This window comes from Erythrobacter sp. JB2-19 (assembly GCF_057365005.1).
Map to the genome: position 1 here is coordinate 1,415,372 of NZ_CP200290.1, position 57,671 is coordinate 1,473,042.

31 protein-coding genes, 1 tRNA gene and 2 pseudogenes (2 of these 34 running past the window's edge) are annotated in these 57,671 nt (G+C 55.2%); 24 read left to right on the forward strand and 10 right to left on the reverse strand.

The window, feature by feature from the left end:
- The 10 genes and pseudogenes from AC0V6O_RS06775 to AC0V6O_RS06820 form a co-directional block, all read left to right on the forward strand.
- On the forward strand, window positions 1–1,134 hold the 3' portion of the coding sequence (locus tag AC0V6O_RS06775) for an MmgE/PrpD family protein (RefSeq protein ID WP_486142632.1). Its footprint begins 165 nt before the window's first position; the window shows 1,134 of its 1,299 coding nt (coding positions 166–1,299); its start codon lies beyond the left edge, outside the window; the stop codon is at window positions 1,132–1,134.
- Window positions 1,131–2,498, forward strand: coding sequence for a phenylacetate--CoA ligase family protein (locus AC0V6O_RS06780; RefSeq protein ID WP_486142634.1), 1,368 nt, complete (start codon window positions 1,131–1,133; stop codon window positions 2,496–2,498). The genes AC0V6O_RS06775 and AC0V6O_RS06780 overlap by 4 nt, the downstream gene beginning before the upstream one ends.
- On the forward strand, window positions 2,482–3,648 hold the full coding sequence (locus tag AC0V6O_RS06785) for an amidase (RefSeq protein WP_486142636.1): 1,167 nt from the start codon (window positions 2,482–2,484) through the stop codon (window positions 3,646–3,648). The genes AC0V6O_RS06780 and AC0V6O_RS06785 overlap by 17 nt, the downstream gene beginning before the upstream one ends.
- Window positions 3,649–3,658: 10 nt before the next feature.
- Window positions 3,659–3,967 (forward strand): REDY-like protein HapK, encoded by a 309-nt coding sequence (locus AC0V6O_RS06790; RefSeq protein WP_472638578.1) that lies wholly within the window; start codon window positions 3,659–3,661, stop codon window positions 3,965–3,967.
- 3 nt (window positions 3,968–3,970) lie between these two features.
- Window positions 3,971–4,306: pseudogene (locus AC0V6O_RS06795) on the forward strand (SDR family NAD(P)-dependent oxidoreductase); the annotation flags it as partial.
- Between the two features lie 76 nt (window positions 4,307–4,382).
- Window positions 4,383–4,784 carry an SDR family NAD(P)-dependent oxidoreductase gene (locus AC0V6O_RS06800; protein ID WP_486142638.1) on the forward strand — a complete coding sequence of 134 codons (402 nt, stop codon included), beginning with the start codon at window positions 4,383–4,385 and terminating at the stop codon, window positions 4,782–4,784.
- Window positions 4,784–5,656 carry a polysaccharide deacetylase family protein gene (locus tag AC0V6O_RS06805; protein ID WP_486142640.1) on the forward strand — a complete coding sequence of 291 codons (873 nt, stop codon included), beginning with the start codon at window positions 4,784–4,786 and terminating at the stop codon, window positions 5,654–5,656. Before AC0V6O_RS06800 ends, AC0V6O_RS06805 begins: the two co-directional genes overlap by 1 nt.
- Entirely contained in the window at window positions 5,653–6,408 is a 756-nt protein-coding gene (locus AC0V6O_RS06810) for an enoyl-CoA hydratase/isomerase family protein (protein ID WP_486142642.1), read from the forward strand. Before AC0V6O_RS06805 ends, AC0V6O_RS06810 begins: the two co-directional genes overlap by 4 nt.
- Window positions 6,405–7,307, forward strand: coding sequence for a VOC family protein (locus AC0V6O_RS06815; protein WP_486142644.1), 903 nt, complete (start codon window positions 6,405–6,407; stop codon window positions 7,305–7,307). Before AC0V6O_RS06810 ends, AC0V6O_RS06815 begins: the two co-directional genes overlap by 4 nt.
- Window positions 7,308–7,471: 164 nt before the next feature.
- A complete protein-coding gene (locus tag AC0V6O_RS06820) occupies window positions 7,472–7,777 on the forward strand; it encodes a YciI family protein (protein WP_486142646.1) in 306 nt (101 codons plus the stop codon).
- A 19-nt stretch (window positions 7,778–7,796) separates the two neighbouring features.
- Here the strand turns inward: AC0V6O_RS06820 and AC0V6O_RS06825 are convergent, their stop codons facing one another.
- From AC0V6O_RS06825 to AC0V6O_RS06835, 3 genes are read right to left on the reverse strand one after another with little or no spacing between them, the layout of a single operon-like run.
- On the reverse strand, window positions 7,797–8,396 hold the full coding sequence (locus tag AC0V6O_RS06825; protein WP_486142648.1) for a carboxymuconolactone decarboxylase family protein: 600 nt from the start codon (window positions 8,394–8,396) through the stop codon (window positions 7,797–7,799).
- The gene (locus AC0V6O_RS06830) at window positions 8,393–9,370 is read right to left on the reverse strand and encodes a quinone oxidoreductase family protein (RefSeq protein ID WP_486142650.1); all 978 of its coding nucleotides are present in this window, start codon (window positions 9,368–9,370) and stop codon (window positions 8,393–8,395) included. Before AC0V6O_RS06830 ends, AC0V6O_RS06825 begins: the two co-directional genes overlap by 4 nt.
- A gap of 6 nt (window positions 9,371–9,376) precedes the next feature.
- Window positions 9,377–10,018, reverse strand: coding sequence for a hypothetical protein (locus tag AC0V6O_RS06835; RefSeq protein ID WP_486142652.1), 642 nt, complete (start codon window positions 10,016–10,018; stop codon window positions 9,377–9,379).
- A gap of 527 nt (window positions 10,019–10,545) precedes the next feature.
- Between AC0V6O_RS06835 and AC0V6O_RS06840 the strand changes: the two genes are divergently transcribed.
- The 13 genes and pseudogenes from AC0V6O_RS06840 (at window position 10,546) to AC0V6O_RS06900 (ending at window position 48,291) form a co-directional block, all read left to right on the forward strand.
- A complete protein-coding gene (locus AC0V6O_RS06840) occupies window positions 10,546–10,803 on the forward strand; it encodes a hypothetical protein (RefSeq protein ID WP_486142654.1) in 258 nt (85 codons plus the stop codon).
- Between the two features lie 177 nt (window positions 10,804–10,980).
- Window positions 10,981–11,130, forward strand: a complete 150-nt coding sequence (locus AC0V6O_RS06845; protein WP_486142656.1) for a hypothetical protein — start codon at window positions 10,981–10,983, stop codon at window positions 11,128–11,130.
- Window positions 11,131–11,773: 643 nt separating this feature from the next.
- Complete coding sequence (locus AC0V6O_RS06850) at window positions 11,774–13,984, forward strand: type I secretion system permease/ATPase (protein WP_486142658.1); 2,211 nt, start codon at window positions 11,774–11,776, stop codon at window positions 13,982–13,984.
- Window positions 13,981–15,480, forward strand: a complete 1,500-nt coding sequence (locus tag AC0V6O_RS06855; RefSeq protein WP_486142660.1) for an HlyD family type I secretion periplasmic adaptor subunit — start codon at window positions 13,981–13,983, stop codon at window positions 15,478–15,480. The genes AC0V6O_RS06850 and AC0V6O_RS06855 overlap by 4 nt, the downstream gene beginning before the upstream one ends.
- A gap of 277 nt (window positions 15,481–15,757) precedes the next feature.
- A complete protein-coding gene (locus AC0V6O_RS06860) occupies window positions 15,758–16,396 on the forward strand; it encodes a toxin-activating lysine-acyltransferase (protein ID WP_486142662.1) in 639 nt (212 codons plus the stop codon).
- A 33-nt stretch (window positions 16,397–16,429) separates the two neighbouring features.
- Window positions 16,430–17,833, forward strand: a complete 1,404-nt coding sequence (locus AC0V6O_RS06865; RefSeq protein WP_486142664.1) for a hypothetical protein — start codon at window positions 16,430–16,432, stop codon at window positions 17,831–17,833.
- 45 nt (window positions 17,834–17,878) lie between these two features.
- A complete protein-coding gene (locus AC0V6O_RS06870; protein WP_486145535.1) occupies window positions 17,879–19,642 on the forward strand; it encodes a Tle-like phospholipase domain-containing protein in 1,764 nt (587 codons plus the stop codon).
- Window positions 19,612–19,734, forward strand: a pseudogene (locus tag AC0V6O_RS06875) (calcium-binding protein); the annotation flags it as partial. The gene AC0V6O_RS06870 and the pseudogene AC0V6O_RS06875, both read left to right, overlap by 31 nt.
- A 402-nt stretch (window positions 19,735–20,136) precedes the next feature.
- Window positions 20,137–41,880: a tandem-95 repeat protein gene (locus AC0V6O_RS06880; protein ID WP_486142666.1), complete on the forward strand. Its 21,744-nt coding sequence runs from the start codon at window positions 20,137–20,139 to the stop codon at window positions 41,878–41,880.
- 728 nt (window positions 41,881–42,608) lie between these two features.
- The gene (locus AC0V6O_RS06885) at window positions 42,609–43,730 is read left to right on the forward strand and encodes a DUF2891 domain-containing protein (RefSeq protein WP_486142668.1); all 1,122 of its coding nucleotides are present in this window, start codon (window positions 42,609–42,611) and stop codon (window positions 43,728–43,730) included.
- A 137-nt stretch (window positions 43,731–43,867) separates the two neighbouring features.
- Window positions 43,868–46,036, forward strand: a complete 2,169-nt coding sequence (locus AC0V6O_RS06890; protein ID WP_486142670.1) for a S46 family peptidase — start codon at window positions 43,868–43,870, stop codon at window positions 46,034–46,036.
- Window positions 46,037–46,131: 95 nt separating this feature from the next.
- Window positions 46,132–46,581 (forward strand): prolyl oligopeptidase family serine peptidase, encoded by a 450-nt coding sequence (locus AC0V6O_RS06895; protein ID WP_486142672.1) that lies wholly within the window; start codon window positions 46,132–46,134, stop codon window positions 46,579–46,581.
- 336 nt (window positions 46,582–46,917) lie between these two features.
- Window positions 46,918–48,291: an alkaline phosphatase PhoX gene (locus AC0V6O_RS06900; protein ID WP_486142674.1), complete on the forward strand. Its 1,374-nt coding sequence runs from the start codon at window positions 46,918–46,920 to the stop codon at window positions 48,289–48,291.
- Window positions 48,292–48,426: 135 nt separating this feature from the next.
- On the opposite strand, the gene AC0V6O_RS06905 is transcribed toward AC0V6O_RS06900, so the two are convergent.
- The 5 genes from AC0V6O_RS06905 to AC0V6O_RS06925 all read right to left on the reverse strand — a co-directional run bounded on the left by AC0V6O_RS06905 (window position 48,427) and on the right by AC0V6O_RS06925 (window position 54,597).
- Window positions 48,427–48,801 carry a hypothetical protein gene (locus AC0V6O_RS06905; protein ID WP_486142676.1) on the reverse strand — a complete coding sequence of 125 codons (375 nt, stop codon included), beginning with the start codon at window positions 48,799–48,801 and terminating at the stop codon, window positions 48,427–48,429.
- A 22-nt stretch (window positions 48,802–48,823) separates the two neighbouring features.
- A complete protein-coding gene (locus AC0V6O_RS06910) occupies window positions 48,824–49,786 on the reverse strand; it encodes a hypothetical protein (protein ID WP_486142678.1) in 963 nt (320 codons plus the stop codon).
- The gene (locus tag AC0V6O_RS06915) at window positions 49,783–51,024 is read right to left on the reverse strand and encodes a serine hydrolase domain-containing protein (RefSeq protein ID WP_486142680.1); all 1,242 of its coding nucleotides are present in this window, start codon (window positions 51,022–51,024) and stop codon (window positions 49,783–49,785) included. Before AC0V6O_RS06915 ends, AC0V6O_RS06910 begins: the two co-directional genes overlap by 4 nt.
- Window positions 51,025–51,196: 172 nt before the next feature.
- On the reverse strand, window positions 51,197–53,857 hold the full coding sequence (locus AC0V6O_RS06920; RefSeq protein WP_486142682.1) for an ATP-binding protein: 2,661 nt from the start codon (window positions 53,855–53,857) through the stop codon (window positions 51,197–51,199).
- A 664-nt stretch (window positions 53,858–54,521) separates the two neighbouring features.
- A tRNA-Lys gene (locus tag AC0V6O_RS06925) sits at window positions 54,522–54,597 on the reverse strand.
- A 679-nt stretch (window positions 54,598–55,276) separates the two neighbouring features.
- Between AC0V6O_RS06925 and AC0V6O_RS06930 the strand changes: the two genes are divergently transcribed.
- Window positions 55,277–56,002 carry a helix-turn-helix transcriptional regulator gene (locus AC0V6O_RS06930; RefSeq protein ID WP_472638589.1) on the forward strand — a complete coding sequence of 242 codons (726 nt, stop codon included), beginning with the start codon at window positions 55,277–55,279 and terminating at the stop codon, window positions 56,000–56,002.
- A 7-nt stretch (window positions 56,003–56,009) separates the two neighbouring features.
- On the opposite strand, the gene rodA is transcribed toward AC0V6O_RS06930, so the two are convergent.
- Both rodA and mrdA read right to left on the reverse strand, forming a co-directional pair.
- Entirely contained in the window at window positions 56,010–57,137 is a 1,128-nt protein-coding gene (gene rodA / locus AC0V6O_RS06935) for a rod shape-determining protein RodA (protein ID WP_486142684.1), read from the reverse strand.
- Window positions 57,134–57,671 carry the 3' end of a penicillin-binding protein 2 gene (gene mrdA, locus AC0V6O_RS06940; RefSeq protein ID WP_486142686.1) on the reverse strand. 1,571 nt of this gene lie beyond the right edge of the window, so 538 of the gene's 2,109 nt are visible here — the last part of the coding sequence; its start codon lies beyond the right edge, outside the window — the gene reads right to left on this strand; it ends in the stop codon at window positions 57,134–57,136. Before mrdA ends, rodA begins: the two co-directional genes overlap by 4 nt.

The following is a 57,671-nucleotide window of genomic DNA, read 5'->3' on the forward strand; positions in this document are numbered from 1 at the left end:
GCACAGAAGTTTGGTAGCGTTGCCGAGGCGCGCTTGCTGGGTACATCGGAGCGCTTGCCAGCGCCCTCCGCAGCTTTCGTCAATGGCTACAGAATTCACTGTCTTGAGTGGGATGCGGTGCACGAACCGGCGGTTGTCCATGCGATGAGCGTAGTGACTGCGGCACTAGGCGCAGCGATTGATAGGCGAGGCGGCTGCGATCCGGAAGAGGCACTGATCGCACTTTCCATCGGCGTCGATATTGCCTCTGGCCTGGGCTTGAGCGTCGACAGTGCAATGCGCTTTTTCCGACCGGCAGTTTGCGGCGTGATGGGCGCAGCGGTGGCGGTCGCCCGGATCGACGGCGCGCCAATCGACGAAGCATTGGGCCTTGCCTATTCGAGCGCTGCCGGGACGATGCAGGCGCATGTCGAGGGCAGCGAAACCTTGCCGTTTCAAATTGCCAACGCTGCGCGCGCTGCTGTGACGGCGAGCGATCTTGCCGGGACTGGCTTCTCTGGCCCTAAAGACCCGTTGGAAGGGCCGTTTGGCTATTACGCCCTGTTCGAAGATGGTGATGTTGTCCGCTACACGGCAAATCTCGGCAAGGTTTGGCGCATTGCCGAGGTCAGCACCAAACCGTTCCCATCGGGCCGAGCGAGCCACGCAACTCTGGGTAAGCTCAATGAGCTTGCAATCGATCCTACGCAGATTGCGAAGATTAATCTGGCCTGCCCGCCGCTGATCAGGCGCTTGGTTGATCGTGCTTATTCCGCTGACATGACGCCGGCTTGGGCTCGCCTCTGCATGCCTTATCTGGCGGCGCTAATGCTGATCGATGGCCGGGTTGATCCGCGCCGCTTCACTTCGGCCGACATCGCCAATCCAGAACTCGCTGCGATTGCTGCAAAGGTGAGCCTTTCCGACGATGGCACTCGTGATGGCAATGCTCTGTTTCCGCAGTCGCTGACCATCACGCGCAGCGATGGTAGCTCAGAAACGCATTCGGTCGAGCACACGCTCGGTAGCCCGGATAACCCACTTTCGTCCGCTCAGACGCAGGCGAAAATCGATTTCGCGCGTGAGCTGGCTCCGGCCGATGCCGATGCCCGTATTTTCGACAATCCACTTGCCTATTTCACGGATCCTAAATGACATACCCGACTTACTTTGAAGCGCTCGATCATAAGCAGATGCTGGCTGACTATCCCGTCGGTGAAGAGTTCGTTGCGCGCTACAGAAGCATGAGCCGTGATGAGCTGTTCGCGTTGCAGGATGCGCAGTTTAAAAAGCTGATGGTCAAAGGCTGGCAGGTGCCGTTTTACCAGCGATTGTGGGGTGCGCAGGGGATTGAGCCGGGCGACATCAAGGGGCTGACGGATATCACCAAGCTGCCGGTTTACGACAAGACCGACCTGATGGCCTCGATTGCCGAACATGCGCCTTATGGCGATTTTCACGGCATGGGTGATCCGGCGGCGCGTCCACCCGTCGTCTTTCACACGACCAGCGGCACGACCGGTAAACCGCAGGTTTTGATGTTCGGGCCAAAGGGGCGCGAGGTTGGAAATTTGCTGGTTGGCCGGATGTACCGCTGGATGGGTCTGCACAGCGATGATGTCGTGCATTCAGTCTATGGCCACGGCATGATCAATGGCGGGCATTACATCCGTGAAAGCGTGACCAAGTTCACCAATTCGATCTTCCTGTCGGCGGGAACCGGCATTGAAACACGCAGCGTCAATCAGGTCCAGCTAATGGCCGATTTCGGCGTCACCTGCGTGGTTGGCTTTGTCGACTATATTCGCAAGCTTGCAGGCACTGCGGAGGAACTGGGTCTGTTCGACAAGATCGATATCAAGATGATTATTGGGCATCTTGGCACCGAAGATCGCCAAGCCACCGAAGATGCGTGGCATGGAGCGAAGGCATATGACTGGTACGGCGTGGGTGATACCGGCTCCATCGCAGGCGAGGGGCCGGACCGGAATGGCATGTATGTGTGGGAAGATGCACAATACCTTGAGCTGCTGGGCGTGGATGACGGCGCGCCGGTTAGTCTCGGTGAGACGGGCGACATGGTCGTCACCTGCCTGTATAAGGACGACATCGCACCCTGCATCCGCTTCAACACCCACGACATCACGCATGAACTGGATGGGCGGGGCGAGATCGCTTTCAAACGCATCGCGGGCTTCCGCGGACGCAGCGACAATATGGTCAAACTGCGCGGTATTAACGTTTTCCCGCACGCCATCGGGGCAATCATTGAAAACCGTCCGGATCTGACTGGTGAATATGTTTGCCATCTGACCCGCGATGCAAGCCAGCGCGATTCCATGCGCGTTACCTTGGAGAGCAAAGGCGGCACGGATCAGGCAGCGCTTGCCGAGACATTGAAGCAAGGCCTCGGTGTTGAGGTGGAAATCACCCTGTGCGAACCGGGTGGGACGGCGGCTGTGACCGAAATCGATAAGCGACAAAAGCCTTTGCGCCTGATCGATGAGCGCGGGGTATAAGACGGCCACGATGCTCGATCCCTACAACGCCTTTCTTTTTCGTGATGAAAACGTCGTTGGCGGCAATGGTCCGCTGGCCGGCGTGACTGTCGGCGTGAAGGCGAATATTGCGGTCAAAGGCATGCCGCTTCATGCGGGTATTGGCGCATGGGAAGACCGGCTTGCGGAGGCAGATGCTGAAGTGGTTTCTCGTTTGCGTGCTGCCGGAGCGGCCATCACGGGCATCCTCAATATGGAAGAGGGCGCGCTGGGCGCAAAGACAGACAATCCGCATTTTGGGCCGACGCAGAACCCGCACCGTGATGGCTTTTCACCGGGCGGCTCATCGGGTGGCAGCGGTGCAGCCGTGGCTGCTGGATTATGCGATATTGCGCTGGGTTCGGACACCATGGGTTCTGTCCGTATCCCGGCGTCGCATTGCGGCGTCTATGGGTTTAAGCCAGCGACCGACCGAGTGAGCCAAGACGGCTTGATCGCTGCCGATGCAACGCTTGACGCGATTGGTCCCTTGGCGCGCGACCTCGATGTGTTGGAGCAGACCTCTCGAGTCATCACCGATTTTGGCGACATCGCGATTGAGGGCACGGGTGCAACCCTGATTGACCATGATGTTGATGTGCATCCTGATGTGCAGACTGCGTTCAAAGCGGCTGTCGCAGCGCTAGACAGCACGCCAAAAGACGTCTCGCTGCCACATAAGCAGAGCCGTATTCGTTTCGCTGGCTTTATTGGCGTTTCAAAGAAAATGGTGAAAGATTTGATGGGCGTTTCCGTCTCAGACAATCTCGCCAAACTCCTTACCTATGGCCCGCGCCGATTAACCGAGGACTGGGCGGAGGATCAGGTCATTCTCGCCGAAGCACGCGAGGCGGTGCGGATGATCATTGCCGAATACGGCTTCCTGATCCTACCAACAGTTCCCAACCCGCCATTTGCCCACAGCGAGGCCGAACCCGCCGCGCAAGCAGACTTCACTTGCCTTGCGAACATTGCCGGTTTGCCCGCTATCAGCATCCCTGCCGGCTGGACCCAAGATGGCCTGCCAATCGGCGTTCAGATCGTCGGACCTGCTGGCGCGGAAGCGGGCCTGTTTGCAATCGCTCGGCAAGTTGATCACAAACTCAGCGCATACCGCGCGCCAAACTCCTAGGAGAGAACCCATGCGTATTATCGTTCCATTCAATCTGAAGCCAGGCACCGATGTTGCCGAATATGAGGAATGGGCAAAGACCAAAGATGTGCCGACGGCGAGCGCATTGGGTTCTGTCAAAAGCTTCACTGTGCACAAGGCGACCGGTTTGTTCGGCGATCCAGAAGCGACCCCGCCGTACCAATATTTCGAAGTGCTCGACATCACAGATATGGACGCATTCATCGCGGACGTTTCGGACGAGAAATTTCAGGAAGCCGCCGCACCGTTTCAAGTCTACGCTGATGCGCCGCAATTTATCCTGACCGAGGATCTGTGATCCATGGGCAAGTATTCTGGCAAGACGATAGTCGTCACCGGCTCCGGTAAGCAAAAGGGACTTGGCCAAGGTATCCTTCAGGCCTTCGCCGATGAAGGTGCGAACTGCGTCGTCTCTGACCTGATAATCGATGACGAAGCCGAAGCAGTTGCAGAGGAATTGCGCGGGCGTTCATCTGTTTCGGAGGGCAAGGTTGCCACTATCGCCTGTGACGTTTCCAAAGCTGATCAGTGCCAGGCGCTGGTCGCCAAGACGATCGAGTATTTCGGCAAAGTCGATGTGTTCGTGAACAACGCTGGGATCGGTTTCTTGATGAAGCCGCTGCTTGAGGTTGATACGGCGAAAGAATGGGACCAAGTGCTCTCGGTCAACCTTTCCGGCGCGTTCTATTGCACCCAGTGCCGCTGCTCGCGCGATGGTGGAGGCAGGCAAAGGTGGCCGCATCATCAACATTGCATCGCAGGCCGCGAAGACCGGCTTTCCGCATCTGCCAGCCTATGTGTCGTCAAAGCATGGCATGGTTGGCCTGACCCGCGCGAGTGCGGTCGAACTGGGCGGCCACGGCATTACGGTAAATGCAGTGTGTCCGAACCATGTCACAACCGGTCTCGGAGCGCAGCAGAACGAGTATTTCTCCAAGCTGCTCGGTTTCGATAATGTTGAGGCCTATCTGGAGAACATGAGTGCGAAAAACCCGATGGGCAGACCTGGCTTACCATCAGACACCGCCGCTGCGTGCATTTGGCTAGCGAGCGATGACGCATTCTATGTAACCGGCGAAGCGCTCAATGTCTCTGGCGGTGAGGAGATGCACTGATGCCACTCATCGAAGAACGTATGGATATGCCGGGCGGCGCGAAGATGGCGCTTAGCGTTGTCGTCAATGTCGAAGAGGGCAGCGAGATGACCATTGCCCGCGGCGATCGCGGGATGGAGCCGGTCGATGAACTGGGCGTTTTCGTGAAATCGAAGATGCGCAATTACTCAAACGAATCCAATTACCTTTATGGCATTAAAGCGGGCGCGCCGCGCGTCGTGAAATTGCTCAAACGCTATGACATTATGGCGAGTTGGACGGTCGCTGCGCTTAGCCTGGAAAACCACCCAGAGATTGCGGAGGCGATCGTGGAATTGGGGCACGAACCGGTCAGCCATGGTTGGCGCTGGGTGCACCAGTTTAAGATGGATGAGGACCAAGAGCGCGAGTTCATTCGCAAGGCTGTGACAAGCATTGAGATGACCTGCGGCGTGCGTCCCTATGGCTGGCTCTCGCGCTATCTGCTGACTGACAACACTCGCCGGCTGCTGTCCGAGGAGGGCTTCAGCTATCATATGGACGATTACTCCGGCGACGTGCCGTTCTGGGATCGCGAAACCATTCCGGGTAAGCCGATGTGCATCCTGCCTTATCAGCTCGACAGCAATGATATGAAGATGTGGACGGACCCGGCGCTGACCCCGCATCAATGGCTGGACTATGCCAAGGCGAACTTTGATCAGGTCTACCGCGAAGGAGAGGAAGGCAATCCAAAGATGATGAGCCTGGGGCTGCATTTGCGTATTATCGGGCGACCGGGTCGGATCTGGGCATTGGAGGAGTTCTTTAAACATGTCCGCGCGCATGACGGCGTTTGGGTGACCACTCGCAAAGCGATTGCCGATCACTTCATTGCGGAGAATCCCGCTTGAGCCTGCGTCTCGAATTGGACGGCAATGCCGCGCACCTGCTGATTGATCGCGCCGACAAACGCAACGCCTTCAATATGGCGATGTGGCAGGCGATGCCTGGTCTGCTCGATAAGGCAGAAAGCAATCCGGATGCGCGCGTGCTGGTGCTGCGTTCGGCGGATGGCGGCGCGTTTTGCGCTGGCGCGGATATCAAGGAATTGCTCGCGAACAAGGATGACGCCGCGTGGCGCGCAGCCAATCAGGCAGCGATCAACACCGTTCAGTACAAGCTGGCCCGGCTCAATATGCCGACGCTTGCGTGGGTAGAGGGTGATTGTGTCGGCGGTGGCTGCGGCCTCGCGCTGGCATGCGATATGCGGCTAGCGAGCGGTGCCGCGCGCTTCGGGATTACACCAGCCAAGCTTGGTCTTGTCTATCCGCTGCATGACGTAAAGCTGTTGGTTGATCTGGTTGGGTCAGGGCAAGCGCGCCGGATGCTGTACACTGGCGCATTGATTGATGCGGCAGAGGCGCTGAGGGTCGGCCTGATTGAGCAGATTACTGATGATCCCGTTGCGCAAATTGAGGCGCTGCTATCGGCGAGCCCGCATTCAATCCGCGAAAGTAAGCGCATGATTCGCTTCGTGCTGGATGGGCAGGCAGAGGAAAGCGAAAAAACCGCAGAGATGTTCGCGCGTGCTTTCACCTTACCCGATTTTGCGGAAGGGACGCAGGCTTTCGTTGAAAAGCGAAAACCGGAGTTCGGAAAATGAGCATCGCGCATGGTACCATTTTAGGTGGCCTTTCGACCGTACCAGACCTTGATCGTGCCTTGGTGGGGTACCGCGACTGCCTCGGCTTGGAATTGGTCGAGCAGGGCAAATTACCTATTGATCTGGCCGCTAGCTGGGGCTGTACAGGTAATGCGGGTACGCCCTATGCGGTGCTGCGTCCGACCAGTGGAGCGCCATGCTGGTTCCGACTTGTTGAGCAAGAAACTCATCCCGATTTCAAGCCGACGCGCAGCTATGGCTGGGCCGCGTTCGAATGCACAGTCGAAGATGTGTGGCATTGGCCTGAGGTCGTCGAAGACGCCGGTTTCACGATTGTCGGTCCGCCCAAAAAACTAGAGAATATTGAACCCGCCTTTATCCCGATGCAGGTTCTCGGCACAGGTCAGGAAATGGTCTATCTCAACCAGGTTTTGAGCGATATGCCGGACATTGATCTGCCGCGCGCAGAATCATCGGTGGACCGGATATTCATTGTCGTTCTGGCCACGCCAGACCGTGAGGCAAGTTTGAGCTGGTACAGCCAAAAGCTCGGCCTGGCGCGCGGCGCGGATTACACTTTGCCCTATTCGATGATCAACAATGCATTTGGCTTACCGGCCGATACGCAGACCACGATTACGATGGTCCTGGAAGACCGCATGCCGATTGTCGAGGTTGATGACTATCCATCAGAAACAATCGCAAGACCGAGGATGGAAGGCCATTTACCTCCGGGAAATGCGCTGGTTAGCCTGGCCGTGCGTGGTCTGGATAGCTGCGATGTGGACTGGATCAACCCGCCCGTGCAGCGCGAAGGCGCTCCTTACGAAGGTCGGCGAAGTGCGACGACCATGGGTCGTGGCGGCGAGCTGGTCGAAGTGATCGAGGTCGGCGAATGAACGCGGCCTTATCCGCTACATCCGCTTTAAGACGATTGGGTGCAGGCTTGCCCGGTCACGCTGTTGTATGATCGAGTGATCAGCAATACGATGCGTTGAAACAATGATACGGTCGGGCAAGTGATCGACCTTGTCGTCTTTGTGCCACCACAAGAGGAACTTTAGTGCCGCTATTTGCTTTTTACTGCCGCGATGGAGAGCATGGGGCGCGGCTGCGCGACCAGAACTTGACGGCGCACCTCGACCATGTCGAGGCGCATATTGATGATTACGCCGTCGCCGGCCCCCTGAAACGGGACGAAGAGACGGTTGGGTCTTTGTTGATTATAAAGGCCGCCGACAAAGATGGAGCGCGGCGCAAGTTCGAAGCCGATCCTTACTTTAAAGCAGGCGTATGGCAATCGATCCGAATAGAGGAATTCTTTGGTTTTGCCGGTGATTGGGTCGGCGGAGCGGCTTGGAAGAAATAAGCGAAAACATGCTGTGCGTTTAGTCCCGTTTGTGGCGACCAGGGCCCCAAACTTCTTCAGTATAGGCCTGGCTCGCGAAGCTGAGTGGTTTTTCCTCAAGCTCTGTCGCTAGTGTGTCGTTCCAGCGGTTTAGAAAACCGAACAAGCTGATCACACCCATAATTTCCAAAATTTGCTGTCTCGAGAAGTGTTTCTCTAGCGTATCGAAGTGCTCATCTGTCGCGGCATTTGGCTGTGTACCGGCCGCCAGCGCCAGATCGAGTGCAGCCCGTTCTGCCTCATTGAAAAGTGGGCTGATTTGATATTCCCAGACGGAGGCGATCTTCTCGGCATCGCCGCCTGCCATCTTTGCCGCGCCGTGAGCCGTGTGGGCCTGGCAATAGCGGCATCCTGCGGCGCCACTGGTGATTGTGGCGACCAATCGCTTGAGAACTGGATCAAGTTCACCAGGCTTGTAAATCACGGCAACCAATTGCTCGACTGCGGTCAATAATTCTGGCCAGTGCGCCATGGTGAGCACATCATTAGGTGTGAATCCCATGATTTCCTGAGCATAGGCCAAGCTCTCGCGCGTTCTCTCCGGAAGGTCTTCAATCGCGGCGGGATGGATGCGCGTCATGGCAACAGAATCGTTGAACCAGTGGTTTTGCCTGATTGCAGATCCCGATGCGCCTGAGCAGCATCGGTGAGCGCATAGGTTTGTCCGATTTTCACTGACAGGGCCCCTTTATCAAACATATCCCACACTCGCGTTGAGCCCGCTTCACGGTCAACCGGATCTTCGTAATAATGGAACAGCATAGGGCGAGTGTTAAACAATGAACCCTTCATCGCCAGCACGCCGACATCAACTTCGCCGACAGGAGCATCGGCATTTCCGTAATTGATGATTAGGCCCATTTTTCCGGTCGCGTCGAGCGAAGTTTCCCACGTTGATCGCCCGATCCCGTCAAAGGTCACGCGCACTCCCTCTCCACCGGTGATTTCGCGTGTGCGGGCGGCGGTGTCTTCTTCTTTGTAATAGATTATGTGATGCGCGCCTGCTGCACGGGCGGCATTGGCCTTGGCTTCTGTTGACACTGTCCCAATGACTTCGGCACCAATATGCTTGAGCCATTGCACCAGCAGGAGGCCGGTGGCGCCAGCCGCAGCATGGACGAGCACTGGCCACCCCGACTGTACCTTGCCGCAGCGTTCAACCAGAAATTCAGCAGTGCACGCTTTTAAGATCGCGGCAGCGGCGGTCTGATCGTCAATGCTCTCGGGTAGGCGGAACAGGTGCTCTGCCCCAATGTTGCGATGCGTAGCATACGCTCCAATAAGGGGGCCGAAGGTTGCCACCCGATCGCCCTCGACGAAGTTCTGGACGTCACCACCAACAGCTACAATCCGCCCTGCGGCCTCCAACCCCAACCCGCTTGGCAGCTCGACTGGATAGATGCCGCGCCGGTGATAGGTGTCGATGTAGTTAAGGCCTATCGCGCCATGCTCAATCGTCACCTCCCCGGGGCCGGGAGCTGGAAGTTCCTCTGTGATCCATTCGATCACTTCCGGGCCGCCGGTTTCGCGAAAAGTAGCGCGAGTTGATTGCATGGCTTTCTATACCCCTTCGATGTTGGTTGGAGTTTCGCTGCAGCTTGCTTGCACCCAGCGCAGATTGATCCCGATAATCTCTGATGTGGGTGCCCCCCAGCTATAGCTGTCGGCTCTCACTTGATCATCGGTGTGGACGTAAAGAACACGCACTGGCTTGTTCGGACTGCCTTTTGCCCAGGTCACATTGCGCAGGCGAATGGTCACGTCAGGAGCAACGCCGTTGCCAGAGACGAAGACGCGCCCGCCCTGATCGAAGCTTTTCAGATTGCGCTCAAACGTCCAATCGTCAGTTCCGTCAGGTTTGCTTGTATACTTTCGTACGGCAACCCAGCATGAAAATGGCATAGCGCGGCGAAGTTCGCTGCCATTTAGCTGCCAACCCCCTCCTTCGCGCCGCGAAAGATTGGGAATTGGAGAGGTCGCCCATTCGCTCTGCGCTGCACCATAGGGATCGATCCTGCGCCATTTGCCATTGCTGGCAATTTCCAACCCGGTCCACTCTGGCTTAGCGCGGCCTTCTTCTTCAGCGAAATACTCGTCTTCAGCGTTGCTCCAGATGCCAGGTGCAATAGGGTTTTGTCCAAGCGTCGATGTGGCAGGAAAAAGCGCGAGGACGGGCAGGGTAAGAACGATCAGTTTGCGCATATCGGAGGCAGCCTACGCCTATATTTTACCAATGGGAAGAGTTGTCCGGACAAATTGTGCCTGTTGGCAAGTCTTGGAAAGATGACAAGTAATGAGGCTTTGGTGGACGCACTAGGGTTCGAACCTAGGCCCCGCTGATTAAGGTGGCGATTTCCGATGTATCTCCATAATGGAAGAGGCCGCTAAGCAGCTCGGCTTTGCCAGGGCGCAGCAGGTTCCCGATGTAACGCGTCGACCACTATGGTGGCCGCTTCGCGTTGGAGCATCCGCTCGCTGTGACCGGCGCGCGCCATAAATCAGGCGATCAAGCAGTTTGGAAGGCCAGGTACTGGCCAGTGCGTGCTGGTCTTGATCTACGCGAATGGTGGGGGTGACAGTTTCTCTAATCGAACCCCGCTGACCTCTAAGAGGTGGGTCTGAGTCGATTTCGTCAGAAATTTGAAAGAAAGAATTCCGCGATCGGTGGATTATCGCCCGTGCTTGGTAGGCCTATTATCAGACTAAGAACCGGAAGGAGGAATTCTACCATGACCCAGAGAAGACATGTTCTTCTGGCGGCCCCGCGCTATGATTGCCTGTCACAGGACAGCGCGTGGTTTGCTCGATACATCATCGGCTGGCTCGCGCTTGGTCTTTTTGCCATGGTCGCTTTCTTGCTGGTGACTGGTCACCTGGCCGTTTGGGCGCAAGCGCTTTGCTTTCTGATGCTTTTCGCACAGTCGCTCCGACCGATCGTTGCAGCGCGTACTGTTTCTCAATCACGTTACGCGGAAAAGGCTAACTGACGATGCGCAGCCCAATTGTCGATCTGCGTCTTTGCGTGGTCTGCAACTTAGCGCAGACTTTCGTGCGGACAATCCAGTCTCAAGACGCGCTCGGTCTATTAACGAAAGGGCAGGATAACCAAGTGCTCGGCTACGTGCTGGAGAAACGAGATGCTTAGACACAAGGACGCGATTCTAATGATGATCCTTGGTTTTGCGATGACCGTTGCAGCAATGGCGCCGGCAATCATAAGTGCCCATTATGATAGAAACGAGCGTCTCGAATATTACTATGCGTCCGTAGATGCAGCCGATGAAACAAGATCTTATGTTTCTGAAGAAGGGTAATGATATCTGATGCTTGCGTAGGAAGTCGCCCGCTATGCGTCAAAACCTCTAACTAACGGACTGTAGCCGATTGTCCGTTCGGAATGGTCCTATTTTTGTCTGGCCACAACCTCATTTAGACAAATTGGCGATGAACCCTGGGATGGCACCAAACCGTCAATGATCGTTATCGAATTCGTATCGAGCGGATTGAAGCGGCGGCACCTCTGGCTTCATCCATGCCGGCGGGATCAGCAGTTTGATCGTTTCCGATTACAAGGGCAACGACCTGCTCAACACATTGGCAATCTGGTCTAAACTCCCGACGCGGGCTTGCTTGTCACCGCACATACCCTGCCTCTGCGCCGTTACGGTCTCGGCCTCTAGCCTGCAGATTTCAATGGCTGAGGTGTTTGATTATGGGCTGAGTAAATATGGCGAGAGCTTGATCGGGTTTGAATAGATGCCAGTTAGGAATGTTTACTCAATGGCATCTAATTTTTTGCTCGGTGCGCTTTAACATCCCGGAAATCGCGGTGCATCATAGACTTGTTGGTCAATCAATCCAAATGCTTGCGATAGTCTGTTGCAGTTCGTCTCACTCTTTACTTTGCATCTACACTTTAGGCGCATAAAGACGGCTCAGGGGTAGTCGCAATAATCCATGTCAGATTCGAACAGCAATCCATCGACAGACACCGTCGATCCAGTACTGGCGAGCTTTGTTTTGCTCGCGCAGTTTTTGGGCGTGCCTGCTGAACCGGCGCAGATCCACCATGACCGCGGTCAGGGCGATAATCCTTACAATTTTGGCGACCTTATTCGGATCGCGAAGAAACTTGATCTGATTGCGCGACGGAAAAGCTGTGATGTGGCCGAGTTGGCGAAGCAACCATTGCCGGCTCTTGTTTCTCTGAATGATGGTAAAGCTGCCATTCTGCTCAAGATTGACGAGAACGCCGATACGGGTGATCGCTATATGATCTTGTTGCCCGATGGCGAGCGTCCGGAGATCTGGGACGCTGACAAGATCGCCAGCGAATTCGACCTTTCTAGCGGCAAAGCTGACTTGCTCTTGATGACAAGCCGCGAGCGGATTGCGGGCGAGAAACGTGCGTTTGATATTAGCTGGTTCATTCCGGCCTTGGTTAAATATCGCAAGGCGCTGCGTGATGTATTGATCGGCAGTTTCTTCTTACAATTGGTGGGGCTCGCATCGCCGATCTTCTTCCAGCTCGTAATCGACAAAGTGCTGGTCAACCAGGCGATGACAACGCTGGAAGTGCTCGCGATTGGTCTTGCGACCGTGCTGGTGTTCGAGACAATGCTGTCTGCGCTTAGGAACTGGCTGTTCGCGCATACTTCAAACCGGGTCGATGCGGAGCTGTCCGCTTCATTGTTCAGGCATTTGGTTGCGCTGCCGCTGAGCTATTTTGAAGCCCGCAGAGTTGGGGACAGCGTGGCGCGCGTTCGCGAGTTGGAGAACATCCGCAACTTCCTCACCAGTAATGCAGTGACCGTGGTGATCGATCTGTTCTTCACGCTGGTATTCTTTGCGGTGATGTATTTCTACTCACCAATGCTGACGCTGATCGTTGCGCTGACAATCCCGCTTTATGTGCTGATCTCGGTCTTTATCACGCCGCCTCTGCGCGCGCGCCTTGATGAGAAGTTTAAGCGCGGCGCAGAGAACCAGGCGTTTCTGGTTGAGACTGTCACTGGCATTGGAACGCTCAAGAGCATGGCGGTTGAGCCGCGCATGCGCGACCGCTGGGAGAAGCAGTTCGCGGGCTACATCCAGACCGGATGGGACGTAACGGTCCTCTCCAATTGGGGCAGCCATCTGATCCAACTTGTCAGCAAGCTGACCACTGTCGCGATCCTGTTCTTTGGCGCGCAGGCGGTGATCGCGGGAGAGCTAACCGTTGGCTCATTAGTAGCGTTCAACATGCTGGCAGGGCGTGTCGCGCAGCCGATCCTGCGGCTGTCACAGCTGTGGCAGGATTTTCAGCAAGTGCGCATTTCCGTCGACCGTTTGGGCGATATTCTCAACGCGCCTGCTGAGCCAGAGCACAACCCCAACCGCGCGAGCCTGCCGCCGATCACCGGCCAAGTTGAATTCGACAAAGTACGCTTCCGCTATCGTCCTGATGCACCAGAGGCTTTGCGCGGAGTGAGCCTGGAAGTGGGTGCTGGCGAGATGCTTGGCATTGTTGGTCCGTCCGGTTCGGGCAAGTCGACCCTGACCAAGCTAGTGCAGCGGCTTTATGTGCCAGAACAGGGCCGCGTGCTGGTCGATGGCACCGATCTCGCATTGGTTGATCCTGCCTGGCTCAGGCGCCAGGTGGGCGTGGTTCTGCAAGAGAACATCCTGTTCAATCGCACGGTTCGTGAAAACATCGCGCTCGCCAACCCCACCATTGCGATGGAGAAGGTGATTGCGGCGGCTGAGCTGGCCGGGGCGCATGAGTTCATCCTTACTCTCCCGCATGGCTATGACACGATTATCGAAGAGCGAGGTAGCAATCTGTCGGGCGGTCAGCGGCAGAGGCTTGCTATTGCCCGCGCGCTCATCACCGATCCGCGTATCCTGATCCTTGATGAGGCGACCAGTGCGCTCGATGCTGAAAGCGAAGAGATCATTCAGAACAACCTTGCCCGGATTGCGCAAGGACGCACTGTAATGATCATCGCTCACCGCCTCTCGGCTGTGCGTCCATGTGACCGGATCATAACTGTCGAGGCAGGCGAGATCACCGAGGCGGGCAGCCACGAAGAACTGATCGCTGCGGGCGGTCGCTATGCGCAATTGCACGCGAAGCAAACCGGCCTGAATACGGGGACGGGCGGCGCAGCGGTGGGAACTCCGGCATGAGCTGGTTATCTGATCGCTTCCCGACTTTGGCCAAGCATGCTGGCGTCCTGCGTGAAAGCTGGGGCGCGCAAACAGAAGCCGACAAGGCCTTCAAACCCAAGGAGGAACACGAGTTTCTTCCCGCCGCGCTTGAGATTATGGAGAAACCAGCAAGCCCCGGCCTACGCTTGCTGATGCTGCTGACCTGCACGCTGTTCGTGATTGCGCTTATCTGGGCGATCTTTGGCCGGATCGATGTGGTTGCAATGGCCGCTGGCAAAACGGTGCCCGGCGGCAATGTAAAGATCGTCCAGCCAATTGAGATCGGAGCGGTGCGCGCGATCCATGTGCGCAATGGTCAGTTTGTGAAGGCTGGCGATCTCTTGATTGAACTCGATCCGACAATGGCCAACGCGGACGAAGCGCAAAGCGAGCAATCGCTTATGTCAGCCCAAATTATTCAGGCGCGCAATGACGCTTTGCTCGCGCACCTCGCGGGTCGACCTGCGCGTTTTGCCGCGCCAGAGGGAACCTCGCCAGATACGATCCGCACAGAGCAGGCCTTCGTCCGCAACGCCGTTGCGCAGTTTGAGGCTCAGCGCAGCGCTCTGTCTCAGCAGCGCGCGGAAAGCGAGGCCGAGCTGGCCGGAGCCAATGCCGAGATCGCGAAGCTCGAAGAAGCCCTGCCATACATCACGCAGCAGCTTGAAGCGCGCGCAGAGCTTGCAGAGAAGGGCTTCTTCTCAAAGCTGCGGCTGCTCGAATATGAGCAACTCCGCGCGGAGCACTTGCGCAATATCGAAGTGCAACAGGCCAGCAAAATGCGCGCTGAGGCTTCCATCGGCAGGCTGGAGGCGGAGATGCGCAATCTGCGCGCCAGCTTCGGCAAGACAGCCGTCACGGACCTGGCGGAGGCCAACGACCGCGCGACCATGGCGGGCGAAGAGCTGCGCAAGGCAGAGCGCCGCCGCCGCTATCAGGAACTGCGCGCGCCCGTTGATGGGGTGATCCAACAGCTCGCGGTCAGCACAGTGGGCGGCGTTGTCCAACCCGCTCAGCCGCTGATGGTGGTGGTCCCTTGCACCTCAGGCGATGCGAGCAACGCGAACAATTGCAACAGCGGGATTACGGTCGAGGCCTTTGTCCAGAACAAAGACATTGGCTTCATCCACGAGGGGCAGCGCGTTGCAGTAAAACTCGAAGCGTTCAACTTCACTGACTTCGGCCTGCTCGAGGGCACGGTTACCAACATCAGCCGCGATGCGATCGACCAGAGCCAGCAGCCTGCGGGCAGCACGCGCGACGCCAATGGCCGCCCGGTTCAGCCCGGCCTGGTCTATGCCGCGCGCATTGAGCTCGCCTGTGAGCTCGACAATCCAAAGCGTCATGCGCTGTGTGACCGGGTGCAGCCCGGCATGTCTGTCCAAGCGGAAATAAAGACCGGCAAACGCCGCATCATCCAGTATTTGCTCTCACCAATTAGCAAGGCTTTAGATGAAGCAGGCCGGGAACGTTGAGGCTTCACTGCTGCGTTTGGTAAACAGCACAATAAAATCCCAAGAAAAGTGCCACCATTCATCGTATTTGTGATTCTGGCTGTTGACCCGAATCCCCTTTTTTGTTCCTATAAGTATGGGGAAATGGGGGGAACTTAAGCGGCGCAAGTTGCGCTAGCTTATGTGCGTAGTCCTTTGACGGGTCTGCGCACTAAAAGCATAGCTCTCTGTTTCATTTGATTTGTAATGCTGCCAGCGGCGGATGCGTGCGCTCGGCGGCTTTTGTCAGGGGTTCGCTATGTCAACTAAAGGAAAATCTGCCGCGGCCGGTAAGGCCAATGGATCCGCTAAGGCTGCTGATGCGGCGCAGGCTGAGGCCGCTGAAAACGCGGCGGCAGCAAAGTCCGATGCCAAGCAGGAAATTTCGCCAGAGATGCGGGAGAAGCTCGAGGGTTTGCGAGAGCGCATTCAGATGAGCGTGGGTCAGGCGGTTCTCGCAATGATGAACCTGCCGCGTTATAAGGGGCAATCGCTTGGCGATTTGAACCACCTTGTGATTGAGCCGCTGCTGCGTGACCGTCTGGCGATTGCTTCGGCCAGGAAGAAGGCCACTGAAAACGGTGGTGAGGAAGGCGAGGTCGATGCGACTACGACCGCAGGCATTGCCATCTGGGCGAGTGTTTCCGACGAAGTGGATGCAAAGATCCGCGAGCAGATTAAGGGCGGCGCCTTCCCCACCCGGCTTGGCGGAGAAGATTGGGCAAGCGGCGAGAAAATCTGGCTGCTCGATCTGATTGCACCAAATCGCCAGCTAGCGACCGCCGTGCTGACCAATTTCAAGCAGATCGCGGGCGACAAGCCGATTGCCATTCACCCGATTGTGGCGCGCAGCGTCGATCCAGAAGTGCTGGAGAAAATGCGGGTTAAGGGCGGTTGAGATGAGGCGCAGCGTGGACCTGGAGATCGTTTGGTGAGTGAATTCGTTGCCAGAAAGCTGTGTATTGCAGTTGGCTCAATTCTTCTTTTGTCCGGCTGTTGGGGGCCGATGAGCGAGGAGGAGAAGGCTGAACTCCAAAGGCAAAGAGCGGCAGAGGCAATTGCTGATGCCTCGAGTCCAGATTCCATGTGGTACCGCTATACTTTCGAGGGGGATTATCAGGGCGAGGCGATCAAGCTCGACCAGATGGTCTATTGTCCAATCCGATCCTTCTCAAGCGGTGGCCTTGGGCAATCGACGGGCTTCAGCATCCGCTCTCAGCATCCAATGACAGTGGCTCAGCAGATGAGCGACGGCAGCCAAGTTCTGGTCCGCATTCCTGATGTGTGTCAGCGTTATAGAGCATACAAGGACGGAGAGGGGTTCCAGCAGGGGTGGGAATCGCCGCAAACCATTGATGCTTTGCCCTACGTTATCTGGTCTGATGCGTATCCCGATGCCACGCGGATCGAGGCCTATGTTTCGCCCGCTTACTATGAGCAGCCAGAGGTGCGGCTTGAGATAAAGGGCAGTCAAGTTCACCTCTTGCCGCTAGGGTCGTATCCGGATAATTTTGAGGATGTACTGAGGCAGCCTCACGCAACTCCCTACGCTCCCAACCCATGGGTTGAGCCTGAGAACCGTGGCAAAGGCTGGCGGTATAACCGAGGGGGCGGCTACTACGGTCCCGGAAACCAGTTCATCTCGTTTTATCAAGTGCCAATTGTCGATCTGAATGCATATGCGCGTCAATTCATGATTGATCGCCCCGATTTAGAGCGTGATTTTGTCTATGACGAAGAAGGCGATTTCTCCGATCCCAATGTTGCCGCGTTTGATGAAGCCTCGTCTTTAGTGGTCGGAATGGCCGAGGACTACATCTCTCACGACTGCGTGAACGAAGCGCTGAATGACATTTTTGGGGGGCGGCCGCTCTCTACGAGTCTGCCGTTCAATCGACCTCCGCCGGATGGTTTCAACACTGCCATTGCAAAAGAAGACTGGGAGGCCCGCCAGCGACAGCAAGCCAATTGCCGTGATCGTTTAGCACAACTGCAGTCATTCAACATCATTGATGGCCGATTTGATGCGTCGCGCTCCATTCCCGGCGTGTTGATCTACAATCGTTGGGGGCGAGTTTACCACGATTGGAGGTCAGATGAGAAGCAACCAAAAGAAGTCCGATATGGTCCGATCAAGCTGCAGGAAATGGGTCTTGTCACGCCAGACGGGTACAAGATGACGGTCGAGAGTTACAGGTTCGATTATAAAATCAATGGTAGTCCAGGGGCATCATCAAATACTGCGATATTTGAAATCAAAGAGTCAGGCCAATGGTACATGGCCCAGACTCGCGCAATTACTTTTAAAGGCAAAGGCCCTGCCAATCATTTTTAATTCAGGTCTATGAAAATGCAAATAAGTATTAGCGAATACGTCTTGATGGCTGCGCAGGCCTATTATTACTATCGGGCAAATAGCGCGCAACCGCAAACTCTCAAGATGGCTGGCTTCGAGGGCTGGACCCAGGTTGCGGCCTTTGACGAGGTTAATCTCGAGACTGGGTTTGCGGCCACGCTGTTCGAGAAAAACGGACAATATGTTGTGGCATTTCGCGGCACCGATGATTGGCGTGAGGGCGAGGGGGATGCGGAGTACAACCCAAGTTTAGCACCTAGTATAGCTGGTGGCACTGGCGTTGGCGCTCAAACACGAAACACCATCGATTATGTGGAACGGGTACTTGCTCAGACGGGCGCGACGGTAGACACGATTTCATTCACAGGCCACAGTCTTGGTGGGGCGTTGTCTGGTATCGCTGGCGCCTATTTTGACGCCCCTGCTATCGTTTTTGACACGGCGCAGTACATTTACGAAGTTAGAGATGTCGCAAATGCGCTTAGTATCGCAGCGACGTTCCTTGCCTACCCAAACTTGGGGAATCGAGACGAAGATGCAGCGCTCTTCAGTCGCTATCTTTCCGATATTGAGGAGGGTGTGGACCCAGCGCTGGGAGGAGCAGAGTATTTCGAACTCCTACGCAGCAATATTACTGAAAATGTTCGATCTTTCCGTGTTCAGGGTGAAATTCTCGACCTGCTTCAAATCTCTGACAATTTCGACGATTATGAAATTGGGCCAGGCAATTATTTTCGCCTCGATCTCGGCGATTCTGTTGGCCAAGATTCACCATTCACGTCTGCCGTTGACACTCTTTGGCTTAGCCAGTTTACTGACCCGAATACCGGGATAGGCCCTGATAATCGCGAACAACGTCGTCTTCACCATATCTCTCCTACGGTTTTTGCAGTGCTAGGTTGGGAAAACCATCCCAGCCTCAGATCAGGTGTTGTTGAGGCCATGCGCACCTTGCAACAACAACCCGACCTTTTGTCTCTCGTTATTGACGAAGAGCTTACGGCACTGGAGTCGTTCGAAGGTGATAATGAAGAGCGGCCAGATTTTAAAAACGCCAGCCACGGCAATTTTTGGCGTGTCTTGAACCTTCATAAAGAGTTCGGCGAAGACTTCGCGAAGTCGTTCAGCAAAACCGACGATAGCGACGAGGGCGTCGAGAGCGAAGCTGAGGAAGTCGAAGATGGCATCGCGGTCAGCGGCGCGATTTTTGGGAGTACAAGTGGGGGTGGAGCCAATAACGTAAGAGAGTCTCTGCTTGAATCGGATCCAGTTCGCCGGGCGGTTATGGATTTGGGGATGATTACTGCGCGGAAGATTGCGGCTCGATTGAACGGCAACACGCCCAGCAATCTGACAGATGTTGGTTACGACAAAGGCAAAATTCTAACGGATTCAATATTCGGTACCGATGAGCACTCAGTCGCCATCTCATTCGAAGCACTGACCACGCCGGAGGATAGATCGCACGATCTCACGGCGGAACAAGCCGATCGTCTCGATTTGGCGCTGTCGGTGTTGAGGCTTGGTCTCAATAGTGCATTGAACGGGTTCGCGAACACGGTCGAGATTAACGAGTTGTATGACTCCGCAATTGTGGAAGGCACGGACGCCACTTTGGTGTTCGGTAGCATTGCAGGTGGTGATTCCAATTTTGAACTTGAAAGCGGATTTGGGATTTTCCTGGGGGCAATCGACGTGATGTTTTCACCGGAGGTGATCTTAAAGACTATCTTTTTGGCGGCGCAGGCAACGATGTTCTCAAAGGTGAAGGTGGCGCGGACTATATAGAAGGCGGTCGAGGCAATGATCGGCTAGAGGGAGGCGCTGGGGATGACGAAATCTTCGGCGGCTCTGGCAACGATATATTCGTAGCGGAGATTGGCGACGGTACGGATGTTTTCGACGGTGGGCGCAGTGGCCCGAGCTTACCATTTGGCGGCGGAACCGATACGGTAGCTTACCGCTATTTCTCTGGCGATGCTGAAATTCGAATTGGGGCTCCCAATTCATCTGGGAGCAAGGCTGCTGACTTTGGTATTCAAATCAGCGCAGCAGCGCGAGGCCGAAACGGCGAAACTGGCGGTTTTGACGGCGACACCCTTGAATCAATCGAGCTGGCATCGGTTGAAGCTGGCGATGGCAACGATACTCTGTACATCGATGCAAACTCTGAGGTCGAAAGGGTCAACTATATTGATCTTGGGGACCAACAGGCCGGTGGTTTCGATACAATAGACCTGCGGCAGTTCGATCAAGATGTTTCGGTCGATCTATCGCAGAATTTGGTCGCTTGGCTGGAAGACGGGTTAGGTTCTGGCCTGACTGATTTGCTTGGGATCGACAATATTCTAGACAAAACTCTGCTGCTTGAGGTTCTCAATGCAGAAAGGGTCTATGCAGGTGCAGGCGAGGATGTCCTGTTAGCAGGGGTTGATTTTTCCAACCTGCCGACCGGCGTAACCGGCCCGTTCCAAGAGCGCCTAGAAGGGGACCTTTTTGAAGAACCTGGTCTCTTGAACAGGATTATTGATGCGTACAAGAATGCACTAAAAGATCTGTTTGGCTCCGATGAGCAGGAAGAACTAGAGTTCCTCACCTCTAGCAATTTTGATATTGGATTTGATGCGACCGTTGAGCTGTTTGGCGGGGCGGGCGACGATGCTATTTTTGTTTCCGCTGGCGAGGGGTCCAAGGTCGTTGGCGGTGCCGGTCAAGACTTACTTTACAACAGCTCTTATAAAGGTGAGCTTTGGGGAGATGGACTTGATGGACGTGGAGCTGCGGAGGGCGATGCTGATGTCTTTTGGTGGTCCGCTGGCTCTTTCATCAAGGATGCCGGAAAGAATGACCGGCTCCAACTCTTCGGATTGCCTCTGGTTGGCGGCACTAACGAGAGCCTGTTTGGCAGGTCGTTAGAGAAGGGGACCGCTCGCGATTTCTTTATCCCTTGGGTGACCTACGGGCTAACTGATAGCGGACAACTTCTTGTCGACGCTCAGACGGGCCCAGGAGCAGATTTGGATCCGAGCGCGAGCGAAGATGAAATTCTCAAAATCGCTCAAGTGGTGGAGAAATGGGAGAGCGGCGATCTTGGGATTGAGTTTTCTATCTTCCGTAGTCCCGAGGATATCGCGCGTAATGGCAATGGTACTACCACTTCTTTGATCAATGCGCTTTTCGCGTACATCGGTGATTTTGCTCAGGCGGGTCTGCGTTTCGCGAAAAGTCTCAATTGGCGCCCAGAAGATGATCCCCTGGTGCTCGATCTCAACGGTGATGGCTTGGTCTCCAAGGGGATCGGCGCGGTTTATTGGGACAATGATGGCGATCTGTTCGGAGAGCGTTCTGGCTGGCTCAGCGGTGAGGATGGCTTCCTTGTCCATGATGCGGATGGTGATGGTCAAATCACGGCAACTGAGCTGTTCGGCGGACCGGGGCTGTCTGGCTACACCGAACTCTCCGATTGGGACAGCAATGGCGACAATATCGTCGATGCGAATGATGTCGGCTTTGGCGATCTGCAGATTTGGCGCGATGCCAACGAAAATGGGATTACAGATGCGGGCGAACTGCATGCGCTTGCGGCATTTGATATCACGGCCTTCTCGCTCAACGCGCAGCCGGTCAATCTGGTCACCGCCAATGGTACCACCATTCGTGCAGAGAGCTTCTATGCGCGCGCTGACGGGACCACGGGCGCGCTGGGTGAGCTGATCTTTGAAACCGACCCCAGCGATACGCGCTATCAGGGCGATAATCGTGTTGCAGGCTTTGTGCCCAATGGCGCTTCTGGCGATCCGATTGATGCATTTGGTTATGGTATCACCACCGATTTGGCAGTTGCGGCGAGCAATGATCTGGAGCTTGCCAAGCTGATCGAGAGCACGGCTGCAACGATGACCGTTGCCGACCTTGATTTGCTGCGCGAACAGGCGCGGCCGCTGCTCGGCGCGTGGGCGAGAAGTCACGCGGACTCGCTGGAGCTTGGCGCCGCTTTGATTGGCGCTCACGGGACGCTGCTCGACCATGCGGTGTATGATGAAGATGAGAACGGCGGGTTCTGGACTTTGGCGAGCGGCGCAGATGTGTTGGCCAGCGATGGGTCAGCCATTGCGCGCGCTAGTTTTGAAGATGTGCTTGCGCAGGTCGCGGCCGATGGTGCGAGCTGGCAGGCGATCCAGGGGTGGAGTCCGTCCAGCCGAGATTTTGCGCCCGAAAACCGTCTTGAGACTGCCTATCTGGTGAGCACCTCAAGCGGCGCGGCTGCAGTCCTCGATTATGCGATCCGACAAACTGATGCACAAGGCGAATTTTGGACACTGGCGAGCGGTAATGATGTGCTTGCGGGCGATGGCTCGGTGATTGCGCGCGCGTCGCTTGCTGACATCACGGCTCAGGCAGCGACGGCCGGCAGCGAATGGCGGATGGAGGACTTCGCCGAACCCGTTCCTGACGCTGGATTTGAGCGTGCGGCGTTCTATCTGCGGGACGGCGTCGTAACCGACTATTCGATTTGGGTTGATGACGGGAACGGTCTGTTCGCTGTATGGGCCAGCGTGTTCGAGCAGGCCCTAGAGAGCCAGGAACTCTACGGTCCAAACTCATTCGGATTGCGCGGGTTTGAGCTCGACCTCGACACTCTGCCGGATGCCGACAACAGCGATGATAGCGCAGTGCGCGTTGAGATCATGACGTTGGATGAAATCCAGTTTGCTTTTGCCAGCGGCGGCGAGACATTCAGGCCAGAACTGTTCGTCGCTCAAAGCGAGGCCGACAATACTCTCAGTTACGATTTTGATATTGATGACACCAAGGAATTCGCGGCAACGCTCGCCAATTCTTACCTTGCGATCGGACGCGCGATGGCTGTGCGTATCGCCAGCCAGGGCGGTCTCGCGCAGTATTTTGAGGGCGTGGAATACGACGCCGCGAACGACACGTTCCAAGCAACATCTGGCCGTGAGCTGATCCCGCTCTTCACAGCCATTCTCGCCGATGCACCAGTGGGGGCAGATCAGACGGTTGACTATTTGCGCGAATGGGACCGAGTGCTGCAAACTGTCTATCCTGACTTTAAGCGTAACGGTAGGGGGCCGCGCAGCCAGGCATTCCTGATGCAAATGATCGTTGCCGGGTTTGAAAACTCACCGGTTGATGCAAGTTTCCTGCAAGTGGCTGAAGCGCTTTCGATTGACGAAGAGCGCGTACTGGCTGCCGATGCCGCAAATGCCGACCTGGATGGCACCCGCGGCGATGATCTCATTTATATTGCGGGCGGCGCCACCGAAGCGCGCGGCGGTTTGGGTAGTGATGTCTACGTTATCGGCCGTGACTTCGGACAGGTTACGATTGAGGACGTGGAGCCGATCCTTCAGCCAGGTTCATCGGATTATTTGCGCTTCTCTCATCTCACCCCGGATGATGTGTTCGTTACCAAGGACGGTGCTGACCTGATCATCCAAGAGGTCGGAACCGATAACATCCTGACTATCCGCAATCAGTTTGAAGGGCGCTGGCCCGGCATCTTCGGCGGCGATTTTTCCGACAACACCGAGATTACCGAGATTGTCTTTGCCGATGGCACGGCATGGGATTTTGTCGATATGGCTTATGCGGCAAGCCATCCCCTCGACAGCAACGATGTCGTGCTTGGCACGGAGTCAATCGACGTACTGGATGGCGGTGCGGGCAACGACATTTTGATCGGTGGCGGTGACAGCGATCTTTATGTCTTCGACTATGGATATGGTGAAGACCTGATCCGTGACGAGGAGAATAACCCGTTCCGCGAAGGTGTTGACCTTGTCACCTTCGGCGAGGGTATTGATGCAGAGCGCCTAAGCTTTCAGCGGATCGGAGAATCGAACGACCTCATTATCCATCTACTTGATGAAGATGGCGGACGAACCGGCGATATCCTTACGATTGAGGGGCAATTCTTCCAGTTGGATGCCTTCATAACGACCGTTAAGCCGAACCGAATTGAAATACTCGCGTTTGAGGATGGCACCTTCCTTGACGAACAAGCGATCCGTGATCGTGTGATTGCTGAAGCTAAAACTGATGGTGAAGATGCAATCTTTGCCTTCGACGAATCTGAAACTCTCGATGGCGGCGCAGGCGACGACCTGCTGGTCGGGAAGGATGGTGCCGACACTTACATCTTCGAACGCGGTTACGGCGATGACGTCATTCAGGACCAGTCATTCGAAGTTGGCATCGGTGTTGTTGAGACCATCAACCGCTTGCAGCTTCGCGGGATTAACGCGGCCGACATTGAAATTCTGCGCGATCCCGGCTCACCTACAATCGGTTTGCGGATCAAAGACACTGGTGAGACCGTTACGCTCAAGAACCAGTTCCAAGTCACTTTTGTCTTCTTCACAATCTGGGAAGACAATGTCGACCTGATTGAATTTGCCGATGGCACGGTTTGGGATCAGGATCGTCTGGGTCGCGAAGTGCTCGCGCTGGAGCGGACTGATGGCGACGACACGATCATCGGGTTCGATTGGTCTGATACGCTGGATGGCGGCGCTGGGGACGACCGGCTTGAAGGCGGCCTCTACAACGACACTTATATCTTCCGTGAAGGTTACGGAACCGATACTGTATTCGATACCGGGGCTGGGAAGCACCCGTTCCTGCCTGCCGGTTTTGATACGCTCGATCTTCGTGGGATCAGTCTTACGGACGTTGAGTTCAGCCGCGCTGCGAACAATCTGACACTCACTCTCCGCTCGACGGGCGAAAGTGTAACGCTTGAAGGTCAGTATGATCGTTTGGGCGACACGGTTATCGAAGAACTTAGCTTTGATGGTTTCAAAGTTGATTGGCGCGATCTGGGTGCCGATGATATCGATCTGATCGGTACTTCAGGCGACGACACACTGATTGGCACCCATTATGCCGAACGCATTGATGGGCGGGCTGGCAACGATATTTTGATCGGTTCATCCGATGGTGACACGTACATCTTTGACATTGGCTATGGTCAGGACGTGATCGATGACACAATCGATGCTGGTAAATATCGTGCAGCGGATACGATCGAATTCGGGGCCAACGTAAGCTTCGCCGATGTACGCTTCACAAAAGAAGGAGATGATCTGCTCATCTCGTTCGAAGGATTTACCGACTCGCTGCGGGTTCTGGATCAATTCGGTTCGGTTCTTGCCGGGGTTGAGAATTTTGTCTTTGCCGACGGCAATACGCTGTCGATTGAGGACGTTGAAGAGCAGTTGCAGATCGCCGGAGGAACGCGCGGCGACAATATCCTGAACGCTATCGATGATCGACCGAACATTCTCGACGGACGCCAGGGTGATGATCAACTCAATGGCGGTTCGTTTGGCGACACCTACCTCTTTGGCGTTGGCTATGGTTTCGACACCATTACCGAGAAAACCGATGCAGCTTCGCAATCAGGTGCGGTTGACCGGGTTGTATTTGGCAGACTGGTTGACCCGGCGGATGTTGTGTTCCGTGCAGACGGGACGAACCTGATTGTTACAATCCCAAGCTCAGGTGAGCAGCTGACTATCGTTGATGGTCTTGGCGCGCGTCAGATCGAGGAATTTGACTTCGCCGATGGTACCGTTTGGGGGCAAGCAGAAATCCGTGCTGCTTTGCTGCGTGGAACTGATGGCGATGACCTGCTCATTGGTTTCGATAATTCTGATGATGTGATCTCTGGCGGCCTTGGCAGTGACCTGTTGGTTGGCAAGGCTGGCAACGACACTTACCGCTTTGGCATTGGCGATGGGCTCGACGCTATTGAAGACAGCGCGGGCGTCGATCGCGTTGAGTTTGGCGATGGCATCTCCGCCGATATGCTGCGCTTCTCGCAGGTCGACGAAGGCCTTCTCATCAGGCTTGAAGGACTTGATGATAGCCTGCTCATCCGCGGCGGTCTGAACCCAGACACTGCCATCGAGACTGTCGTATTGGCTGACGGGTTTGAGTTCGAGTTTGAGGACATCCGCAGTCTTATTCTCGCTGGCCAACAAACCATCAATGACGACATCATTAGAGGGTTCGCTAACCGCGCTGATCTGCTCGAGGGCGGCGAAGGCAATGACGAGTTGATCGGGCTTAGCGGCGATGACTTCTATGTAATCGGCGAAAATCCGGGCATCGACATTATCTCCGATACCGGCGGTCTTGACCGCATTCGTTTCACAGCGGGCCGGTCTGAAGACGTCATTGTACGGCGTGTTAATCCGGGCTCAGGTGATATTGCTATCAGTTTCGCGGGCCAGGACGGCGAGACTGTGGTGCGCGGAGCGTTCGCGCAAGGCACATTAATCGAGGAGTTCGAGTTTGCTGACGGCGTGGTCTTCTCGGGCGATGATTTACGCGCGCAGATGCTTGCCGCCGCGTCGACTGATGGCAATGACCTGATCCAGGGCTTTGGTGATCAAGATGCTCCGGTGGGAACCTTTGCCGGTGGACGCGGTGACGATATCCTGATCGGCCAAGCTAATGGCGACACATTCGTGTTCCGCAGGGATGATGGCAGCGATGTAATCATTGATACCGGAATTGGAACCGACACGCTTCGGATCGAAGGCTACCCGCCGTCTGAGGTTAACTTCGAAGCGCTTTATCAAGGCAGCAGCGATGTACTGGTCAGCTTTTCTGGCACCGATGATCAGATCATAGTGCGCGGTCAAGCAGCCGGCGGATCAAATGGTATCGAGCTGATTGAGTTCAGCGATGGCGAACAAATTTCCCGCGCCCAAATCGCGAGTATATTGGCGCCCGGCGGACCGTTGGCCTTCACCGATGGGAATGACACTATTTCCGGCGGGAACGGCGCAGACACCATCCGTGGCGGGTTGGGCAATGACGTGCTTAACGGAGTGCTCGGGGCCGACACGCTAATCGGTGGCAGCGGTAATGATACACTGCGTGGCGGAAGCCAGAATGACACGTACGTGTTTAATCTAGGCGATGGTCGAGATATAATTCGCGATGAGCGAACCAACTTTAGAAATGCAAATATTCCTGGTTCGGATACGATCCTTTTCGGTGAAGGAATTGACGCCTCGATGTTGCGCTTTTCAACCTCAGGCAATGATCTCATCATTGAGATTTCCGGCACTTCTGACCGAATTGTAGTTCAAGGTGGTTTCCGCAACAGCTTCGGCAATTTTGAAACTGCGATCGAAACGCTGCGTTTTGCTGATGGCAGCATCATGTCGAACTTCGAAATTACGCAAGAGATGCTCGGCGGAACAGACGCTAATGATCTTGTGAGGGGGAGCGACTACAGTGAGACCCTAACCGGCGGCTTAGGTGATGACACACTGGATGGCTGGATTGGGAACGACACGCTGATCGGCGGCAAAGGCAATGACACGCTTTTGGGCGGCAGCCAGGATGACACCTACATCTTTAATCTTGGAGATGGGCAGGACACCATCCGGGATGCGCGTAGCAACAATAGCAACGCGAATATCCCCGGAAGCGATACAATCCTGTTCGGCGATGGCATTGACGCCTCAATGTTGCGCTTCGCGACCTCAGGCAACAATCTGATCATTGAGATTGGCGGAACATCGGACCGCATTACGATAATTGATGGTTTCCGAAATCGTTCGGGCAGCTTTGAAACTACTATTGAGACCCTGCGTTTCTCAGACGGTAGTACGATCAGTTACCGCGAGGCGGTCGAGCAATCATTTGCTGGAACAGACGCCAATGACGTGCTGCGCGACGATACCTTCTGGTCTACGATCAATGGCGGTGATGGCCATGACACGATCGATGCCTGGTACGGAAATGATATCCTTATTGGCGGAACCGGCAACGATACGCTGCGCGGTGGCAGCGGCGATGATACATACGTATTCAACTTGGGTGATGGCCGGGATGCTATTCGCGATGAACGCAGTGATTTTGCGAACCTCAATGGAGCAGGCACTGACCGCATACAATTTGGTGCGGGCATTGATGCGTCAATGCTGCGCGTAGCGCAAAGTGGTTCAAATCTTGTCATTACGATTGAAGGAACTGAAGACCGCCTGACAATTAGTGGTGGATGGAGCGATACACGCTATCGGATTGAGAACTACGCTTTTGCTGACGGTTCGGTTCTCTCTCATGATCAGGTCAAGACCTTGCCGGAACTGACTACTGACAATCGGGACGTATTAGAAGCCGAACCAGTCGTTGTTGGCAGCCCGCAAGTCGATCTCATTCGCAACGGAGGCTTTGAAGAGAGTCCCGAAGGCGCTCCTGGTACAGCGGCGAGCTGGAATAATCTGTCGGGTGGTAGCGTAGAGATTAACGGGATTGATCCCAACGCCGGCGCAAATTCAGTCCAAATTGGTACATTCACGGGCAACCTTGGCGTGGAACAAACCATATCCGACCTTGCTGAAGGCGAAGTGCTGTTGCTTACATTTGATCATGCTAACCGTGTGATTTTTGGCGTCGGATCGTTCGCTGTATACTGGAATAACGATCTCATACTTACGGTTGCGGAAGCCGAAACTGACTACGTAACAACGCTAGCTCAACTTACTGCGGTTGCAGGTGACAACGTTCTCTCGTTCCGTACTGTAGGTGATGGCCTTGTAGTGCTCGACAATGTCCGTCTTCTCCAAGAGGAAGAGATTTTCCAAGGTGACACTTTGGCTGGCCAAGATGGCGATGATACCCTCACCGGAAGCGATTATGATGACACGCTGATCGGCGGTACTGGAAATGATGCGCTCAACGGCGGAGCTGGCGATGACGTTTACGAATTCGCTCTTGGCGATGGCCAGGATAGTCTGACCGATACGGCAGGCATCGACACACTTCGTTTTGCGGCTGGCATAACTGCCGACCAAGTCCTCGTTCTGCAATCGGGCACTGACAATATCGTGCTGGACTATGGCCCGGGAACCGACCGCGTCAACTTGGTCGGAATGCAAACTCAAAGCAACAAACCCATTGAGTTTATCGAATTCAATGATGGCACGGTATGGACAGCCGAGGATGTAATCGCTCGCTCTCTTGAAGCAACCGATGGCGCTGATACGCGATATGGCACGAGTGGGAACGATGTGCTTTCCGGTGCTGATGGCGATGACTCGCTGTTCGGACAGGTTGGCGATGATGAGTTGCTCGGTGGCCATAACAACGACCGCCTCGAAGGCGGTGCGGGCAATGACACCTACGAGGGTGGTGGCGGAAGCGACACCCTCGTCGATTTGTCTGGCGATGAGACCTATCGCTTCGCGCGCGGCGATGGACGCGACACGATCACCGATAGTGCCGGGATTGACCGCATCGAGTTCGGCGCTGGAATTACGCTTTCCGATCTGATTATTGAGCGCACGACAACTGACCTGCGTATTTTCGTCGCGCCAGATAGCGATCAGATTACCATTGCAGGAGCGATTTCCAATCCTAATCGTATCATCGAAGACGTCACCTTCGCAGATGGATCAAGCGCGACATTTGCCGATCTTGTCGCACTGGCTCCTTACACCAAGACTGGTGCGAACAGCCTTAATTTGACGACAGGTGCAGACGATTATCAAGGCGATGACGGTGCCAATGCTATTGCCGGTCTGAGCGGTGATGATCAAATTTCAGGCGGCGATGGCAATGACCATATAATCGGCGATTCTGGTAACGATACGTTGCTTGGGCAAGCTGGCAATGACCTGTTGGTGGGCAGCGCTGGTAATGACATTCTGGATGGAGGAACCGGCGACGATAATCTGCAAGGCGGAGCCGACAACGATACTTATGTATGGCGTCTTGGCGATGGGCAGGATCGCATAATTGAAAGCGATGGCTTCGATACCATCGAAGTCGACGCGAGCATTCGATTCCAAGATGTCATTGTCTTGCGCAACGGCACTGCAAACCTCGAACTACGCGTCGAAGGCACCGATGATCGGATCATCATTGAAGGCGCGTTGGCGAACGTTGCCAATCAAGTTGAAACGATACGTTTTGCCGATGGCCGTGAAATTTCTCACGCCGATTTGGCCGCCTTCGCAACGCTCGGGACACCGCGTGATGATGTGTATGCCGGTCTATCAAGCGCTGATGTTCTTGCTGGTGCCGCCGGAAATGACAGGCTCTTTGGCAATGGCGATGATGATAGCTTAAGTGGTGACGAAGGTAATGACTTTGTCAGCGGCGGCGATGGCAATGACATCATCACCGGCGGAACAGGAAGCGACCTGCTGGAAGGCGATGGAGGCAACGACACTTACATCTATGAAGTGGGCGATGGCCGCGATGTTGTGCGCGATTCAGCGGGAATTGATCAGGTTCGAGTTTCTGGTCTGACAGGCTCAGACCTTACTGTGCGCCGGTTTGAAGCGGGCAATAACGATCTTCTGCTTGATTTCGGAAACGGGAATTCGATCATGATTGTCGATGGCCTCAGGGCTGATCGACCAATTGAAGAGATTGTGTTCGTCGACAGCGGCGAGACTATCACGCACGCTCAACTTGTAAGCCGAGTCATCTCCGATCTTGCTTCCGATGAAAGTGATACGATCCTTGGCACCGAGCTTGCCGACACGCTGACCGGCGGCGCTGGACAGGATATCCTTGCTGGAGGTCTTGGAGACGATACTTACATCTTCAATTCCGGTGATGGCACTGATCGTATCGTTGATACAGACGGTGCCGCTGACCGGCTTGTGTTGAGCGACTTCACGGCAGCCGACATTAGCAATTTGTTCCGCAGTCCGCCTGCGGGCTTCGATTTGATCATCACCTTCCAGTCGGGCGATACGGTTATTCTGGCTGATGCGCTGCTCGATGGCGATGAAGGCGTTGATCTGATCCAATTCGCTGATGGCGAGACCATCACACCGGATGATTTGCGCGCCGACTTGCTCGCCGGTTTCGACAATGCCAGCGACGCACAGATTTATGGGTTTGCGGGCGCAGATAATTTGGCTGGCGGTGCAGGTGATGACTCGCTGTTCGGTCTTGGGGGCGACGACACCTATATTTATCGCGCCGGCGACGGGAACGACCGGATCGAAGACAATGGCGGTGGCACTGACCGTGTCATTATCGAAGGCTATGATTCCACCGATGTTCGGCTTTCTCGGCTTTTCTATGCGTCAACGGGGGCTGCCCTTACGTTCATCGGTTCGCCCGAAGACTCGCTGACTCTGGTCAATCTGACCTCTGAAGGCGAAGATCGCATCGAATTTATCGAATTTGCTGACAATGTGGTGTGGGACTTTGCAACCATTGAAGCACTGCTGGGCAACAATGTCCCTGTGGCGAATCCAGATGGCTTCCGCGACGTTGTTCAAGGCGAAGTGCTCGAGATCGACGGTGCAAGTCTTCTGTCGAACGATTTCGATGCCGACGAAGACCCGCTCAGCATTCAAAGCTTGGGTGAGGTCCGCGGAGGCACAGCAATATTGCGCGACGATGGCGTGATCGAATTTACTGCTGATCCGGACTTCACCGGCTTTGCATCGATTGCTTACCTGGTCAGTGACGGACGCCAAGGTTTCGCCGATGCCACGCTGTCAGTGCGCGTGCGCCCTGTTGCGCTCGCGAATGACGACACCGGCATCACGGTTCTTGAAGATGAGACTTTGGTAATCCGTGATCGCGATCTGTTGGCAAACGATGTCGACGGTGACCGTTTTGAGGTTTCCCAAGTCAAAGATGCGGTGGGCGGGACAGTGTCGCTCTCCAGCAATGGCGATATCACCTTTACGCCATTCGCCCAGTTTAATGGCAGCGCCAGCTTCGTATATGTGGCGAACACACCTGATGGCGGGCGCGATGAGGCGCTGGTGGAAATCAACGTCTTGGCGGTGAACGATGCGCCTGTTGCAGCAAGCGACGCCACAGGTCTGTCTACCAACGAGGGCGTTCCTATCGTTATTGACGCTGCGGCCGCTCAGGCCTTGCTAAACAATGATAGCGATATTGACGGTGATACCTTGTCGATTTCAGGGGTCTCTGGCGACGGGAACATCAACGCTGAGTTGAATGATGACGGCTCAATCCTCATCACTCCGTTGGGAGATTTCTTTGGCCAAGCGAGCTTCGCCTACATTGTAGATGATGGGGCGGGCGGCACTGATACTGCAAGCGCAACACTGTTTGTGAACCCGGTCAATGATGCACCGATCACTGGGGCCGATAGCTTGACCACGGACGAAGACACGCCGATCTTCATATCTGGCGATCAGTTGACCGCAAATGACTTTGACCCCGACGGGACACCGGTTGTCATTTCCGCAGTTGGATCAGCCTCAGGCGGTCGCGTTGAACTGTTTGAGAACAACACCATCCTGTTCACACCAGGTGCAAATTTCAATGGCTTGGCGAGCTTTGCCTATGTGGTCGACGATGGCGAGGGCGGCGTCACCAGCGAAACCGTGTCCGTGGAAATCAACCCAGTCAATGATCGGCCAAATGCGGTCGACGACAGACCGTTTGGACGCAATGGCAATACCGCACTCGTCACTCAGCAAGATGAAGTGCTGATCATTGATCCAGCATCTCTGCTTGGCAACGACTTCGATATCGATAGCGCCGGTTTCGCGCTCGACACAGTCACGAACGCGATCAATGGTGACGTCGAGCTTCGCGATGATGGGTTAATCTACTTTACGCCAGATGCCGATTTCTGGGGCTTTGCAAGTTTCGATTACGTCATCTCCGACGACGAGAATGCGGTCGATGATGGCAATGTGAGCGTCTATTTCCGCCCAACGGGTAATGTCGCGCCGGTTGCGGTGGACGACCAATTCACGGGCGTTGAAGACCAACCGCTGATCATCACGCGCGAGCAGCTGCTTGAAAACGACTTCGATCCGAATGGTGATGATATTGAGATCATTGGCCCGATCACCAGCATTGGCCTGTCTGCTAGCGATGTTCAAACCTGGTTCTGGAACGATGATGGTGATCTTGTTGTAGTGCCGCTGCCAGATCTGCCGGGAAGCGCAGCTTTGTTCTACACCATCACTGACGGTGTCTTCACAGATAGAGCGCGCATCGACGTTTCGTTCGCGCCCGTGGATGATGCTCCGACCGCCGCGGATGATGGCAATTTCGAAAGTGGGTTTGGCCGTCCGGTTGTGCTGCGGATCAGCGATCTGAAAGCCAACGATTACGATATCGACGAATCACGTTGGTTGTCGCTAGGCGGCTTTGCGCATCGCTTTGGCGCGCCAAATGCTGAAATCTTGGACCAATTCACTACCACGGACGGTACGGCCAGTATCTATGGTGATGAGTTCATCGTCATTGAATTTGACACCGCCTTTAGTGGTGATCTGACGCTCGGATACACCCTAGAAGACCCAAGCGGTCTGAGCGACCTGGCAGACGTGTCAGCGACGGTGGATGCACAGCGGGATCTTGTGATCGAAGGTTCTGAACTGCGCGACTTGCTGATCGGCTCTGAAGAGGGTGAAACACTGGTCGGCCTTGACGGCATCGACGATCTGTTTGGCCGAGCTGGTGACGATATTCTGCGCGGAGGCGACGGAGCAGATTTGCTGGATGGCGGCGAAGGCTTCGACATTGCTGATTTCAGCGACTCTGAGGTGGCGATGCGCGTCGATATCAATGCCCGCATTGGTCAAGGCGGATTTGCCGAGGGTGACGAACTGGTCTCAATAGAAGGTCTGATTGGGGGCGCGGGCGGTGATCAGCTGTTCGGCACTGATGAGATCAACACGCTTGCTGGCAGCGAAGGTGACGACTTGCTTGATGGCCGCGGAGGCGATGATACGCTTTCTGGTGATGACGGCGACGACACGCTGATCGGACGCGAAGGTGCTGACATTCTTGATGGCGGCGCCGGTAGCGATACCGCAGACTACTCAGACTCTGCCGATCCAGTTGCAATCTCGCTTGCCGATGGCACGGCAAGCGGCGGTGATGCGACGGGCGATACGCTCACAAGTATTGAAAACCTGATCGGCAGCATCGGTGATGATGCGCTTTCTGGCGATGGCGAAGCCAACTTCATTGATGGCGGGCGCGGTGATGATACGATTGCTGGCGGGGCTGCTGATGACCTTATTGATGGCGGCCGCGGCGGTGACATGATCGATGGCGGCGAAGGCGTGGATACGGCTCGTTATTGGCTGTCCGAAAGCGGCGTTTCAATTGATCTCAGCGCAGGGACAGCGAGCGGCGGTGATGCGACAGGCGACCAGATTTCCAATGTCGAGAATATCATTGGTTCCGCTCATCAGGATACGATTGTTGGTGATGCGAATGACAATGTGATCGCAGGCGGAGGCAGCGGTGACATACTCGATGGTGGTGAAGGCGTGGATACGCTTGACTACAGCGACAGTGTCGGCGGTATCGCAGTCGATCTTGGATCGGGAACCGGTTCTCAAGGCGATGCTGATGGCGACGTCGTGAGCAATTTCGAGAATGTAATCGGGTCGCGCTTTGGCGATCAGATTACCGGCGATGCGGGAGACAACTTGCTCGACGGGTCAATCGGTGAAGATGAACTCATCGGTGCAAGCGGTTCGGACACTTACCTGCTTTCTCGCGGTAGCGGCTCAGACACGATTATCGAAGCGGCGTCATCAAGCGACAATGATACACTGCAGATTGTCGGTGACTTTGGGCCAGATGCTGTGAGCATTTATGCCGATGGTGACGATCTGGTTATTGAGCTTGAACAGGATGAGGGCGTCCAGCCTGACCTGGTGCGCATCAAAGATCACTTCCTTGGTGATGGTGCCGGGATTGAAACTCTGGTCTTTGGTGATGGGACTGAGTGGGACCGCACAACGATTGAAGCAAATGCCGCCAGCAGCAGGTTGCAGGCTGAACGCGATATTGTCCGTCTTGTTGATGAAGACACAGCCTTCACCTTCGATGCATCCGAGTTGCTCATCAACGACATCGCGCCAGACGGGGCGGTACTGACCGTCATCTCGATTGAAGCGCAAAGCGGCGGCTCAGTAACGTTGAATCCCGATGGCACGATTACCTTCCTCGGTGATCAAGATTTCAATGGCGATGCCTTCTTCCGCTACCGTTTGGCAGATGAAACTGGCCGCATTTCCTCTGCCTTGGTCGAAGTCAATGTTCGCCCGGTCAACGATAATCCGGTCGCGATTGATGATGAGGGCGGTTTCGTAGTCGACGAAGATGGCTCGGTCTCGATCCCATTTGCCTGGTTGCTGGGCAATGACAGCGACGTTGATGGTGATACGCTGACGATCGATGCATTTGAGCGCATTGACGGTGGCAACGGAACGGCCAACATCGAACAAGGTGGCTTTGTCACTTTCCGCCCTGATGCCGACTATTCGGGATCGGCGGGCTTCCGCTATCGTGTTTCAGATGGCGCAGGCGGTTTCGATTTCGCCGAAGTCTCGGTAGAAGTGCTGCCAGTTAATGATGCACCGCGTCCAGCCAATGATGATGCCACCGTGCGTTCTGGCAGTGACATTCTCATTGCAGTCGCTAGCCTCTTGTCGAATGACAGTGACCCTGAAGGTGACGCGTTCTCCTTTGCCGGAATTGGTGCAGGGCAAAACGGGACTGCAACACTCGAAATCATCAATGGTGCGCAATTTGTCCGATTTACCCCGGATGATGGATATGTCGGTGCCGCCAACTTCACCTATTCAGTCAGCGAAGATGCAACTGGACTGATTGGCACAACTTCAGTCAACGTTACCGTCCTTCCACCTAATGATCCGCCAGTTGCCAATGGCGAAACACTGGACGGGCTCGAAGATACCCCGCTGGTAATTGATCCGGCGCAATTGTTGGCCAATGATTTTGATCCGAATGGAGACACCCTCTTCATTTCGCGCTTGGATGATTTTCCAGAGCAAGGCAGCGTAGAGTTTGATGCTGATGGTAATATCGTCTTCACTCCAGCCCCTGACTACAATGGGCCAGCATCCTTCAAATATTGGGTGAGCGATGGCGAGTTTGAGGTTGAAGCGACCGCCTCAATTGAGGTTGCGCCGATCAACGATGCCCCAATTGTGGCTGATGATGAAGGTCCATTCATCGGTGATGAGGACAAGGTTTTCGTCATTCGAGCAGCGGACGTGTTTGGAAACGATTCGGATCGCGAAGGTGATGTTCTTGAGTTCGCTGAATTCGAAACCGACATTGGCCAGATTGTTCGGGCAGGAGCCAATTTGCTCCTTACGCCGCCGCTCAACTACAACGGCCCGATCTCTGTGCGCTATCGTGCACGCGATGAAAAAGGCGCTGTGTCTGAGGACTTCGCCACTGTTACCATTGAAATCGCTGATATTGCCGATGCGCCAGAAGCCGTTGCGGACAGCTTCGTTACCGCGGAAGATACACCGCTAGAACTGAGCGCTATCGATCTGATTGGCAATGATACCGATGTTGATAGCACCGATCTCAATTTGGTTGCGGTGCAGAACGCCGTTGGCGGTGTGGTCTCTCTAGTTGACGGTGTTGTCACCTTTACGCCAAACGTAGACTTCTTTGGTGATGCCAGCTTTGAGTATCTTGTAACGGATGGAGACACCAACCCCGTTACCGGCACAGTCACGATTGATGTGACACCGGTCAATGATGCTGTTCGCGTAACTGGCGATTCCTTCGCTACAGATGAAGACATCGCTCTTAATCTGGCGCCGTCAGTCTTCCTCGCGAATGATATTGATCCAGATGGCGACACAATCACAATTACTGCTGTCACTGCTCTAACAGAAGGAGCCACGGCAGTTATCGAGAGCGATGGCACGATCACGCTGACCCCGCCGGCCAATGCGACCGGTCAAATACGGTTTGAATACACTGTGTCTGATGAAGCTGGCCTGGAGACGACTGGCCAAGTTAGCGTCTTTGTCGCGGCCGTGAATGACGCGCCGGTTCTTGAAACAGCATTGGCTGACCAATCCAGCGCGGAAGATACGAGCTTTAGCTTCGCCATTGATCCGGCAAGCTTCTCGGACGTGGATGACAGCATGCTTACGCTGTCCGCCCGTTTGGCAGATGGATCAGGCCTGCCTGCTTGGTTGGCATTTGACGGTACTAATTTGAGCGGCACACCGCCCCAACACTTTAATGGAGCGCTTGAGATCACCGTTTCTGCGAGTGACGGTGAATTCACAACATCGGATACGTTTACACTGACAATTGATCCGGTGAATGATGCGCCCATGTTGGTTCAGGTTTTGCCGGATGTTACCGTTTCTGAAGACACAGCGATCTTCGTGGAGCTTCCAAGCGATACCTTTATCGATGTCGACGGCGATGCACTCACTCTTAGCGCGACCATGGCCGATGGCAGCGAATTGCCGGCATGGTTGAGCTTCGACGGCACAGCTTTTGTTGGCACACCGCCGCAGGACTTCAATGGCGCTATTGATCTTGTGGTTAGCGCGAGCGACGGCGAGCTTTCGGCTCAAGATAGCTTCACATTGACAATTGATCCGGTGAATGACGCACCAACTCTGTCTCAAACCCTTGCGGATGTCTCCGTAGATGAGGATACATCAGTCAGTGTGTCGCTCCCAGCGAATGCATTTGCGGATATTGATGGAGATGTGCTGACTCTGAGCGCAAGCCTGTCTGATGGCAACGAGTTGCCCGCCTGGCTAAGCTTCGACGGTGTCAATTTCACTGGCACTCCTCCGCAAGACTTCAACGGTTCGCTTGAGCTGATAGTAACGGCGAGTGACGGGGAGTTGACCGCTGAGGATAGCTTTACGTTGTCGATTGATCCGGTGAACGACGCGCCGGTCATCGCGCGGGCGTTGGCCGATGTATCGACCCTCGAAGATCAGGCGGTTTCTATAGCGCTTCCGGCTGATACCTTCGCAGATGTTGACGCCGATGCTCTTACACTCACGGCGACCTTGTTGGACGGCAGCGATCTGCCTGAATGGCTGAGCTTTGATGGCGAGGCCTTCACCGGCCTGCCGCCGCAGGACTTCAATGGCACGCTTTATCTTTCAGTCACCGCGTCCGATGGTGAGCTGACAGTGGAAGACACTTTTGCGCTCAGGGTGGATCCGGTGAACGATGCGCCAATCCTCACGCAGGCGCTCGCGAATGTGTCGTCACCAGAAGACAGCTCAATTTCAATTTCGATCCCTGAGAATACCTTTGCCGACGTAGACGGAGATGAGCTCATCCTTAGTGCGGCCCAGGCTGATGGTTCTGATTTGCCGGCTTGGATCACCTTTGATGGCACGGCCTTCACAGGCACTCCGCCACAAGATTTCAACGGGGTGGTTAGCCTTGCTGTGACGGCGTCAGATGGTAGCTCGAGCGTGGTTGAGAATTTCACTTTGACTATTGACCCAGTGAACGATCAACCAGTGTTGATCCAAGCATTGCCAGATGTTTCAGGGCTTGAAGATCAGGCAATTGCATTTGCTATCCCTGAAGGCACGTTTGCAGATGTGGACGGCGATGCGCTTACTCTTTCGGCAGCATTGCTTAGCGGCGCGGCATTGCCGGAGTGGCTCAGCTTTGATGGCACGACCTTCACTGGAATACCGCCGCAAGATTTCAATGGCTTCCTGGATGTGACGGTAACAGCAAGCGATGCTGAGGACTCAGTATCTGACAGTTTCCGTGTAACGATTGATGCCGTCAATGATGCGCCAGTGCTCACCCAGCCACTGGCCGATATTGCTTCGCCAGAAGATGCAGCAATCTCGATTGCTATACCAGCGGATGCCTTTGCCGATGTAGATGGTGACGCGCTGACGCTAACCGCGACCCAGGTCGACGGTTCAGCTTTGCCAGCATGGCTCAGTCTTGATGGCGATGCTCTGACCGGAACACCGCCGCAAGATTTCAATGGCGAGTTGGCCATTGAGGTGACGGCAAGCGACGGCGATGAAAGCGTCTCGATCGCGTTCACACTGACGATTGATCCAGTGAACGATGCGCCGGTTCTTACGCAGCCGCTGGCTGATCTTGAGTTGCTCAGCAGTGATAGCGCCTCCATTGACGTATCGAATGGTGCGTTCTCGGATGTCGACGGAGACGCTCTGACGTACTCGGTTGCGCTGGCTGATGGTGCTGCGCTGCCAGACTGGCTTCAGTTTGATGGAACAGTGCTCACCGCATCTGACCTTCCAAATGAGGATATAGCACTCAGCGTGGTTGTGACTGCGTCTGATGGCAATCTCTCGGCCTCAGATGAGTTCGCTATTACGATTGAAGGCGAAGATACGGACACTGGCGATTCTGAAGGCTTCACCTTCAGCAGCCTCAACAGTTGGTACAATCCGGCTTGGGGCGGCGGCTACAATGTGACCTTCGAATACGAAGTGCAGCCAGAGGCCATCGCGGAAGGCGAGCTGCGCGCTTGGGACATCCTTGCCACGTATGACGGTCCAGGCACGATTGTTGGCGGGTATGTCAATGGCTTCCCTGGACCGGCAAGCTTTGAGATCACAGCGGAAGGCGCAACCTTCTCGACCGATGGTCAGAATTATCAGCCCGACCTAGCAGAAGGGCAGACCTTCCGGATCACTGTTCAAGTCGATGGTGCGCCGTACACGCCAGGTGACTTTGCCTTTGCAATCTTTGACCGCGACCCAGAGTTCAATCTGGCCGATGATCAACATAGCGTTTTGACAGTTGCGCCGACCAATGATTGGGGCGGCGGGCTCAATCAGAATGTCTCGTTCACCAATACGAGCGACGTCGACATTGATGATTGGCAAATGGTGCTAAGCGTTCCCGAAGGCGTGAATCTGACCATCACAAACGTCTCGGGCGCAAGTGTCACTGAGCTCGCAAACGGCGACATCTTGTTTGAAGCGTTAAGCTGGAATGAAGAGGTCGCCGCAGGAGGTCAGGCAAGCTTTGGCTTCACGGCCAACTATTCAGGCGTAAGCAATCTCACTTTTGGCCCTGAGGACTTTAGCTTCACCGATAGCGATGCACGCCAATTTGACGTTGTGCTCGCCTCCATTGCTGGCGAAAATGCCAGCGCAAACTGGTCTTATGGAACGGCGCAGGACGATACTTTGACCGGCAGCAATGCCGCAAGCAATCGCATCTTTGGAGCGCTTGGTAACGATGAGCTCACCGGCGGAGCGTTTGGCGATTGGCTCGCCGGTGGCTCCGGCGATGATATCCTGAATGGCCTCGAAGGCGATGACGTCTTCTGGGGCGGGCACGGCAATGACAGCCTTTATGGCGGGCTTGGCTTTGACACTGTCCAATTGCTCGGCGAGCGAGACAGCTATTCCATCGTCACGCAAGGCGGTGCGCTGGGCGTGCAGATCAATGATCTCTCTGCGATCGCGCATGGTGATGATGGCATGGACCATCTGTCATCTATCGAACAGCTTGCCTTCCGGGGCGGTGAGACGCTGAACATCACCTCGCCGATCATCCTTGATCTCGGCGGGGACGGCATCACCACTGTTAGCGCCGCTGAAAGCGATGCTCTGTTTGATCTGGACGGCGATGGCCTTGCCGATGACACAAGCTGGATCTCCGGCAACGATGCGTTCCTCTATCTGGACCGTGACGGCGATGGCACAGTTTCTGGCGTTGCAGAGATCAGCTTCATTGATGATGTAACGAACGCGGCGACGGACCTTGATGGTCTTGCCGCATTCGACAGCAATGGTGATGGCGTGCTCAATGCCGACGATGAACGCTTTACAGAGTTCGGCGTCTGGCAGGATGCCGATGGTGATGGCGCGGTGGACGCTGGCGAGATCGCCAGCCTTGCGCAGGTTGGCATTGCGTCGATCGATCTCACTGGCACTGCGGTAAACGGCACCGTGGAGTTTGGCGAGGTGGCGATTGCCAATACGGGAAGCTTCACGCTGGTGAACGGCGCGCGCCGAGAGTTTGCCGATGCGGCGCTGACCTACTTCTCAGCGGCTACCAATATGACTGAGCTGAGCGTGACGAATTATGACTTTGATCGCAAAGCGAAGAAGTACCGGATCCATATCGGCGACGGCGTTGTGTCGGTAGATCGCAAACGCCGCCGCTCAGATAGCGCGGCAGGGGCTGGGCAACTGGGCGCGAACACGCTGCTGACATTCGGTAACAAGACCTACGGCCGCTTTGCGCCTGTTGTTCTCGATCTCGACGGTGACGGCGTAGAATTGGTCAAACGCAGCAAATCAAACGCTGCCTTTGACTATGATGGCAATGGCGGTGCTGACGACACAGGTTGGATTTCGGGCGACGATGGCTTCTTGGTGATTGACCGAAACAATGACGGACTGATCACAGAGGCTTCCGAGCTTTCACTCGCAGCAGAGAATGACGACGCGCGCAGCGGGCTTCAGGGCCTCGCTGCCATGGATAGCAACCGTGACGGCGTGATCGACGCTGATGATGCAAGGTTTGGCGAACTGCGTGTTTGGCAAGACCGCAACGCCAATGGCCGCACAGATAGCGGCGAGCTGATGACGCTGGAAGAGGCCGGAATTGTTTCAGTCTCGCTTGCCGTCACTGGCCTTCAGGACCGCGTTAAGGTGACCAAGAATGCTGTGACCGCGACCTCGAGCTTTACCCGCTCAAACGGCACGACCAGCACGGTTGCCGATGTGTCGCTGGCCTATCAGCCTGGTGCCGGTGTTCGCGCCGCCGCAACAACTGACCTTGGGACATTTGACACATTCGCAAGCATCCAAAGTCAGTTCTATGCGGACTTGTTTGAAACCGAAGCACAATTGCCAGCCAATGATGAAATCTTCGATCTGCTGCGCTCGGGCGACAATGATGCGCTAACACGCTTGTTTGCCGCATCAGGGCCATCGCAGGCTCCAGTGGGAAGTGTCTCAGTGGCTGCTAATCAGAATGCGTTTACTGGGCTGCAATTCACCAGCGAAGCGAGCGAAGGCCAGTCGTTGCAGGTCGCGCCATATGAGCGTGCCCTGTTGCGGGAGCTAAATGAAGCTGAGTACAATCCAGAACTGGACGAGGCGCGCGCTAACTTTGCCCGCAGACTGATGATGATCAATCAGGATATGGCTGTGTTCGGCGCTCCATCAGCAATGGACGGCGCGCGGCTCGATCCAAGGTCGGCCTACATTCCAGAGCTGTTCGTGGCTTAGGGGTATAACGCTATTTCCGGCCCAAATGCGGACTGCATTTAGGCCGATAACGGAATGTTGTTTTTGATGTATGATAACCGCAAAGTCGCCGTTCACCTGTCGCCCCAGTAGCGGATAGCTGGTGGCTCTTAACTTACTATATGGATGGTCAGATTTCAGTCATCTCTGAGAGATTAAGTGAGTTCTCTATGTGGACGTTGAAGTAGCGTACAGTGTGTGCGATTTTGGAGTGACTTAAGAGGATTTAGGGCGCATGTGTGTTGTCTTTGACTTTGTCGATGATCAGGGCTTTGGTTTGACGAACGAATGAGTTCCAAGCTCCTCGAACGAGACCATGGCCCTTCATCGCCCGATCCCTCGCTGCGTTTCGAAAATGCAAGATAGGTAGGCTTGTTTTTGTTATTCTCGCGATATCCATATCGCAGTATCCGCAGCTTATTAGCCAGTGAGCGCTAAACTCGACGCTGATGCCGGTTCAAGGGCACAGCCTCCACTGCGTCAGCCCCCAAACTGACTGCCTCTCTTTGTTGAATTTTCCCCTGAAAACGCTTCCACAGATCGCTTCATCAACAGCAGGCATCGCACGATCTATTTTCTGCCTCGAAGCGACTTCACTGATAAATTTTGTCTGCCGATTTTAGTCCAACGCCCTTCTTTGTGCCAGTTTCACTTGCAGAGCGCCTCACAAGCCACCTACTCTCTCAGCTAGGATAGAGAGGAAGCTTTCCATGAAGGTTTTTAGTGTCGGTTTAGCGATCTTACTTGTTGCGGGATGCTCAAACCCACCAAGTGATGAGGGCAGCAAGGCAAGCGATCCATCAAATCGTCCCAATCCTGAAACGGTTGTCGATCAATTTGCGATCTTAGCACTCGATTGCGTTCATCGCGAATATCCAAACAAGATCAGCCATGTGATGCAATCCGCCAACGATGCGCGCGCACCCAGCGCGTTAACACCGGCATTTTATGGCTGTTTTGATTGGCATTCGTCTGTACATGGTCATTGGCTCCTTACCCGCGTTCTAAATACTCAACCAGATAGCGTGATGGAGCCTGAAATCCGCTCGAAACTGGCAATGAGCTTTACACCTGAGAATATGGCTGCCGAACTGGCCTATTACGAAGCCGAAGGACGAAGTTCGTTTGAACGTCCATATGGCATCGCATGGTATCTGCAGCTCGTTCTTGAATTGGAACAGAGTGACGATACGCAGTTATTAGAATGGCGTGAAATTCTTCGTCCGCTCGAAGACGCTATCGTTGGGCAAGTCCGCAGTTGGTTGCCAAAACTATCTTATCCCATCCGATTGGGTACGCACAATCAAACCGCTTTCGCGTTTGGTTTGATGCTCGACTATGCCAACGGTGTCGGTAACGATGAACTTGCGGCTGAACTGAGAGCGAAGACTTTGAAGTTCCACCGCGAGGATGAGAACTGTCCGCTTTCTTACGAGCCATCAGGCGAGGATTTTCTCTCGCCATGCCTAATGGAAGCTGATCTGATGCGCCGCGTGATGGCGCAGGATGAATTCGCGGATTGGTTAGAGCTTTTTTTGCCTCAAATTCCTAGAGATGGTGGCAGTGATTGGCTGGAGCCAGGCATTGTGCTGGATGCGTCTGACGGCAAACTAGTGCATCTCGACGGGGTCAACCTGTCACGGGCCTGGGCGTTGGAGGGTATCGCTTCAGCTTTACCAAAGGATGATGAACGTGTGGCCGCACTAACTGCGGCGGCAAACGCCCATCGCGAGATTGGAATCGCAGCGGTCTCCGATGAACATTATTCAGGCAGTCACTGGCTCGCTAGCTTTGCGACCTACCTCACAACAAAACGAGGGATCGCAGATTGACTTGCAGATCAGATGCATGACCAAACTGCTGTGACGAATATATAGACTATATGGACGCGGTGCCATTTATGAAACAACCTGTCATCCGTGCCCAACTGGGCGTCTCCTGGGGCGCCCCATTACACAAGGCAATTTCCATGAGACACACGACACTCCTTACGCTCAATCTGCTGTTTGCAACTTCGCTGGCGCCGCCGCTCTCAGCGAAAGAGGGAATGTTCACCCCCGATCAATTGCAGGAGGTCGGAGGTCAACTGGAGGACGCCGGGCTTGAGATTGATCCAGATGCGTTGGCCGATCTAACTGGCTTTCCGATGGGGGCAGTGGTCTCTTTAGGAGGTTGCTCCGCTAGCTTTGTCTCGTCCCAAGGGCTGGTGGTCACTAACCACCATTGCGCACGTGGATCGGTGCAGTTCAACTCTACAGCTGAAAACAACTATCTTGAGGATGGTTTTCTCGCTCAGGCCACAGGTGATGAACTCCCCGCAGCACCCGGCTCGCGGATCTATGTCACAACCGAAGTCACCGACGTGACTGGCCAGGTTCGCGAAGGCTCTGAAGAGCTAGAGCCGCTCGAGCGCTACGAATTGGTCGAGCAACGCCGCAAGGACATCATCGCTGGTTGTGAAGAAGTGACAGGTTATCGCTGCCAGGTCGCCAGCTTTTATGGCGGTGCACAATACAAGCTAGTTAAGCGTCTAGAAATACGCGATGTAAGGATTGTTTACGCACCGGCGGACTCGATCGGGAAGTATGGCGGCGACATAGACAACTGGCAGTGGCCACGTCACACTGGCGACTTCGCCTTCTACCGCGCCTATGTCGCGCCTGATGGCTCAGCGGCCGAATTCAATGAAGCTAATGTACCCTACCAACCCGAGCATCACCTTAAGGTAAGTGCAAGCGGACTTGACGACGGTGACTTCGTTATGGCCGCGGGTTATCCAGGCTCGACCAGTCGCTATACTTTGCTGGCCGAAGTCGAGAACACGTTCAATTGGAGCTATCCGACTTTCAAAACATTACTCAACGACTGGATCGCCACCATCGAAGCAGCCGCTCCCGAAGGTTCGGATGCACGTGTGAAATACGAGGCTCGTCTCGCAGGACTCAACAATTTCTCCAAGAACCTGAGCGGCCAGATTGAAGGCGCACGCCGGGTCGGACTGGTTGAGCGGCGCCGCGATCGGGAAGCTGCATTGAGCGAGTGGATTTCAGCAGATTCATCGCGAGCAGGTTATGGTCAAGCCATCGCACAGCTCGCTGCCTTGTCAGAGGAAACCGCCCAAGCTTCGCGCACCAACTTCTGGTACAGTAATGTCTCACGGCCTTCTCTATTCTCGGTAGCTCGACGTCTCTATAGGCTGTCAAAAGAGCGGCAGAAGCCCAATGCTGATCGCGAGCCTGGCTATCAGGAACGTGACATGACATTTTTCCGCCAAGGCCTGCAAGCCTTAGATCGGCGGTTTGACCCAGCGGTCGACAAGGCCGAGTGGTTGCTGTTCCTCCAAGGTTATATCAACCAGCCGATGAGCGAACGAGTGGTTGCATTTGATCAGGCGCTTGGATTGGTCTCCGAGACCACAGCTGACGAATTGCCTGCCTTGGTTGATCGTTTTTACCAAAATACGAAGCTGGGTGACGCTGATACTCGGCTAGCGCTTATGCAAGCATCGACCGCGGATATGGAGGCAAGCGAAGATCCCTTCATACAACTGGCGGTTGCGATGTATGAGTACGGATTCCATCTCGAAACTGAGAGCAAAACCCGCGCGGGCCGCTCACTTGCTTTACGCCCAGCCTACATGGATGCAATCACTGGGTGGCAACGCGAGAACGGCGACCTAACCTATCCTGATGCTAACAGCACTCTCCGTGTCACGTTTGGTAACGTGCTTGGCGGAAGTCCGCGCGATGGAATGGCCTATTTGCCCTTCACGAAGCTTGAAGGGATCACTGACAAGGACACTGGCGAGGACCCGTTCAACTCTCCCACCAAACTACTCGAACGGATCAGGGCTAAGGACTATGGGTCTTATGCACTAGAGAGCATCGGCTCTGTGCCGGTGAACTTTTTATCCGACTTAGATAGCACCGGCGGGAATAGCGGTTCGGCAACGCTCAATTCGCGAGGTGAGCTTGTTGGTCTGCTGTTCGATGGTACCTTCGAAAGCGTCAATTCCGACTGGGATTTTGACCCGCGTACGACCCGGACGATCCATGTAGACACGCGTTACATGCTATGGGTGATGGACAAGGTCGACAATGCGGATGCGCTAATCGAAGAGATGGATATCGTCCGGTAGGGGCCGTTTGGTCATGTCGTGCGTATGGCGAGTTTAGGTCTCCCCAATTCGCTGCGAGTTTTAATGATTCGAGAGCTGTGCAATGCTTCAATTTCTTGCATTCGCATTCTTGGTGGCGGTATCCGGACTACGAAGAACGTACGCGCGTAGCTCTCATTCTTGAGATTCACAGCGGCCCTTTTGCCGCATATGGCCTGCATTTCTCGACTAATAGCCAGCTCTACGCCTCGACCTGTTATGGTGAAGCGTTCGCTCAGGAGATCGACAAGGCATACCCGAGCCAGGACTATGATGACTTGTTGGGTATAGTCGATCGCGCCATCACAATCGGGGCTACCAATCCTGGTAAACTGTTCATCACAAGTGGTTCGGGTGACAGTGTGCTCACCTCATGGGGCATCGGAAAGGCCAATCGATTCCGCGCCGCAGCAACGCAAAAATCGGTGATCAATTGGACCACGCAAGCATTGACGGCAGACAATGCCGGCTATTTCGGACTGTGCCGGGTGGGCTCACGACCATGGGAAAATCTTCAGAAACTCTAGGAGCAGTCTCTGCTATCCCTGATCGGCAATGTTCAAATATCAATACTGTTTGTCGTCGAAACCACTCCTGGGAGTGAAGCGGTGCAATATCATTCCGCAACACAGCTCGCAGGGTGCCAACGACGCTTGTCCAGGTGCCCAGTGCTAGTCCGCGTCATTGCGCGCCCTTCGCAGAGTGCGGCTAAGGCGTCTGCAATTTGGCCTGGTTCGAACGCTATGCTGAAAATGAGGAGCTAGGCTACGCCAAAGAAGGGTCTTAAGCTCGCCGAACCCATTGGTCTTCACGCTATTACAAAAAACCGCTGTCAATCTGATCGATATCGAGGAAAATTGAATATGTTTTCAGCCGCTCCAAACCGTCGTCAGTTTCTAGCAGCGACAGGCAGTGCGTTCACGGCACTCATAGCCAGCGGATGCATGACTAGAGGCGCGAATGTGCCCTCAGATGCGCAATCGCTAACGGGATACGGTCCGCTCGTTCCCGATCCGGTTGGCATGTTGGACCTGCCAGAAGGCTTTTCATACCGGGTGCTTTCCAGCCTCGGCGATACCATGGATGACGGCGGCAGTGTTCCGGACAAGGCCGACGGGATGGGTTGCCTTGATCTCGACACCGGCGAGATCGTGCTGGTGCGCAACCATGAACTGGTGCCAAGCGACGATGCCGGTGGCCCTATCGCCAACGGCTTCGGAACCCACAAAGGCAAGGTCGTGCCGGGTGGGACCACCAATATCGTCCTCGATGCAAACACTCTCGAGGTGAAACGTCAGTTCCGCTCGCTCGGCGGAACGATCCGCAATTGTTCGGGTGGGGTTACGCCCTGGCGTAGCTGGCTAACTTGCGAGGAAGCCCCGACTGGTCCGGGCCAGCGCTATGGCGACGGACTTGCGGTCAATCACGGATGGGTTTTCGAGGTGCCTGGCGATGCAACGGGCCTTGTCGATCCGGTCCCGCTGCGCGCCATGGGGCGCTTCAATCACGAAGCCGCCTGCGTCGATCCTCTCACCGGATATGTATATCAGACCGAAGACCGAGATGATGGCGTGTTTTATCGTTTCTTGCCGAACACACCGGGTAAACTCTCCGATGGCGGTAAACTTCAGGCGATGGTGATCGATGGACTTTCGGATACGCGGAACTGGGGTGGTGCACGTATGTTAGGTGGCAAATCCTATCCGGTCCGCTGGATCGATCTCGACAATGTTGAGGCTCCCAATGACGAATTGCGCAAACGCGCGGCGTCTAGAGGAGCAGCGTTAATCGCGCGGGGTGAGGGCATTCATATGGGTACAAACGACCTCTTTATTTGCTCGACTAGCGGTGGATCGAAGACGCTTGGCCAGGTCTTCCGTTTCGTACCCGGTCGTGGACAGGGCGCTGACCGGATCGAGCTGTTCTTTGAGAGCGAAAGCACGGATCAGTTCAACTACGGAGACAATCTCTGTGTTGCGCCCAATGGCCACCTTATCGTCTGCGAGGATCAATACACCGAGGTGGTCGATAACCACCTGCGCGGCATCACACCCACGGGAGTACCTTACAAGTTTGGGCGTCTACGTATGCAAACCGAGCTTGCGGGTGGCTGCTTCTCCCCGGATGGCAAATGGTTCTTTGTCAACGCCTATGCGCCGACCCGCACGCTCGCCATCACCGGTCCTTGGGTCGAAAGCGGAGCAATAGCTTCGTCCGCTGATCCGACCCTGAGCTGACAGTATTTACCGACCAGTTGAGGAGTTAGGGCCGGAACTTGATCAATCCGAAGATCGTGTTCAGGAGGATTAGTGGGCTTACCCACTGTGTCGGCACGATTGCTTGCCAATTTCCCAGCATGCACCGTTCGTCTTTTAGACGAACAGTTCAATACGCCGACTAGATTGTCGCTTCTCTGTCGAGAGTAAATAGATGAAGCAGTTGGGTGTTTTGCCATCTTTTGGTCGAACCTGCTTGGAATGGGCTTTGCTCTGGGAATGTTGAGCGAAGAAATTTAGCAACTTCACAACGGCCAGCGTTTCCAAGGTTGCTCGCGACAGGAAGAAACCGCCATTTGTATTGAGTGATGGGTGGATTTGTTGAGATCGCCGTTTGCTGGAAGCGTCTTCGCGCTGCCAAGAGATCCGCCTTACTTCGCCGTAGTTCGACCAATACCACAGGTCCAACACTGAAGCTGCGATTATGCAGGTGACTACCATCGCCGGGTCGCAACACGCGATGGTGGTCACCGCCGCCCCCTTTAAGTGACGGTCATTCTCGACGACGTCGCACGAAGATCGTCATCCATTTATCGCGGTTTCGCTCAATATCGATCAACTGGAAGCCATCGCTCCGTGCCCCGGTAAGGCGGTTCGCCAGTTGCCGATCATTCAGAGCTGTGAAGACGCGCGCTTCGCGAACGCCGTCCTGGCGTAATGTCATTTCGAACCGTGTGCCCGGCCTCATGTATAGCGGCCACCCTCCTGAAGGACTGAAGACACGGGCGGCATCAGCCAAATACTCAGCCTGGGTGGGTTTCCAACGCGAGGTGCGATGTTCGGCGCGCGGACGCACAAAGATGGCCGCAACTTTCTGGTTGTTGAACCCGCTTGCTTCGTGGTCGACCAGTACCATCGATCCATCACGAACTCTTTGCCGGAATTCTTTATTGAAACGCCTGCCTTCGATTTCGGAAAAAGATGCCCAAGCCAAGTTCTCCCGATTCTCGATCCATAGCCCTGCATAAAAGACTTCGTTGGCACCGCCTTGGCCACCAGGGTTAGAGACACGTTTGGTGAGCGCTTCGATGTCTGTTGGCCGGTAATCTCTATCGCGATTGGTACGCCAAAGATCATCGTAGACTTCTTTTCGCACGCCTCCGGCAATATCCCAGCCGCGTTTGTCAGGATTGGGTGCGGAGATAAGATGAAAACGTAGACAGCGTTTATTGAGGCTCGTGCACTGCACGATGTTTTCCATCTCGATATCGATCACAATTCGGTCGCTTTCGCGAAGGGTAATGGCAAAAGCCTCCAGGTCCTCACCTGTTATGTTACGGTGCAGATTGTTACGCCCATCGATAAAGGGTTGCAGGTAACCTTCCGCCTGCGCAGGCGTGGCCAATGGGGTGAGCAAGACCAACCCGATGCAGGCGCGTAATTTCGATCGAACTGTCATGGCGAATTCCTTTTTCACGGAGCGCGAATTGTTTTCTGGTACGTCGGACAGCTTCAACCGCTGATGCGCCGCGGCGCGTTTTTAGTCGCGGCCACATATGCGTTGAAAAGTGCCCGTGCGAGGTCGCCTGACGAGATTTCGTCGCTATTCGAAACCGCCACGCCATAGCGCCGACCAGGTAATTTGATCACGACGGCCGATGCACCTCTGAATGATCCTCCGTGAAAGACCCAGTTACGCTTCCCCGTTTCGGCGAGGAAGGTCGTGTCAGCGATGATCCGATTGAACACCAACCGGTCGTCAATGTTGGCAGGTGAAGTCATCCGCCTTCGAATGCCTCGACCGACCAGTGTATTGGTGAAACCCATTTGCCTGGCAAACCGCGCGAGCTGGCGAGCGCTCATGTAATAACTGCCCTGCGGGTTGCAGGTTTCGGGTTCAACAAAGCCGCCGACCTGATCGCCGAGTGACGAGTAATATTTGGCGAATTTGTCTGGGCCGCGGTCTCGCGCAGGATTGCAAGTCGGGACGGCTCCGCGGAAAACAGTATCGAAAAACTGCGTGTACATGAATGCCGTGTAAAGGAACCGGTAAGCGGGTTCGATCGCTCTGCCGTAGGCCGCACCGGACTTGTCTGCGTGAGCCTGATCGATAGATGCTGCCTGGTCCGGAAAGGCAATGCGCGGGATGACGAAGCGCAAGACCGAGATGTTGCAATTGTCGTACTTACGGTTTGTCCCCGGCGCTTGCGCACCACGCGATAGGCCATAGTCGATGTTGATCCAGCCGTCGGGGACCGGCGCACCACCGTCGCAATAGCCGACATCTCCCGGTGCACGATTGAGGCCCGATTTGTGCATCAACAGCGTACGTAGAGTCACCCCAGTCAGTCGCGCGCTATAGGCCTGCTTCATCTTTTGCGGCAGGAAGTCAGCAAGCGGTGCATCAAGCTGCTGGTTTACCGAACCATCCGCTATCGGCTTTTCCCGCAGCAAGTATAGCAGCCCAGTACCACTTATCAGCTTACTCACTGAGCCGATATGGCTGGCCGTTCGAACCGTCATGCGAACATTGCCGTCACCCGGTTTCTGTGCCCAGCCATCCGCTCCTTCGGCGAGGATGTTGACCGGCCCTGTCAGCGCGAAGGCATAGCCAACCGTATTTCCGCGCAGGCGGTCATGCATCGCAGTTTCAAATCGTTCTCGATTTAGTGGAGGGATCTCTTGAGCGTATACGGGCATGCCGCTGGGCACAGCGATGGCCAAAGATAGAGCGGCACGGAGCATCATTTTCATTTCGGTCTCCCCCAAAACACGGCATTCGCGTTTTCACACCATTCCAAAAGTGGTGGAGATCAGGGTATTGGCGCGCTTGGATGCGTCATCGGGGCAGCTACCCATTCTTCGAAAATGCCTTACCTAAATTTCGCGAGGGTAGCTGCGAAGTCTCAGTGCATGGCCGAAGTCATTATTCAGCTTCACCAATGATCCATGGCTCGTCGCGCAACTTCAGCAACACACCGAGTCGGTTTTCCACCTCGAGTTTCTGCAGAATTGCTGAAACGTGATGTTCGACTGTGCGTTGTGAGCGAGACATCTCCTCGGCGATCTGAGCGTTGCTAAGTCCTTTGGCAAGGTGCTCAAGCACGATCATTTCCTTGGCTGTTAAGCCAAAAGCGTTCTCGCGAGCCGCACTGTAGGGGCCACGCGGCAGAGTAACATCCTCTCGCCCGATTCCGCGATGCTCAAGCAATTCAATTAATCGCTTGGTCGCACCCTTTGCGCCCTGCCGGTTCAGCGCCGCCAGACCTGAGGATACTGTCTCCGCACTATTCGAAAGGCCAAAGCAAACATTGGCAAGGTAGTCCGCACCCAGCCTCGCGAACTGCATGCCGGCCTCACCATAGTTGCCCTGAATGGCTGATCCGAAAGGTGTCTCGTCCGCGCAGCTGGCATGCTTTGGAGCCGTCCCAGTCAGATCGCACCAGAAATTGTATTCGGCGCGGCCCCACAGGCTGAAACACGACTGCTCGATCCGGTCCAGACCACTTACAGCTTGTGTGGCGAGATTTTCTGAATCGGTAAGCCAGGCCTGCTCCAGCATCGCTATCAAGATCGGGATGCAATACTGCACCTCACCAGTTGCCAGCGCATCCTTATATGCCTTTTGAAGTGTCGAAGCAGCGTCGTCATGCGCACTTCGCACGTATAGCCGAGCCAACATGATCCTGGCTGGCAGTTTCATAAGCAATGTCTGCCCTGGTGTTCCGATTACTGAACGGCAGATTTCTTCGACCTCGTCGAGCCGCCCTTGCTCCAAACGGAGTTGGGCTTTGCGGCCGAGCAGATAAAAGGTCCAGCTATCGAGTTCGTGCTCGGTATCAAACTTGATCCCGCGCTCTAGGGTCGACTCAGCGATGTCCAACCTGCGCATGTCAACCGCGTATTCTGAGAGGTTGGTGAAGACCCGCGCTGCGTCCTCGTGAAGGTCATGTGTCAGCGCAAGGTCGAGGCTTTTCTCAAGATCTACAATCCCTTGCTCATCGCCAAGGAACATGCGCGCCGTGCCAATATTGTTGAGCGCATGAACTTCCACTTCAGGAATTGGTTTGCCCTCGATTACGGCGAGTGCGCGCTGTCCCCAGTCGATTGCTGCATCCATCCGGCTAGCCAGCATGTGGATTTGGGAACGCATTGAGTAGGCCAGTGCAAGGGCACCCTTGTTTTCAAGCCGTTCGAGCAGTTGAATAGCGTCGTCGAGATAGCGACTCGCCTGGGTCGCCTCGCCGCGATACCAGTGAAGACGCGAAAGGTGCCGTAGATTGTCGGCGATACGCTCATCATCTCCGAGCACCCGCCACATGGTCAATGCATGGCGGCGGGCCTCGATGACACGATCATCGATCCGGTGGGCGATTGCAGCTTCGTAGGCCCAGCTTTCATAGAGCCGTGCGGCCTCTTCCGGTTTTGCCTCATCAACATATTCAAGTGCGGCCTCCAAATAGTCGGCCGCTTCTTTGTGCGCACCAAGCAGCGCAGCTTTCTCCGCGGCAATCGGGGCAAATTTCAGCACCATTTTAGCATCGACTGCGCCGCGAGCATGATGAAGCAGCTCGCCAGCATCATGGTTTTTGGAGTTTTCGAGGATGAAGGCGAGATGTTTGCGATGAAGATTCCGGAGTTCGATAGACGAACAGCGATTGCAAGTAGCGAGCCGAGCCAACTCATGCCGGAACCGAAGGCGCCCATCTTCCAACTCGACCAAGATCGAGAGGTCGAGGCAGTCACGCAGCAGCTCTTGATAGTCGTTGATCCAGCCACAATGCAGGTCAGGCACGATGTGCACGGGTATTATGCTTAGAGCTTCAAGCAGCCTGATCTGTTGACTGGAGAGTCGCGCAAGCCGCCCATTGACTGCGTCTTGAACCGACGCAGGAACTTGCCGATGGCCATCTTTGCTCGCAAGAATCTCAGAAAGGAAAAACGGGTTCCCATTCGTTACAGAAAGCAGCTTCTCGGGATCGCGCCCGCTATTGTCGGCCATCCTCGTAACGGCGGCGAGCGAAAGTGATTGGAGTTCGATCCGGTCTGTCTGATCGCTAGGAATGTCCCCCAAAACGCGCAGCAAGGGGTGATCACGACTCAGCTCGTCATTGCGAAAGCTGACGATCATTAAGACGCTGCACATGGTGATCCGGCGCCCCAGAAATCGGATAAAATCGAGCGTACCAATGTCTGCCCAATGCACATCTTCGATGATTAGGACGACCGGATGCTCGCTATGGGACAGCTTGGACAGAATCCGAGAGAACAAGGCTGTGCCGCCAGAATTCTGCCAATCATCGCCCAATTCGACCATCAATGCTGCGATGTCGTGCACCGGGCCAAGCGGCCGCGGAGTGAACAAAGCGTCGCACATGCCCCAGATGAACCGACAGCCCTCCGCGTGGCGTGCCGCGAATTCTCGAAGCAAAGCCGTTTTGCCTATCCCAGCCTCGCCGCTCACCGCCACTACGCGACCGCCTGCATCAGAGGCCCCCAAGAGGGTCGCCAAGCGTGAAAGTTCGATGTCGCGTTCAGCAAGCATTTTGTCAGTTTGCCGAATTGGAAGACCGGCGACCAGCTTCATTTGAAAAAATGGGTAGTAGGCAGCGAAAATTGGGTGAGCGGGCTTTCGATCACTCGTTTCCGAACGGCAGCTCGCTCGCGTGATCGAGGCAGCTCCATTCGTGCGAAAGAATGGTTACAGAATACCGCCTTTGGCAATCGCAGCTCTTAGTGGAACGTGTGGTCTTCTTAAGAAGCTTGATAACCTAGTGAAGCGACCTGCTCAGATACTGACGGGACTAACGGCGTGATCGGAAGATAGGGTCTGCATCTACCCGAAGTTTGAACTTCCCTAAAAGTCTTCGACGCCCCATTTTGAATGCGGCTCAAGCAATTTCTAGGTAGGTAGTCGAAGACCGATTATCCGCTGCAGCCAAAAGTGGGGGCCGGCCATTGACACTCCGAGAACGGAGTGCCGCCACCAATCGCCACATGAGCTTTCCAGTGTCGATAACTGTGAAGGCGGCAGGGTGTTCACAGAGTTGAGAGGAGAGCTCGTGATGCTCGATCCCCGACAAGAGAGCTGTGATCGTTTCAAAGAGTGAACGCCGATGACAGATCGTGCGCAGTTATACACAAGCGGAATCGATGGAGCCTATGGGGAGCCTGATGCGAGTTTCTAGGCTCCGACGCCACGCCGAATCACTCCAAGCAATCTGCAAATTACTGAGAATATGTGGGAAACTTGGTGGACGCACTAGGGTTCGAACCTAGGACCCGCTGATTAAGAGTCAGCTGCTCTACCAACTGAGCTATGCGTCCATCGGGCTGCTTCGGATATTATCGATGCTGCCAATTTACCGATATTCGAGGCTCTCTAATGAGCGAGGTCGAATCGGCGAAGGCGCTGCGTATAGCGCGCCTATCCGCGAATGGAAGGTGTTTTGGGCCCTTGGACTAATTGCGATAGCTTCCGCTTCGCTTTGTCGGTTAGCTCAATTCGCGATTCAAACTCATCGTGGAGCGCCGAGATGATGGTGACCATCCCATCATCTTGAAGGCGTGCAAGAAGATTGAGGGCTGCGCTTTGCGTAAGGCCTGCGACGCGGTGAACCTGACGCAAGTTGGTTGATTGGCCGGAGCACTCGCGGCTGTAGACACCGCTCAATAAGGTGGCGACAGCAGCAACCTCTAACGCATTGTCTGCGTTAGCAAGGCAAAGATCTGATGCGGTTTCGCCTGAGCTACGCCTAAACGGGAGCGCGCGGGCGAAGCGATCGCGCATGCGTATCCGCATACCGAACTCCTTATATTAAAAGCCACGATGCCCCCTGATTTGCTAGCGTCGCACGCAGGCCAATCAGGAGGGCTTTGGATGTAAGCTAGCCCGGAGGGAGTGTTCGGCATGGTGCGACCCGAGGGCCGAAGCGCGGTTGCTTACAGCCTCTCTCTAGGGTTAATTGTCAGGAAGCATAAGTCGCCTGATTGGGGGACATGTGTTATGGCGGACCAAGCAATGCAGAAATATTTCGGTCAAATTGAGAGCTTAGACGACTTTGGGGACGTCGATAACTACATCCGTGCAGTGTGCGAAGGTCAAGGTGCCATCCGCACCAGCTATCATTTTTCGCCGATCTTTGCTGCACCCAATTCAGTCCGCACAGATGTCTATGCCAACGGTTATAGCGAGGCATGGTTGGAGCTTTATGACAAAGAGGATTTTCGGCGGTCAGACCCAATCCCTGCACGAACAATGAAGCATGGGGCAATGCTGACATGGGCCGATGCAATAGCGATGGGACCCAACACGCCGGAGAATGAGACGTATTTTGCAGCTATGCGCGAACATGGCCTTATTCATGGCTTCGGGCTGCCATTGTATGGTCCGCGTGGTCGCAATTCCTATGCCTCGTTCGACTTTGGAAAATCGGTTGATGAGATTGACAATGTTGCATTGGGCATAGTGCGCGGAGCAGCGCAAGCGGCGCATCAACGGGTCTGCGTGCTGCTCGATGCGACGCGCGAAGCACCCGAACTTTCCGGGCGAGAGCGCGAGGTTCTGGAATGGGTGGCACTCGGAAAATCAACCACTTCGATTGCGACGATCTTAGAACTCTCACCGGAAACGGTTAAGACATATGCCAAACGCATTTATGAAAAGCTGGGCACGTCGGATCGGGTCGGGGCAACTGTGAAGGCGCTGAAACTCGGCCTGATCAAAATTTAGTTGAGTTTCAATTTTCCAGTCCGCCGCGCGGCGCATTCCTGTTCCAGCGATTGACCATCATCAGCGCCCCGATACAGATCATATTCGTCATCATGGACGATCCGCCATGGCTCATAAAGGGCAGGGGGATGCCAACGACGGGCGCCATGCCCATCACCATCATCAAATTCACAGCTATGTAGAAGAAGATGGTTGCAACCATTCCGGCTGCCACCAGACTGGAGAAACGGTCCCGCGAAGTCAGCGCAACGCGTGTTCCCCAGCGCAGGATGATAGCGAAAATGCCGATCACAAAGATACCGCCGATGAGGCCCCATTCCTCCGCCATCGTTGCGAAGACAAAGTCCGTGTGCGGCTCTGGAAGGTATTGCAGATGGCTTTGCGAGCCATTGTTGAACCCTTTGCCAACAATGCCGCCAGAGCCGATGGCGATCTTTGATTGGGCGATGTGATAGCCTGCGCCCAGTGGATCGCTTTCAGGATCGAACAGGGTCATAACCCGGCGTTGCTGATAGTCTTGCAGGCCGAAAAAGAAGGCAAGTGGGGCTGCGATGGCGGCGAGGATTCCCCCGCCAACGAACCACCGCATAGGAAGGCCGGCGAGCAGCATGACGACCGCTCCGCCAAAGGCGATGGCAAGCGAGGTGCCGAGGTCTGGCTGCAGCAGCACGAATGCCATCGGGACGGCGATCAGGGCGCCGGGGATCAGGATCGCTCGCCAATCCGTGATCAGGCCAACGGGCAACGAGGCATAGAAGCGGGCAAGGACGATCACGATCACGGGTTTCATCAGCTCAGAAGGCTGAAGCACCATAAAGCCGAAATCGATCCAGCGCTGGCTGCCACCACCCACCTGGCCAATCACCTCAACTGCAATCAGCAGCAGTAGGACGCCGATATAGGCGGGATAGGTCATAAATTTCACGAATTCACGCGGCAAAGAGGCGATGATCGACGCCATCACGAGGAAGACCGAGAAGCGGATTAGGTGCGAACTGGCAAAGGGCTGCATCGAACCGCCGGCTGCGGAATACAGCACGGCTGCGCCGAACAGTACGAGCAGTAAGAGAGGGATCAGCATGGCCCATGGTTGGCGAGCAATGGGCTCTGGCACGATGCTCCCGGCGCGGCTCATGGTGTGCCCGCCGGTGTTGTTGGCGAGGCAGTGGGCGCAGCGGGATCAATGGTTTGATTGGGCAGGGGAGTAGGCGCGCCAACCGGAGTGGCTTCCTCACGCGGGGCGACGAAATCCTCGGCAATTTCTTCGGATTGTTGCGCAGCGACGCGGGCCTCTGCCTCGACCTGATCAAAAATATCTTCATCGCGGCGCGGTGCTGCGACCACGGCTTCACCGCGTTCTGCAGCATAGCGGGCGTATTTGTTATCGAGCCTCTGTTGAGCGGTACCGCCCCACTGTTTTTCCAGCGCGTTGAGCTTTTCCAAGCCCTTCGCCGGATCAAACATGAAGGTCATGACATCGCGCGCTATGGGGTAAGCTGCGCCTGAACCGCCGCCATGCTCGATCACTACTGCTCCCGCATAGCGCGGGTTGTCGAACGGCGCGAAGAAGGTGAACAGACCGTGGTCACGGTACTTCCACGGGCCAGACCGACCATCGGACACGCTAAGCGAGACGACCTGGGCTGTACCCGTTTTGCCTGCCATTTTG

Coding starts and splice junctions, on each gene's coding strand:
- AC0V6O_RS06780 (WP_486142634.1), top strand. CDS start 1,131: ATGACATACCCGACTTACTTTGAAGCGCTCGATCATAAGCAGATGCTG.
- AC0V6O_RS06785 (WP_486142636.1), top strand. CDS start 2,482: ATGAGCGCGGGGTATAAGACGGCCACGATGCTCGATCCCTACAACGCC.
- AC0V6O_RS06790 (WP_472638578.1), top strand. CDS start 3,659: ATGCGTATTATCGTTCCATTCAATCTGAAGCCAGGCACCGATGTTGCC.
- AC0V6O_RS06800 (WP_486142638.1), top strand. CDS start 4,383: ATGGTGGAGGCAGGCAAAGGTGGCCGCATCATCAACATTGCATCGCAG.
- AC0V6O_RS06805 (WP_486142640.1), top strand. CDS start 4,784: ATGCCACTCATCGAAGAACGTATGGATATGCCGGGCGGCGCGAAGATG.
- AC0V6O_RS06815 (WP_486142644.1), top strand. CDS start 6,405: ATGAGCATCGCGCATGGTACCATTTTAGGTGGCCTTTCGACCGTACCA.
- AC0V6O_RS06825 (WP_486142648.1), bottom strand. CDS start 8,396: ATGACGCGCATCCATCCCGCCGCGATTGAAGACCTTCCGGAGAGAACG.
- AC0V6O_RS06830 (WP_486142650.1), bottom strand. CDS start 9,370: ATGCAATCAACTCGCGCTACTTTTCGCGAAACCGGCGGCCCGGAAGTG.
- AC0V6O_RS06835 (WP_486142652.1), bottom strand. CDS start 10,018: ATGCGCAAACTGATCGTTCTTACCCTGCCCGTCCTCGCGCTTTTTCCT.
- AC0V6O_RS06840 (WP_486142654.1), top strand. CDS start 10,546: ATGACCCAGAGAAGACATGTTCTTCTGGCGGCCCCGCGCTATGATTGC.
- AC0V6O_RS06845 (WP_486142656.1), top strand. CDS start 10,981: ATGATGATCCTTGGTTTTGCGATGACCGTTGCAGCAATGGCGCCGGCA.
- AC0V6O_RS06850 (WP_486142658.1), top strand. CDS start 11,774: ATGTCAGATTCGAACAGCAATCCATCGACAGACACCGTCGATCCAGTA.
- AC0V6O_RS06855 (WP_486142660.1), top strand. CDS start 13,981: ATGAGCTGGTTATCTGATCGCTTCCCGACTTTGGCCAAGCATGCTGGC.
- AC0V6O_RS06860 (WP_486142662.1), top strand. CDS start 15,758: ATGTCAACTAAAGGAAAATCTGCCGCGGCCGGTAAGGCCAATGGATCC.
- AC0V6O_RS06870 (WP_486145535.1), top strand. CDS start 17,879: ATGGCTGCGCAGGCCTATTATTACTATCGGGCAAATAGCGCGCAACCG.
- AC0V6O_RS06885 (WP_486142668.1), top strand. CDS start 42,609: ATGAAGGTTTTTAGTGTCGGTTTAGCGATCTTACTTGTTGCGGGATGC.
- AC0V6O_RS06890 (WP_486142670.1), top strand. CDS start 43,868: ATGAGACACACGACACTCCTTACGCTCAATCTGCTGTTTGCAACTTCG.
- AC0V6O_RS06900 (WP_486142674.1), top strand. CDS start 46,918: ATGTTTTCAGCCGCTCCAAACCGTCGTCAGTTTCTAGCAGCGACAGGC.
- AC0V6O_RS06915 (WP_486142680.1), bottom strand. CDS start 51,024: ATGAAAATGATGCTCCGTGCCGCTCTATCTTTGGCCATCGCTGTGCCC.
- AC0V6O_RS06920 (WP_486142682.1), bottom strand. CDS start 53,857: ATGAAGCTGGTCGCCGGTCTTCCAATTCGGCAAACTGACAAAATGCTT.
- AC0V6O_RS06930 (WP_472638589.1), top strand. CDS start 55,277: ATGGCGGACCAAGCAATGCAGAAATATTTCGGTCAAATTGAGAGCTTA.
- rodA (WP_486142684.1), bottom strand. CDS start 57,137: ATGAGCCGCGCCGGGAGCATCGTGCCAGAGCCCATTGCTCGCCAACCA.